Source organism: Alteromonas sp. IB21, from assembly GCF_016405965.1.
Classification (GTDB): domain Bacteria; phylum Pseudomonadota; class Gammaproteobacteria; order Enterobacterales; family Alteromonadaceae; genus Alteromonas.
Genome location: NZ_JAEFCD010000027.1, coordinates 1 through 57,671 on the forward strand (window position 1 = coordinate 1; position 57,671 = coordinate 57,671).

The following is a 57,671-nucleotide window of genomic DNA, read 5'->3' on the forward strand; positions in this document are numbered from 1 at the left end:
CTGTTCTTTGGCAGTGATTCGTTTTATCGCTTCTGAAAGCCCAGAATAACGTTTATCAACCTTCGCAACCATACTACTGAAAGTGTTGTTATCAGCTATGATTAAGCAACCGTCTTTTGAACGGGTTAACCCGGTGTAGACCAAGCCTCGATGAAAAAGGTTAGCGGCTTTTTCGCTATCAGGCTTCGGCAAAATCAGTACTACATGGTTAAATTCAGAGCCCTGGGATTTATGAATAGTCATTGCATATACGGTTTCAAACTGCGGAACTCTTGACAGTGATATGCTGCGAAGCACTTGCTTTTGCTGCCCGTCACTCGCGTCGACGATTTGTTTGTCATCTGTACTTGGAACCTGGCCTTCATTTTTTGTATCTTGGTAAAACCAAGCATAAAGTTTACCCTTGCTATCTGGCCAAATTACGCCAACCTCACCGTTTGAAAGTCGCTGCGGATGATGATTTTTTACTATCATTATCGGCTGGCCCTGATAGAAGTGCCCTTCTCGCCTCTTAATTTTGTGCTTAATGGCATCGAATACAAGACTGTTCAAACCTTCAACACCCATTACACCCTTTCGTACGGGTGTGAGCCATCGGACATAATTCAGGCAACTAAGCGCGTCTTCAGCGCTTTTTGCATCAAATATTGGCGAGAAACTTTCTTTTGCAAGCTTCTGTAAATCTCGAGTATTTACTTGTTGTTCTGGCAATAGGTGAACGCCAGCTTTCAAGCCCAACAGTGCATTTGACGTGATGTTTGTCTTTTCATCGCCACGACCATGTTCACCGATGGCGGCAATTGCTTCATTAGCATCGCCACGCTGAATAGCTGTCGCCACCTTGGCCACCTGCCCCTTGAAGCGCTGCGGTGCCTGAAGTGTCGCCACATAAGTCTTGGCTTCCTCATTTACAGGCAACAAGGGGAGATGTGGGCAAAGCGTTGCAATACTCTGTCGCATTAAAGAAGGCACGCCCCCCATTGAAAGCGCGCCATCACGAGCACTTGCACTACTTGATATAGCATTATCGTCCATGTCAAAACCCACTGTTTCGTCACTAACGAGTTGTTCTAGCACATTGCCAAGCTCCACCGCAGGCAACTGGTCGGCGTCGCCGATAAGATAAAGCCGTGCATGATCTGGCAATGCCCTAACGATGCGAGTCATTAACGCTAAATCGACCATACTTGCTTCGTCTACAATGAGTACGTCAGCAGTCAATTGGTTATACTGGTTGTACTTTGTTGAAACGCCGAATTCGCGAAGCCCTAGCAATCTGTGCAGGGTTACGGCATCGGTAGGCACTTTATCAAGCGCACTATCGTCTACCTTCCCGCGAAGTCCTTCTATACTGCTTATAATAGACTCAGTCATGCGCTGCTGCGCTTTACCGGTAGGGGCTGCCAGTACAATTTTTAAGTTCTCATTACTTGCCTGGAGCGCGAGTAATAAGCGCAACACGGTATAGGTTTTCCCCGTTCCCGGCCCACCGTTTATGACGCAAAAGCGCTGCATCAAACTTTTAGCAACGGCGATTTGCTGCCAGTCCTGATGTTCTATGGTTTGTATAGGGAATATAGCAGGCCAAAGCTGCTTAACTTTTTCGCTAGCGTCTTCAGTTAACGGCTCAAGCGCTGCCCGCTTTACAACGTTTCTCGCTACCTCTTGTTCAAACTCATAGTAGCGGCGGCTGTAAAGTTTGCCATTGTCATAGACGAACAACTGGGCAACCTGCTCGTTTTTAAGCGCACTTTTCACAATTTTAAGTAGAGGCGTTAATTCTGGTAACAGAAAGCCTGCTTTAAGCGCTTTTTCTTCTTCATGCCCGCTTGCATGAATTTCGTCTGATTGAAGTACGTCGCCAGATGGTTGCTCAGCAATATTACTTGCCGCCGAAGGTGCTACTTCTTTAAAAAGCGTAGTTCCCGCAACGTCTTTTAAATAAACACAGCTATGGCCATTTCGCTGCATGTACGATAGGTGTACCAATAAACCTGCCCATATTAAAGCATCGCTTTCAGACAGCGGTTCTACAAAGCCAAACTCTTTTGCGACGAACTTATCGATGGCTTCAATGCCAAATAAGTTATCGAAAAACAACGACACTGAATGTTGATTGTTATTCATTGCTTCTCCTATTCGTCGTCGAAAATAAACTGCTGCTGACCCGAAGGCTTTTGGCTTTCACTTGAAGAATTAGCATTCGTATCTTTTTGAAGTGGATCAGCCGAAACTGTTTCACTTAAAGGTGCCTCGGTTTCATCCCCATTATCTAGCGGGTCTGGAGGGGTGTGCGTAGTGCCTTTACTTGCGAAAATAGCGTCCAGTTGATGAAGCAAACTGGATGGAATATGGGTATAAAACACCCCTTCCCCTTGCTCGTTTTCTGGGTGCATGCCACGTAAATAAAGGTAGTAGACGCCTCCAAAATGAGTATCGGGATCATAATCTGCCAATGTATTGCTCAAATAACGATGCAGTGCCAAGCAATAAATTAAATACTGCAGATCGTAAAGGTGATGCTGATTATTGTGAAACAGCGCTGAAGGCATGTAGCTTTCAAGGGTATCACCCAGCCAGGTTGACTTGTAATCGGCTACAAAAAACTGACCGTCATGTTCAAAAATTAAATCGATAAATCCATGCATCATACCTTTAAGCTTAGCCGTTATGAGCTGGGGAGCCGGTTCAGCCTCACCGCCCAAGGTTTCCGCCACGCTTTGCCGATGGGTATTGAGCACTTCTCGAAGTAATGTCCACTGCGTGTCGTTCATTGGAAAGTAGAACTCTGCCTCGCGCAGAGTTTGTTCTAGCGTCAAATCGCTCAAACTCAATTGCATGTCAGGGTACAAAGGCGTTTGTAAAGCTTCATCAAGCCACTCGTAAAGAAAAGCGGTACGCTTTTCATCTAACCCAAAGCGATTAACTAACTCTTTGCCAGTTTCTTCCCAAACCGGCGCACTGAAATCACTATGCTCTAAAATATCGTGAAGTAAGTTACCTGCACTTGCTCCTTTTTCTAGCGTAAAACGCAGGTCATTTCGAGTTACTGCACTTACTTCAACAAACGGATTGCGGTGTGAACTCACAGTCGCGTTAAGTATTTCACCATCAGCAGATAACGTATCGAGCGCGTACACTTCTTCATCACGGATGGTTTGAAGTACAGGGACACTTGGAAGGTTTTGGCTTGTGCCTTCGGCTATTTCAGTATTTTTCACTGGGCCACTGGTTGTTAAACGGCTCATGGCTGAAAACGAATAAAGCCGCCATTCCTCGCTTGCGGTGCCCGTAAATTGAAGTGCCGAAAGTTGAGGAATCATTTCATTTTGTTCAAAGCCTGAATACACTTCCACAAGCTCATCACCGTCTATATAGCTTGCATGAGATTCGTCCTCTTCGGCGACGCGGCGTAATACACTCGACCAGTCATTACCCAACCCATCTTCCCCACTCACGCCCAAGGCGCGGGCCAGCGCGCTTTTTTCGTTATTAGCCAGTAGAATTACCCCCATATAACAACGGTGTGCCGCTCGCGTCACCGCAACATAGGCAAGGCGCATGTCCTCTGCTTCGCTTTCACTTTGAACCCGAGATATGGCTTGCGCAGTTTGACCTAACTGCATTTGCAAATCTTGCTTGTCTTCATCGTAGTAGGTAAATATTTGAGACGTGGAATTACCATTTTTTGCCGCATCACGATAGCCCGTTGCATAAGGAATGAACACGATGGGGTATTCAAGGCCCTTTGAGCCGTGCTGCGTGATTAAACGAATTAGCTGGCTGTCACTTTCAAGACGTAACGTAAGTTCTTCGTCACTTTCTGGCTTGTTAATTTGTTTATTTAGCCAGTCGAGTAGCTGTTCAGGTCGCTGATGTGTGGTGCTGGCTTTTTCCAGCACTTCGGCAAGATGCTGATAGTTTGTAAGCGCGCGTTCCACGCTATCAGCATGAGGGACGTAGCTGTCTTGCATTAGGTGCAGAAGCACGCTCATACAGCCTTTCTGAAGCCACATGTCGCGCAAAGACAATACCTTGTCCATCGCTTTATCCCACATAGCATCATCTTCGTGGTAAAGCAGTTCAATTAGGGTCTGTGGGCTATAGCCCCAAAGCGGAGATGCTAAGCTAGAGGAAACGTTGCTGGTATCGTTCGCATTCCATATACCGTTAAGAAGCCTGAGAACATCTTTCGCTTCGGCACTAGCAAACAAATTGCTTCGATCGCTTAAATAAACGCAGGCTAACCCTTTTTGCTGTAGAACGTTTTTGATAGCGCCGGCTTCGGTCCTGTCTTTTACTAGAATAGCGATATCTTGCGGCTTTACCGGTTTTGTTTCACCGTTGTCTAATTGAAATTGAGCCTCGTTTAGCAAGCGATAAATCTCTTGCGCAATCCACTGGGCCATTTTACGACGCATGATGTTGGTATTTTCTTTCTCTTCCAAGCACATGCTCACGTAATTCATCGCGCTACGCTGCGCTGCAGGGTCTATCAATGGGGTTTTAGCCGCTGCCGCTTTGGGCGTAAATTCAACGGGGTTATATTTGATGTCGAAGCCAAACACATCTGTGGGTGCATTCGATGCGACGGGTGCACCATAAAATAACCGGTTATAGGCTTTTACCATCCCCTCTACCGAGCGCCAGTTGGTGTTCATTACCCAGCGATAGTCTGCTTGTCTGGCCGCCTTCAAGTAGGTGAAGATATCCCCTCCGCGAAAGCGATATATTGCCTGTTTAGGGTCGCCAATCATTAATAAAGCACTGACTCTTGCCGACGCGCTCCCCTCGTTATCGTTTGAAAGGTCTGTTTCCGTTTGTGAGGTCAAATTGCTCGATGCATTAGGATAAACCGCATCTAAAATGGCGTATTGCTTGGCATCGGTATCTTGGAACTCATCAATAAGCGCCACAGGAAATTTTTTTCGAAGTTCAGGGACAAGTGTATTGTTCGGCTTAACCACCTCATCGGCTAACATGCGAATAAGGTCGTCAAAATCGATAACACCAAGTTGCTTTTTCTGTTTATCAACGCGCCCTTTAATGAACGCAATGGCTTCTATAACCAGCTTAAACACGGGTACTTTAGCCAGTGCATTATCCTTTTCGCCGAATACTTTTTTCAATGCAGCCGCAAACTCTTTAATCGGCGTTAGTATTTCTTTTACCCCTGAAGAATTTTTCGCGTAGCGAGTGCCTTTAACAAATGCTTCTGCTTCAGGCGGGGGTAAGTAATATTGCCCGCTATCTGCGCATGAACGTAACCAGCTCTTTAATGCGGCTAATTCCTGCGGCCTTTCTTTCTTATGAGCAGGTGTTTTAATAAGCTGCTCAACTAACAACCCCTCATTATCTTCTACGCTTTGCGATAGCGTTTTTACGTAGGCTATAGAAGTATGCGGCGATTCATCTAGCTGCCTTTGATAGGCAAGCTCAATATCCTGCTCGCTAAGCATTAATGGGGTCAGAGTACTTTTAATGCTGGCATTAAACTCTAGTAACAGCCTTTCAGGTGTATGCCACCCAGACTCTGCCAACAGCCTAAAATCGTCTTCGTCCTTGCTCACCTTTCGAATGTAATCTTCTGCCGCCTGAAGGTACAAGTCGCCCGTGTCATTACCTAAATTTAACGACATGGCAAAACCACTGTTAAACGCCAATTGGGTAATGACGTGCTGGCAGAAGCCGTGAATAGTGAAAACCGACGCTTCATCAAGTTCTAACTGTGCAGCTTTTAGCAAAGCCAGGCTTTCGTCGGTATTACAGCTAGTAAACAAATGCTGATAAACAGGGTCGCAGTTGCTGTCAATTTGATTGTCATTCTCTTTGGCTTGCTGCCAAATCAGTAACGCCTCTCTTAAGGTTTTGGCAATACGCCCTTTTATTTCTTCGGTGGCAGCTTTGGTGAACGTCATTACCAATATTTCTTTTACCGTCAGCTTTTTTTCTAACAGTAAACGTAAATATAACCGGGTAATGTTAAAGGTTTTACCCGTCCCTGCGCTGGCTTCTATTAGATGACGCCCTTTTAATGGCATTGCTACCACATCAAGCAGTTGCGCGTCATTGTTGGCCTCAAGCTGGGTTTGGGTTGCCATATCGCTTTCAGAGGATGGGGTAATATTGCTCATAACTTCTCCTCTTGAGATGCGTTGTTCACCATGGCGAGTAGTAAAAAGGCACTTAAATGCGGCACATCACTCCAATTGATGCCTTGAGGAAATAGCCAGTTAAGATAAGGGTTATTGCCCATGTCTGCGCTATACTGCCCGCTACTTTGCTGCCAATCGGTTAGCGCCCGTTGTAATTCTACCGTGTCGAAAAGCTCAGCGGCATGACCGACTATCTGTTTAACCTTTTCATCTTTTTCTTCGTTTGGCACATCATCTTTGTCTACGAACGGACATATTTCGTCAATTGTAACTCGAAGCTGACTTAGAAGCGCCTTGTCAGCTTCGCTAAAACTTTCATCATTAAGCACAAGCGTGCGTAGAATTTCGTTAAACAGTAAAGGGTTTACGCTATCTACGATAGGTTTACTCTCAGAATTTCTCTTTCCGGGGATGATGCTGTCAAAAAGGCTTAGATACACGGGCGTTGGTGCAGTATAAATAGCCAAATAAAGCTGCTCGATAAATAATAGCAATTGCGCGGCGGTATCACGTTCAAACGCAGGAAACGTTTGTTTCTTCAGCGTAGTTTCCCCTTTTTCCCACGAGCATGAATAGATTTCTAGTGGATAACCGGTATAGCTAGTTTCTTCATTGCTACAAGAAAAGACCAACTGAGAGATGAAAAAGCCCAGCGCTCTGTGAGTGTCAACCTTTCCCGCACAGAGCTCTACTAATGCATCGCTACCTCTGAATGCCGCAGTGCTGAAGGTGATATATTTCCCTTTAAATTGTGCCTTTTTAGGGTCCGCATCGTGAGGGCCCATGGCTTGACTAAGCGCTAGTGCACCTTCTTTCCACATTTCCACTTCATCCATCGCCACAGGATTATTGGGGATATCTCCTCTAAGGGATGCATACGTGATCACTTGTTCACTGTAAGTAAGTTCATTGGAGTCATGTTCACCAGATGCCACGCGCTCAGGCGATGAAAATATAGCGTCGAGCACCTGATAACGCAGCAATGCATTAGTTTCAAAAGGTTCGCTGTTTTCAAGCAGGGTAAATGATTGCGATAAATTCACGCCAAGCCTTTGTATGGAAAAATGCTCAAGCGGATCTTTAAATGCTCTGGCGATTTGCATATTCGACAAACGTAGCGCTTGTGTTGCAAGTGCATGGGGCGACTGGCTAATATCAGCTGTCGCCGTATCAAGGGAGGTATCAACAACATCAGCGTTTTCATTCGTATCAGCCGCGTTAGCACCTAATTTGTTGTGCTGAAGCGCATCGGCTAGGCGAAGCCACCCCGTTTCATAACTGGGCAACGCCCCAGCAAAAACCGCTTCACTGAAGGGATGTAACGGCGCATGAACCGCGTATTTCTCTAGTGACAATGCATAGTTATTTTCAAGCATATCCATGAACTCGGCCAAAACGAGACTGGGCTGTCGTTCGCTGTTATTCGTTACATCGTTACCTTGATAGCTTAAATACAGGCTTTCCCGGGTTGAGATAATAGCTTCTAGGAATAAGTACCTGTCTTCCAATCGTCTAGAGCGATCGCCAACCCTGCGACCATCACTTGCCATTAAATCGAGCCCTAACGGGCTTGATTTACGAGGAAACTCACTGTCATTCAGGCCTAAAATACACACTTTTTTAAACGGTATGCTTCGCATTGGAAGCATCGAGCATACGGTAACCTGACCGGTCATAAAGTGGTTTCCGGCATCTGGAGATGAAAATCGATTGAGCAAAAGATCTCGAACCTGTCGCAAGGTTAATTCGTGCTCATAGTTAGCTTCTTCACACCGGGCGGCTAGGTCTGCGGCGACTTTGGCGATGAGATCCCAGCTTTGCTGCTGATCTTTTGTAGGCATAAAGCAGGCGTCACGAAGCGCAATCAATGCTTTAGACCACTGTTCTGGCGTTCGGGGTTGGGTTAACTCTTGAGCAAATTTCCCCAGTAACGCCACCACTTCTATGAGCTTACCTAACGTTAACGCGCTTTGCCCTTCCACATCGGGAATGGTAAGTAGTTCACTCACTATCATTTCACTATCTGGCGCAAGCATGCCCATAAGTAAACGGCGAATGCCCCACCACCAGCTATAGGTGTCGTCTAAATTTACGCCTTCTGACACCGCAGTTTTATGAGCGCTATTAAGGCCCCAATGAATGTGTGCCTGCTTCAACCAAACGACCATTTGCTCTATATCATCTTGAGACACGGAAAAGCGCTTTTGAACCGAGTCGAGCTGTAAGTAATCCAAAATATCCGATACACCAAAGCGGCTATCAGGTAACTGTAGCAAGGCCATGAATGCTGCAATAAGGGGCTCTGCATCCATGGGGCTTCTGTCAGCAATAGTACAAGGAAGACGTACCTGCCCAGTACCGCCTAAAGATTTGGTACCCACACGGTGAAATACTGCATCAACAAACGGCGCGTAATTCTCAATCGCCGGGCACATCACCAGGATATCAGAGGGTGTGCGATTTTTGTCTTGAGACAACCAGTGCAGCAAGTGGTCATGTAACACTTGAACTTCGCGCAGTGCAGAATGGGTGCACATTACGGTGACACTGTCGTCTTTATCCTTTAATTGGCGAGTCAGCGGCTTGGGGTGAGCAGCCTGAAGAATATCATTGTGAATATAGTCGAGTAGGCCTCTGGAATGACACTGTCCGCGTTCATCCTCTCCCTCACCTGCACTTTCGAAATCTGGCGAGTCGAATGCACTTATTTCAAACGTATCCAGCTCGGTGAGTAAGTTAAACAGTTCTCGGCCCTGCTTTCCTAAGTTGCCAAGCAGTGGGTTAGATTGGTCTTCTTCCATCCACTTTTTAAGCCCTTCTAAACGAAGCAGCTTGGCTTGCTCACTACTACTTTTTGCTTCACCCCAATAGTTAACACTGGGGTTGAGGTGAAAGATATGTATATCGATGTGCTGGGCAAGGGCATCGAAAAACGCAATGAGTTGGGGCGCCATGGTGTTTATGGCAAAAACAATAACGCGCTTGGGCAAATGAGCAGGTACGTTACCCGCTTCTAGCGCTTCTAGCGTCATTTGATGTAAGCGTGCGGGATGCAAAGGCTGGTCTTTCGCTAAAATTCGCCAAATTTCACTTTGCCACACTTCCATATCGTCGAATACGGCTTGCTCGTTCTTTTCCCATTTAAACAACCAATCTGGGCGGTACAGCAAGTATTGTTCATATACGTCGGCCAGTGCCGTAGCAAGCTGAAGGCGCTGAAGCCCCTGCTCCTGCTCACTACCTGCACTCTGCCAGTATTTGTTAACCTGCTCGAATGCATCGCTATTCATTAGAGAGCTGTCTTGAAGAACATTATCTATACGCCACGTGAGTACTTCGCGGCGATAAGGCGATTGCTTGGGTACCCTATCAGAGCCCAGCACAGTGCGTGCTGTATTCCACATAAAACGCACGGGCAGTGGGTAGTCGATGTTCATGGCTACGCCGTGTTCGTTAGCCATCTGCATGCTTACCCAATGTTGCATACCTGGGCTTTCAACCAGGATTGTTTCTGGGGTAAATACGCCCAAAGGCTGTTGACGTAAAAGCGTAGTAAGAAGAAAACTTAAGTGTTCTAATTTGTTTGAGGGATATAGCGCAAGCAATCGAAAAATCCTTTGTAGAACGTACTTTTAGATATCGTGTAAATACCGTGCACACATCGTCGTCGATATAATTTAGTGTATCGTATTAAACAAAGTAGTTAAGTTATTTCTCTAAAAATGAGATAAGCAAATACCTTGCGCGGATAAAAATTGCGGGGGATCGCTATAGAATCGCCATGCTAGTGCTGTTCAATAAAGCTATGCGAGTGCTGTTCAATAACGCTATGCGAGTAATCATGGCCTTCGAATGAGGTATTGAACTTGGTAAAGCAGACAAGAGAAAAAGCGTGGGTGCAGTGTTTTTCGAGCAAAAAAAAACCCACACAGACCTCAGGACACGAAAAATCTGTATGGGTAAGGTTTACGGTCTACTCAGTAACAACGTGAATAAGCGTTGCCTGGCACTCATTCACGTTAGCGCTACTGCGCAGCACTGTTAACGCTTTAGATTTTGCATGTTGAATGCCAACTTTTAATTCATTAAATATCAGTTACTTAGCAAGTAAAAGCACGCTTCATTATCCGTTCGTGGTTTTAGCATGGTGCAAGTGCACCACAAGCAAGCACGTTGTAGTGCAACAATTACGAGAAAATGTACTCGCTCACAGTGATAATTAGCAGTTTCTCCACAAGCTCCGTTCAAGTACAATTTGCCCTTTATAATACGCAACAAAATTTCACGCTCAGGAGCAATAATGTTAACCGCGCAACAACTCGCCACCATGCTTTCTCTTCAAGATAAAATGAACGCTAAAGTAAACCCAAACTGGCTAAACGCAGGTTATGGCTACCTTCGTGCGGCAATGGTCGAGTCGGTAGAGGCTATTGAACATCACGGCTGGAAGTGGTGGAAGGCGCAGCATAAAGATTTGCCCCAGCTTCAAATGGAGTTGGTTGATATCTGGCATTTTGCATTAAGCGCCTGCATTATCGAATACAAAGGCAACATTGAAGAATCTGCGAAAAGTATTGCTTCTGAACTGGCAAGTGGCAACACCTTAGTTGCCTTTGACGGTAAAGACTACGAGGCGTCGAATCAGTCGCTCCTTGATAATTTAGAGTTGATGACTGGCCTATGTGCCGCAAAACGCTTTAGCGTTCCCCTATTTATGTTTATTGTGAGTCAATGCGAGATGTCGGCCGACGAGTTGTATCGTCAGTATGTTGGTAAAAATGTGCTTAACTTCTTCCGCCAAGATAATGGTTACAAAGAAGGTACTTACGTAAAAGTGTGGGAAGACCGCGAAGATAACGAGCACTTGGTAGAAGTAATGGATGTACTTGACTTAACTAAGCCAGAGTTCAGCGACTTAGTGTATGAAGGTTTACGCGCTCGCTATCCTTCTAAAGCCTAGCTGCATTTGGTTCAACACGATAAATCGACGTTGATATAGCGAACAAAGAGTCGCAGTTTTAACGCGCGTAGCATTGAGTTAGGTGATCTAGAAAAAAAGCTCTGTCGTTGACAGAGCTTTCCGATATTTATTTTAAAACAAATCGGCTATGAGGATGGTTTACGCGTCAACCCAAACCAGTTTATCGCTGTAGCTACCTTGAATAATGCCTTCGAAACGCTCTTCTAACACATGACGCTTTACTTTTAGCGTTGGCGTTAGCAGGTCGTTTTCAATACTCCATTCATTTTTCATCACCACCACACGATCCATAACCTGATGACTCTCTAGCTTGGCGTTGATGGCGTCGAAGGTTTTCTTGAGGCTTGCTTCAATACCCGATTTATCTTTTTTCTGGGCCTCTTCGCTTAACACCAATAAAGCAACAGGCTGAGGTAAGTTTGTCCCTGTTACGCACACCTGTTCTACCATGGGATTTTCCATAAACTTAGCCTCAATAGGCGCAGGCGTAACATACTTACCCTTAGCCGTTTTGAAAATATCTTTCAGACGGCCCGTAATCTTAACGTAGCCGTCGGCATCAATAACGCCCTTGTCACCTGTGCGTAAATAACCATCTTCAGTAAAGACTTCGGCAGTTTTGTCAGGCTCAAGGTAATATTCCAACATATTGCATGGCGACTTAACCTGAATTTCGCCTTCTTCAGAAGTACGTATATCTACACCGTCATACGGCTTACCGATACAACCTATTTTATCGTGGCGGAATGGAACGCTGCCTGTACCATAAGCGCTGTTCTCGGTCATGCCCCACCCTTCAGAGATATAGATACCTATTTTGGCAAACCACTCTATCACTGCTGGTGCAAGTGGCGCCGACCCGCTAGCCCATAAACGGGCGTTGTTTATACCTAAGCCGTTACGGATTTTCTTAGCCACAATCTTATTTAAAATTGGAATCTTGAGTAGCGTATCAAGCTTCTTCTGCGGCATTTTAGCCAACACGCCCATTTGAAATTTCGTCCATAGGCGAGGAACAGAGATGAACAAGGTTGGCTGACAGTGGCCTACGTCACGCTGGAAAGTTGCCAAATCTTCCACAAAGTGGATTTTCCCACCGCTGTAGTAGCTAGAGAGTTCTACGAGCACTCGTTCAGTAATGTGTGCAAGCGGTAGATAGCTCATGGTACGATCATCTTGATTAATACCCAGCTGATCTAGCGAGCGACGGGCTGCCCAACACGCAGTTTTGTAGCTGTGGACGACTCCTTTTGGCTGACCTGTGCTGCCCGACGTGTAGATAATCGTCATGATGTCGTCCATATCTTGAACCGGCGAATCATCAATAGGCGCGATATCCATAAATTCATCCCACTGCTGTTTAGTAGCGATATTGGGATATGGGAAAGCAACGGTTAAGTACTTGGCGGGAATAGAAGCGACCTGTTCAGCAGTATTGTCTAGTTTACCAACGAATAAGAGTTGAACGTCTGCGTGCTCTAACACGTATTGAACGGTATCAGGCCCAGCTGTCGAGAATATCGGAACAGAGATGTGACCGGCCATCATTATGCCAAGATCAGCGACGAACCACTCGGCGCAATTCTTAGAAAAAATACCAATACGGCTGCCTGCGGGATAATTCATTTCACGAAGACGTGCTGCCACTTTTCGAGCCTGTTCAGCAACTTGCTTCCAAGTGAAATCGTGATATTCACCCTTTATTGGTTGAGTAAGAAATACGTCGTCCCCTCGGCTTTTTTCCCAGTGGTACAACATACTCAATGGCGATGTAATTACTTCCGTAGTGTTTGCAGTCATGTCTAGCGGCATAAGTCACTCATATGTTGTTATAATGTAGATCATTTTTACAATGATTTCACAGACTTCTAATAAGCCTGATTTTTAATTGAAAAACAAGCTTTTTAAACAAGCGTTTACATTATTTGCGATGAATAACAATACTTTGAGCGCTGAATTTAGTTTCCTTATAGTTAAGGCTTTTTAATTTTTATGGGTAAACCAGTCAATAAACGAGAAATTTTTCAATTACCATGACTTGAATAACAGCGGAACTATCTCCTCAGCCGTACATGGTTTCGCGTAAAAATAGCCTTGATGGAAAAAGCACGACTTAAGTTTCAATTCGTCTACCTGTGCTTTTGTTTCAACACCTTCGGCTATGCACGTCATCTTCAAATTACTGGCAAGTGTGATGGTGGTAGTCACCAATGCTTCGTTAGCGTTGCCAGGCGTCATTTCATTAACAAAGCTCTTGTCAATTTTTAGTACCGACAAAGGGTAGCGTTTTAAGTAACTAAGAGATGAATATCCAGTCCCAAAGTCATCTAGCGCTAATACAAAACCTTCGTTGACAAAACGCTGAATTTGCCTCAGCGCATTGTCGCTATCGTCCATCAATACGCCTTCTGTGATTTCAAAACGAAACGCTTCTTTTGGTAAACCAAACTCATTAAGCAGATTCAAAACGCCTGTCACATCGAACTCGGTTTTGAAATGCAAAGCCGACAGGTTAATTGAGACATATCCTTTAAAACCTTGTTTATACCATGCCGACAAGTCTTCAGCGGCTCTTCGCATCGCTCGCCGTGTGACTTCTATAATATATTTAAGTTCTTCTAGCACTGGAATGAATTGGTCTGGGTACAGAGGCTCATCGTCAAGCCTTCCCCGCAGCAATAGTTCTACGCCAGCAGTCGTGTTATTTCTGGCGTCAATGATGGGCTGATAGTGATTGAAGAAGCCGTCTTCTGAGAACGCGCGTTTTACCTTGTTTTCTAGCTGAAGCCGCATTTTTGCACGTTCATTCATATCGCTAGTGAAGTACGTAAATCCGCTAAGTGCATCTTTTTTAGCTGTATACATCGCAACATCCGCTTGCTTTATAAGCTCAGCAGGCTCAGAGGCATCCTCTGGATAAAACGCCACACCAATGCTGCAAGACACGCGGAGTACTTCTTCTGCTAATGAAATTGGTGTTTCGACTGACTCGATAATTTGCGCAACGAATGGGCTTAAATCGTCGTGGTTATTCACTTCTTCAATTACGATGACAAATTCATCACCACCTAGTCGTGCAACGGTACCTGACTCGGCCACAAGGTTTCTCATCCTATTTGCAACAATTCGTAATAGCTTGTCGCCATAATCGTGACCTAATGAATCGTTAATTCCCTTAAATCGATCTAAGTCTACAAACATCACAGCAACACGGTGAGCATTGTGACGCGCCAGCCCAATGGCGTGCTCTAACCTATCTAAGAGGAGTGGCCGGTTTACCAAGCCTGTCAGGCTATCATAGGTCGCAATTTTTAAGAGTTTGCGCTCCGCATTTTTTTGCTCTGTGATGTCCGATATAACAATAAGATAGTGATCGGCATCATTGGTTTCACCACTCACCGCGGTAATATCGATAAGAACATCGTAACGTTTGCCGTCGGCGCCATCGATCGTGGCTTCATCTTTCCAAAAATCACCGCCCTGCATTTCTGGCAGTTTTCCAGAAAGGTACCTGTTCAAATTGGGATAGCGCAAGTAAAGTCTCGCTAGCTGCTTGGGTAAGGGTTCCTTACTGTTAAATCCAAACACCTGCTCAAACGCCGGGTTCGCTGCAACAAGGCGCTTATCTTTATCAAAGATTAAAACCCAATCACGGGTTTGCCTAAATGCGTCACTGAATAATGTCACTTGTTGCTGGGCTTTTTGCAATCGAACTAACTGACGCTGACGCGAAAACAAATAAGCGATAAATAGACCAACAATAACTGAAGCGTATATCGTGTAAGCAAGCGGTGAGCGAAGTGGCGCGTAGGGCATAGAAAGGGTAACTTCGGCAGGTGTGACGTTGAAGTCAAAGCTTCCTGGTGTAGGTACAACAGAAAACACATAGTCGCCAGGCTTTATATTAGTGATAGTAACTTTTGCGTCTTCTGTAACCCCTTCTGTTACGGTTTGGTCTCCGTTACGCAATTTATAGTAATACTTCACCTTTCCGACACCAGACATGGTAAGCGCGGAAAAGTGGATCGTTAACCCATAGTCTTCATAGCCTAGGTTAAAATGATGTCCGTTTAAGTTCGTTAGTGGTTGAGGGAGTAGTCTGTTATCAACTGATACTTCCGTAATTGCGGTTTGTCTACTGAGCAAACTTCTTTTAGTTTCTAAATTTTCTAACTGTGACGGTGAAAATACGACTGCGCCGCTCGTTGAGCCGTAGACGAGCCGACCATCATTTAATTTAAGAGACGCCCCTTGATTGAATTCAGACACGCTCAATTCACGTCCGTAAATGAAATTCTTTATTTGACTCGTCGAAGGGTCATACCTATGCAAGCCTTTGTGAGAACTAAACCATATTTTCCCAGACTCATCTTTCTGAAGCCCATAAACAATATTGGAAAGTAAGATATTGCTGTCATTTAGATTGTAAAGCGGCTCAAAGGTGTCCGCATCTATCCCAATGAGGCCTACGCCGCTATAAGCAAGCCATAACACCCCCATATCATCAATCACCCAGGATCCAATTGAGCGGTCTCTGGCGCGCTGAAGCTCTGAGAACCGGTAAACAAGTTCATGACTAGAGGTTTTAGGGTCGATTAGCCAAAGGCCGCCCTCTGTCGCAAGAAATAGCCTGTTGTCATGATAGGGAGACTCACCTAGAAAACCGAATGAAAAGTTAATATCAAATACGCGGGGGTCGAGTTGTAAAGAGGAAATACGCTTTCGCTCAATGTCGTACTTTACAAAATCGGCGCTGCCAATAAAGTATAAATGACCATCGCTTGCTAGCGTTGCGCCTGGCGCATAGGCATCGAAAATAGAGGATTCTCCACCACTAACGATTTCCGGTCGCTGCGACTCGCCCGTTGCGGGGTCAAAGAGGCGAATGCCATCGTAGGTTTCAATTAAAAGCCTTCCGTCTGACAGTGGAATTATGCGATCGATAGCGCCCTCGCCCACAGACGCGAGCTCAGATTCTGAAAAAAGGTATTTGTTGAATTTTTTAGACGTTAAATCATAACGATTGAGCCCGTTTTCTGTCCCGAGCCAGAGTTCGTTAGGCTTTGTCTCTGCAAGGGCCCATATCACATGACTCGTAAGAACATCACCACTTCCCGTTCGCGTATTTTGTATCGAAAAAATATCCGCACTCTTGGTGCCAAAATAAAGCGCTCCAGCGTAAACTGAGCTAAGCCAGAGGTTTCCAGACTCGTCATCCGCGATGGCTGAAATCTTTTTATTTGATATTTCGGTAGACCCATTATGGGGCTCTAAAATATGTTCATACTGCCATCCGCTAGCGGTTTTACTTAACTCATAGAGCCCTCTATTGGTGCCCATCCAAAATTCGTCATCCTTGTGCTGCACCATGGTCCACACATTTCTATCGGATACAACTTGAGTAAACGCATCGTCTCTCTTGCCTTGTAACTGCGCTAAGAAACCTGCTTTCTCTGCAACAAAAACGCCCTGCACGGTGGTAATCCAGACTCTTTCTTGGTTATCTAACATCAAAAATTTAGCGTTAGCATTGTCAAGATTTCTCGGCGTGTCTCCCAAATAGTTGAGTTCGTTCAGTGATTGAGATGGGTTGTTAACATCCTTAGTGTAAACACCAGATGTCGTGGCAATGAGAAGTGTATCGTCTATGGTAATCGCAGCGCGAATACTTTGATTATTATCTAAAAACGGGTCGGGAAGCCGCGCTATTGTCTCAAGCGTCTTAGTCTGGGTATTGAATCTTTGCACTTCTTCCGCAAGCGCAATTATAAGTTGACTCTGGCTTTGCCAGTGAAAGGTTTCTGCGTGCTGAATAAAACCTTTTAGGTTGCGATAATCAGTAGGAACAATCTGCTCAATATTTTGCGTAGCCAAATCTAAGTAGAAAACGCCTCTACCATAAACGCTAAACCAGAGCGATTCTTTTCCTTGTAAAGCGAGCTTATAAATTGAGGCGTCCACCATGGAGTTGTTAGGGCCCTCTACTCGTTTTGCCCGCACGCCATCCCAGCGAACTAGGCCGCCTTCGGTGGCTATCCAAACAAACCCGTCCTCGTTGATGACGATGTCGTTTACAATGTCCTGAGGTAAACCGTTTTTTGTCGAAAGCGATTGAAAAACCGGGTTGGATAGTCGAGGTGACGCCACCGCTTGCCATCCCACAATAAAAAGAAACAGATAAATGAAACTTCGCATCGAATAAGAGTCGTTCGGTAAGATTTATTATTATTAACGCCAGTGTAACAGAATGTTTCGAGCATGGGCAGCGTCTGTTTACAGGTTTTTAAATCAACGCCATTAAGATATCACTTTGATTAGAAAGAACATTTATTTTCAAACTTAAATGAAAGGTTTTACCGCCACCTGCGATTAAGCACAATGTAAAAAACATAGAGCGATTAATCTTGCTGTACGGGAATACGACCTACTGGAACCACTTGACGCCTAATACTGGGCTGAGGTGCTAGTCTATATAAATCACCATTTTGGCCCACATAATGTTTTGAAACACCGCTGTTTTTCGCAATGTTGGCGTGAGCCGCAAGATGAAGATGTTCGCCATGAACGGGAATGGAAATTTTAGGTTTTACCCAGCGATACATAAGCTTGAGTTCTTCTTCACATGGGTGACCACTTGCATGAATAGGTAGGGGACTGTCTTCGCTATGGACGACAGTCACTCCTTTGGCTAGCAGTAATGTACTTAGCCGCTCAACGCTTTTCTCATTGCCAGGGATCACTATGGAAGAAAACAGCACCGTATCTCCCTTCTCGAGTTGAAGATGAGGATGATTATCTTTAGCTAACCTAGCAAGCGCTGTGTTCTTTTCGCCTTGGCTACCTGTAGCCACAGCAAGCACTTCATGAGGTGGTAAATAGCCTAGATGTTGTGCATCTGCAATTGGCAAATCATCAGGCCAGATTCCCTGTTGCTTCGCGATGCCGTACATGTTCAATAGAGAGCGTCCATAAAGCCCCATGTAGCGTTGCGTTTTTTTAGCTACTCTCGCTAATGAAATAAGCCGCGCGATATTGCTGCCGAAGCACCCAACAATCACTCTGCCTTTAAGAGGTGAAATCGTACTAAGTAATCCGTCATAACAATTTCGCTCGGAAATCGAAAAGCCGGGTTTGGGCGCGTTAGTAGAGTCGCCAACCAAAGCAAGGATATCTTCATTCCCTAACTGCTTGTAGAGGTTCACATCAAACGGTAAACCGGTTATTGGGTTGGCATCAATTTTCCAATCAGCTGTATGTAAAACCGTACCTACTGGCGTGGAAATTTTCAAAGCAAAAGGCTCAGGAAGTGAATGCGTAATGGCGAGCCAATTTACCGTAAATGGCCCAATTTGACGGATATCTCCCGCGTCAACCTCGATAATTGGAATCCGATTCGCCAATTTACTTCTAGCGAGCTTTCGTCTGAGTACTTCAGCTGTAAAAGAGGTGGTATAAATTGGCGTTTGAAATCTTTCCCATAGATAAGGGATTGCACCTATATGATCCTCATGCGCATGGGTAATGACAATACCTGCTAATGAATCCTTCCGACTTGCAATAAAAGTCGGATCGGGTGCAACAACCCTGTGAGTAGTGCCCTCTGTAATATTTTCCCCATTATTACCTTTGCGTTTGTAACTAGGGATTAACGGTTCGTCAAAGGAAACACCGCAATCTACCATTAGCCACTGCCCATTGTGGCCATAGAGATTGAGATTCATGCCAATCTCTCCGGTCCCTCCTAAGGGAACAAACCACAAATCGGCAGCTGTAGGTTGCAACAAGTTAAGACTACCTTTAATTAGAATTTAATGACCTAGCGCGGGGGATAACAAATACCAATGGTAAGGTTACTCGTGAAGTTCTGCGTTGAGTTGGTCAATGACTTCAGCCCACGCTGCATCTTCAATAATCGCGTCTTTCAGAAACGCAGATTGACTTTCGTTCCAATAAGGTGCTTCGTGAAGATGCTGACGCTTATTAAGTCCTCGGTGCGTTTCAAAAAATTCAGCGATTTCTTCATCTGAACTTCCCAAACCAAGTTGGCTAAACAGGCTATTCATTGTGGGTTGCTGAGTAAACATAATAACTCCTAGTATTTCTATAAGTTGTTTACCTACACATTCGCCCTTGAGATCACAGCTTACAAATACTCTGCAAAATCCTCAGGCGTGATGACCTCTCCTTCCTCTGCAGGAACAGGACACACGATGACCACAAGCTCGTCTTGGGTCATACCGGGTACCCACTTAGTTAAGAATTCTTGCGTGGTTAATTCCATCGCCTCACAGTGAGCCCAGTCCTCGGTCGCCCATAACAGCGCAAGCTCGGATTCAGGCCAAATTGGTACGCCATCTTCTTCATCCGTGGTCAGCATAACGCATCCATGCTCATCTTTAAGAATGAATAATCGTTGTTCGGCTTTTATAATCGCTAAGCTTGCGTCTAGACGCTGAGCAGCACTTTTTTCTAATAGCGGGTGTAGATTTGACATAATATTCTCGTTTATTTTGGGGCTATTGCACTATTTTATGAATGCAACATCATAGTCTCAGCAACGGTTAATACGCGGCCGATACGCTGTCTATTATTTCTGCTAGACCTACTCTTCTTACTTGTTTCATGCTGTGGACGTATACTTTCAGCGATACGTTTTCCAGTACTTCGATTTTCGTCAGCTTTACATTTTCAGGTAACTGGGTTCCAACATTCGTGGGTAATACAGCAACACCACCTTCGCTTTGAAGATTGTTTAGCGCTAAGTTCAAGGAGTTTGTTCTTAATTTAGCATCTCGTAATTGTGGGTAAGCCGTAAGTAGCCAGTCTCTTGCTTTGGCTCCCCAATCAATGGCAACAAAATCGGCCGCGTCTATCGTTTCCGCACCGTCTCCCACTCTATATAGAGCAAGTTCATGCTCGAGCAATACGGTGCTATTCACTTCTTCTGACTTTAACGGTTCGGTAGAAAACGACATATCGGTAACTCGCTCGTGCATTTGACGGGACAAGGTATCCAGGGTAAGCACCTCTGCCTTAACCGACCAATCTGGAAATGCGTTATGCAAATGACTTAACATTTGTGGCAACAATAGCTCACTAGCTAATTGCGTGGCGCCACATACAACGTATTCAGACGACTGAATTTGTAGTTCCTGCTTAGCCTCGTTTAACGTCGCGCACAGTTGTTTGGCATAAGGCAGAAGCTTCTCTCCAGACTGAGTAAGCTGAATGCTGTTTCTTTGCCTAATGAACAGCGTAGTGTGGAAATATTCTTCAAGGAGCTTTATACGTGCACTGACAGCAGATTGGGTGAGGTAAAGATTTTCTGCAGCTTTACCAAAGTGACGTGTTTTGGCCACCTCTATAAAGGTGGTAAGAAAGCGTATATCCATGCTTGTTGTACAACCGAATCAAAGTATGTCTAAGTTGACATAGATGATACGGCAAGTAAACACAAAAGCACAGAAGCGCACCGTTAGAAACGGTACGCTTAATCAAATTTTCACCAACGCGTAGAATTAATATTCTTCTTGGTGCAGACGACGCTGTTTATCACGACGTTGTAGGTCACGCTTTTGTTTCACTTTCACGCTGCTTTGACGCTTGGCGTTAGTTTTCTTTGCGTAAGAACCTTCGTCTTCTACCGAGTCCCATTCTTCACGCTGGTAACGATAGTCTTTGCTCATTGCTTTCTCTAAGTTGTTAACACACCTTAATTATTAACGTAAGCGTAAAAATGAAAAACGAAAATTTATCATCGTAGCGATAAGAAATTTTGATGATAAAACAGGGGAGTTTCTGAAAATATAATGTAGCGCAAGCCTCTGGATAGAGCGGTAGTCTCCGCATACCTAACAAGAAAAATATGAACGGCATTTATCATATTTTTCAATAATATATATCCAATGCGTAATATCGTAATAATGAACAGACGTTAATATTTTACTAAATTCATGTGAAATTTTTTTTGAGTTTTCATTCCGTTAAAAATTTTTTGTTGATAAGAAAAAAAACTTTTGTTTTATCTTACTTTTTAATTGTCATAAAAGAGCGCTGAACAGACTATTACGTTGGGTACATTATGAAAAGTTTAGCTATTAGACCATCAGCAAAACCTTACATTGACCGTTTGAAGTTTCCCTATGGATTTCGTAAGTCCGGTGATTTCAGCATTTCGGAAGCAGATCTTCTCACCACATACGGTAAAACCCTACTGGGACTTGAAAGTGGCGAACTTAAGCCAGAAAGTGACGATGAAGCGCATTTTGTTGATTTTATCGGTGGAAAGGTTGAAGCGAGCAACAATGTAGAGAAGGCGTGGGCAAAGTACGTCAAACTCGCCAGAGGCAAAAAACACTTTTATACATTGCACAGTAGCGCAAGTAACCAGTCGGATTATGACGATGACTATTCAGACGACGAATTCGACGTTGCGTAAATATTTCGACCTTGCCTCAATTTAACGATGAATACCAAAGCTCGCCATGGCGAGCTTTTTTGTTTGGCCTTGAAATGATCTCAATCAAGTTATGGAAAGAACAAAATTGAGAAACGTTAAGGATTGTCTACACTTAGACTATAGAGGAGCAAAATGCCCTAATTTGGTTGCATTGCTCTTACAAACCAGCCCAAGCAAAGGAGGCGCAACGATGGTTATTAGCTCGAAACAGCTTACTCACTTTTCTATTCATGCACTTGATGACAAAGTGGGCGGCATTCGCGACATCCTTTTTGATGACGAAACCTTCACCGTTCGCTATCTCGTTGCGGACACTAACACGTGGTTACCTCTAAGCCGAAAAGTAGTGATATCCCCTATTTCGGTAAAACAACTAGCCTGTGAAGATGAGACAGTTCATATCAACATGACTGTCGATACACTCAAGAATAGCCCTTCCATAGATGAGCACAAACCTGTTTCCCGGGAGTATGAAGAGAACCTTTTTAAGTATTTTGGCTACGGTTATTACTGGATAGGCCCAGGAGCTTGGGGCGAATTCGCCCATCCAGACGAATTGGTTGAACTGCAGCAGGCTGAGGAGTCCGATACCGTTCATCCTCAAAAAACGTCGAATCACTTACGCGCGGTGGGAGAAGTTGGCGGCTATGAAGTCGCTACAACATCTGACAATGTAGGTCATATCAGCAATTTTATTATTGATACGCGTAGTTGGAAAATTGTGATGCTGGTTGTTGATACGAACAACTGGCTGCCGGGTGGGAAGCATTTAGCGTTATTGCCTAGCGACATCAAAAACATCGATTGGGCAGCTCATCACGTTAGCGTGAGTCTCAGTCAAGACGAGCTAATGAATCGACCCGAAGTAGATGATGATAAAATCTCTGAAGAAGGCTACATATCAACACTATGCAACAGTCTTAATGGCGATACTTAAGGAAAGCCAAATGCCTTCCTCTTACAATGTCCGTTTTTAAACGGACATTGTTTTTACCGGTTTGCTGACAATGTCTTAACTCACTAGCAAAAAAACTCGTACATCAACGCGATCAAACGCTTAACCCGTTCATCTGCTAAACGATAAAAAATAGTTTGCCCATCTCTACGTGTGGCCACCATTTTTGACTCTCGCAGTAAAGCAAGATGTTGTGATATGACAGGCTGAGATACATCGACAACGTCTAGAAGCTCAGTGACCGACTTTTCTTCTTCCAACAAAGAGCAAAGCACCATAAGACGCGTTTTGTTCGCAAATTGTTTTAGAAAGATTTCGGCTTCTGCAGCATGTTCCATTATTTCATTTGAACTTATTACCATATCCTCGGACATAAGCACTCCCTTTTTAATAAAATACCCGCGTTAATTTACCCCTTTATTATACTAAAGTATAAGACAAATTGCTGATTAGCTATTTTATGCGATGAGTTTCAGTCAATACGCTTATTCTGCTATCCTAAAATACGAATATTAACGTTAACCTATAAAACTTGCGTTGTTCACCAGCCTATCTTTAAGGAAGCCAAATGCTCATTGACATTAAGACTCGCTTAGAAAATATCGACGTTAACGTTAGAACCGTTACGGCAGAACAGGCTTTTAATGAGTTAGAAAACAATGGGGGCACATTAATTGATGTTAGGGAAACCGCGGAGGTAAAAGATCAACCCGTTCGTTCTGCGTTACACATTCCCCGCGGCGTTCTCGAAATGAAGGCCATTGAGCAATTTAAAGATGCATCCACGCCCCTTTATATACACTGTGCCTCAGGCGTTCGCGCAAAGCTTGCAGCAGAACAACTAACTAAAATGGGTTACGAAAATATATCTGTCGTAACGTGTCCAGTGCCCACAATCAATCAAGCTAGTGATAAATGACTCGTTAATCCCTTATGTGATATAACAGCCCGAAATAGAGTAAAAGGCCTATACATGCTGAAATCCACATTAGAGCAGTGGCGAATGTTCAAAGCCGTTGTCGACGCAGGCGGTTTTAATCAGGCTGCCGTAGAAGTGCATAAAAGTCAGTCAAGTGTTCATCATGCTGTACAGAAATTAGAGAGCGCTATTGGGGTTAGGCTATTTGAAAATATTGGACGAAAAGTACAGCTCTCTCCACAAGGCGAGTTAATGTATCGTCGCGCTACTTTTTTACTGGATGAAGCACACAAGCTGGAGGCGGTAGCAAGCAGTCTTCAGGCTGGAACAGAAACCACATTACGCATCGCTGTGGATATTATATTTCCATCCGCACTGCTATATAACGTTCTTGGAAAAGTGTCCAACGAATATCCCTTGCTGCGTATAGAATTAGAGGAAACCGTACTAAGCGGCGCGAATTCCCTATTAAGCAGTGGGAGAGTAGATCTTGGCATATCGCCGTTCGTTCTTCCAAATGGTTTTAGTGAAGACCTTTGCGAGATTGAGTTTGTAGCCGTGGCTCACGCCCGCCATCCTTTACATCAGTTGGGAAGAACACTGACATTAGAGGATTTAAAAGCTCACCGCCAGATCGTGGTTCGGGATTCTTCTACAGAACGTAAAGCTGACGTTGGCTGGTTAGGAGCAGAGCAGCGATGGACTGTCAGTCACATAAGGACATCAGTAGATATCATTGCGCAGGGTCTAGGGTTTGCTTGGCTGCCTATTGCTATTATCAAAGACAAGCTCGAGGATGGTACATTAGTCCCCCTCCCGCTGGACAACAATGCTGCATTAAGAAAAGCTCTGCTTTACTTGTCTTTTGAAGATGGTGACACACTCGGCCCTGCGGCTCGCGCGTTCATAGGGGAATTGAGATATCAAACGATGAACCTACCGACCTCAGATCTGATTTTGGATAGTTGTGAAAATTAGACGTCTAGACTAACTCATTACAGCGCTAAGTTGTTCGAAACCCAATACAAAACCAAGCAGTGAAATAGACACGCTAATTAAAGCCACTGCCCCATCGTCCGTTCATGCCTATTACCATAATCAAAACGGCAAACGCGGGAATTAAGCCCATGAACGGGATCAGTTCCAATGGCATCATCACGGCACCGCACACCATGCAATTTAGCGCGATTAATGAGCGAAAAAGCGTCTGACGCACAAAGAAGCAGCGAGGAACTAAGAACCTGTCAATACGAACCGCGTAAGGTTTGACCTTGTCGACTATCTACCTAAGCTGATCAGCGTCGCATTTCAAGTCCATGACTTTAACTGGAAGCCATTGATGACGTTGACCGAGTAAAATTTGCAAAGAAATAAGTAAAATTGTCACACCTGCCACGGATGGCCCCCCTAGAACTGCACCTATAGATGTGCAGGCGATAAAAGAAGGCAAGGCAAGCATTGGACCAAAGCCTCACTTTTCTAAAACACGCCAAAAATGAGCGAGGTGAAAGACACTTTGTTGAGCGCTTGACTGCATTCTTCCAAGCAGCTCATATAACGTCATTGATCTTTCAGCTGTTTTTCCTAATATTTTCAAATCCTTTGATTCCACTTTACCTGTGAACTGGTATGCTATCTGACGAATTCCTCGCTGAAAATCTAATATAAAGCGCATTTTTGAGACAAAGCACTCCATATTGCGAACAATGATTAGGTATATGCTGTGCGAAAAATGTGCCATTGGATGCCTTACATCACTATTGCGCGCATAGGAATGTTTTTTGCAAATTTACTTTTTATGAAACGTTTTGCTTACAACAAAAATTAAAAATAAAGGAATCGCGTCAAACGCTACTATTCGACAAACGCTATTGAGTTTGAACGGGTCGTTACGTCTGCCTAGCCAACATTCCTTGTTGTACAGAATTGACACATGCGGTGGTCGAGCTTTCGATAGCAGAATTCGAAACGCTACGATGACTGAACAACGAAAACCATAATATTGATTAAATTCCAAGTTTTACGAATTAGGAATAGAAAGAGAGGGACATCCACGTGCTAACTGTACTTTTAGTTGATGACGACGCTGAATTCACAGAAGTTGCCTGTACCATTATTGAATTTTTGGGGCATGAAGTACTTACTGCCGGAACATTAGAAGAAGCGCGAGATTGGTTGAAGAAAGAAACTTTTGATCACGTTTTACTAGATTTTATGCTGCCTGATGGCAGTGGTGCCCATCTATTTAATGAACTTGACGCACTTCCTAAGCGTCCACGGGTTACATTGATCACCGGTCACCCTTCTGTAAAAAGCGTTATAAAGGGCCTGTGTGGTCCAACCGTTGATTACCTCGTAAAACCCATTCAACGGGAAGAAATTGAAGCGGTTTTAAGCCAGAAAAAGAAAAATAAAGAGCCCGAAGAAGCAAAGATAGAAAAACACTTTGACTTGCTTATCGGCGAGTCTCCGGTGATGAAGGACCTATACAAACTTATTGCACGCGTCAGTAAAACAAGTGCAAATGTTATGTTGCTTGGTGAAAGTGGCGTGGGTAAAGAAGTGGTCGCTGCAGCAATCCATCGCGCCTCAGAAAGCGAAGGCCCCTATATCGCTACAAACTGCGGCGCCTTTTCTAAAGAATTAATTGGAAGCGAATTGTTTGGTCATGAAAAAGGCGCATTCACTGGCGCTGTAGGTAGGAAAGAAGGTGTATTCGAACAGGCCGAGGGCGGCACACTTTTCTTAGACGAAATCACAGAAATGCCAATTGATATGCAGCCTAACTTACTTCGCGTGTTGGAAAACAAGGTAGTACTTCGCGTTGGCGGAACCAAATCGATTCCTGTTAATTGTCGTGTTGTTTCGGCTACAAACCGCACTATGGAAGAAATTGCACAGAGTAAGGTACTTCGAGAGGATATTTATTTTAGGCTGGCCGTCTTTCCTATCACTATTCCGCCCCTGCGAGAACGCAAACAGGATATACCGCTACTTGCAAAAACCTTCATCGCTGAATTTAACAAAGATAATGGATCAATTTATCAATGGGAAGATAGCCAATTGGAAACATTACAGGCCTACGACTGGCCGGGTAACGTTCGTGAATTAAGACATTTTGTGCACCGTGCTGCCATCATGAGCGACCCAGAAAAAAGTGAAATTGAGCTTCCTAAAACCATTGAATCACCTTTTGCGCAAAAGCAAAGTACGACCCCTGCGCTCCAAGCAGGTAGAACCATAGAAGACGTTGAGAAAGAACTCATTTACGCCACATTGGAAAAAGTGAACGGCAATAAAACTACCGCCGCTGAAATGCTGGGGATTAGTACTAAAACGCTTTATAACCGTCTTCATGCCTATGGTGACCTGAGTAAAGACGAATAAATGAGGTATTCGGTATGACTAGCGAAGAATTTTCGAAGCTCAGTGTTTTCGTACACGATGCACGCAAGCCGCTTAACAGGATTTCAATGCAAGCTGAACTTGTAAAAATGGCTTTAAATGGAGACGTCGCACCTGAAAAGGCGATCGCGGCGTTAGACAAGATAATTAGCAGTGCGAAAGACTGCAGTCACACCCTTACTGAAATGACCTCAGAATTGGGTGGCAACATTGCGGATTAGTTAAATGATTTCTAAAGTGCTGTCTTCTGTTTACAGTTGGATCATTATCGTTGTTTTTGTCATCGCTGTGATAACAGCTAATTCATTTTATGTGGTAAGTACGCTAAACGACCTTTCAGCTCTTGAAGCAAGACTCTTCAACACCAACCGCGTTATCAATGCGGTAAACAGGCTGCACATTGCCGTGCTCAGAATTGAGTCTGGTCAACGAGGTTTCATGCTCACTGAAGATGATAAGTACCTTGCCGACTACACAGAGACATTGGGGGTTATTAGTGAGGTCATGGATGAGGTAGAGGTAAGTTCATTTTCATCCGACATCCAAGAGCAAACCAATAGAATGGAGCAGCTGCTTGAATTAACAAAAACCAAGGTCAACGAGGTTATTGAAGTTGTTGAACTTATAAAAGCAGGAAGAGAACAAGAAGCAATTGAGCTCGTAAATAGTGATAAAGGAATTATGCTATATAAGCGCTTTGAAACGCTCTTTAGTGAAATCGATAGTTCAGAAAGGAACATGCAGGGCAAGCACTTGGCCAACTTGATGAGCCTGAGACGCGACTCAGTGAATACATTAATCATTTCATCTGTCACTACCCTGCTTCTCATTATCGCCGTATTTCTACTGCTGAAAATCAACTCGCGGGAACATGAAAAATACCAAGCTGGTCTTGAGTCTGTGAATGAAGAGTTAGAATCGAAGATTGCCGATCGAACCCAAGAATTAAGTGTTTATTCCGAGGAACTTGCAAGAAGTAACAGAGAATTGGAAGACTTTGCTTTTGTCGCTTCCCATGATTTACAAGAACCTCTGAGAAAAATCCGTGCGTTCGGAAACAGGTTAGAGTCGGGCTACAACGATGTCATAGACGAACGAGGTAAAGATTACCTTGCACGCATGCTCAATGCAGCAGAGCGAATGTCAATGTTAATATCAGATCTTCTGGCGTTTTCGCGCGTATCAACCCGTGGCAAAGAGTTTGATGAAGTTGATCTCGGACGTGCTATCAATAGCGTTGTTGGCGATTTAGAAATAGCCATTGACGAAAAATCAGCAAAAATAAATGTGAGTGATATGCCGATCATTCGAGGCGACAAGTCGCAACTTGAACAGCTATTTTTAAACCTTATTTCGAATGCTTTGAAATTTCAAACTAAAGGCGTTACGCCTATTGTTTCAATAAATGCAACCGTCGCGCTACCAGAGGATGTAAAAGATATCCTTATTGCCGAAGAGCACGAATGGATAAAAATCACGGTATCCGATAACGGTATTGGATTTGAGCAATCGTTCGCCGAAAAAATATTCGCACCTTTCCAACGCTTACACGGTAGAAGTGAGTATAAAGGAACCGGGATAGGTCTAGCTGTTTGCCGCCGTATTGTTGAACGCCACAACGGTCAGATTAGCGCAACGAGCAAGCTTGGCGAAGGTGCAACATTCTCGATAATACTGCCGAAAGACAGTGACCCTTTTGGTACTAACAACAATAACGGAGAGACGACCAATGACGCGTAAACAGTCCCAACCTATTAATATACTTATGGCCGACGACGACGAAGACGATCGTTTGCTTACGGTTGATGCACTTAAAGAAAGTCGAGTTTTAAATAATCTATTCTGCGTTGAAGACGGTGTTGAACTCTTAGAATTTTTGCGTCATGAGGGAAAATACTCAGACCCTGCTTCTGCGCCCCGCCCTAGTCTTATTTTGTTAGATTTAAATATGCCTAGAAAAGACGGTAGAGAAGCACTTCAAGAACTCAAAAACGATCCAAAGCTGAGAAGTATTCCTGTTGTTATTTTAACAACGTCTAAGGAAGAAGAAGATATGCTTCGAGGGTACGATTTGGGGTGTGCATCTTACATAACCAAGCCGGTTAATTTTGAGGGTTTGGTTGAATTAATGCGCGCGCTCGGACGCTATTGGATAGAATTCGTTGAGTTGCCACACGAGTAGTCGGGGAACTAGATGACAGAGGTAATTAAAATTCTATTAGTCGAGGATGATGAAGACGATTACTTCTTAACCTCTGATTATCTACAACAATGTGAGTCACCTTCGTTTGAATTAACGTGGGTGACCAACAGCTTGGATGCAATAGAAGCACTTAAATCAGATAGTTTTGACCTATGCTTACTCGACTATCTATTGGGTGCAGAGAACGCTATCGACGTTTTAGGCGTCTTAAAATCAAATCAATTTAGCCTGCCAGTAGTTATTTTGACGGGCCAATCTGATGCAACGGTAGATGAAATGGTCATGCGTGCTGGCGCCGCGGACTATTTACAAAAATCTGAAATTGAGTCTCCACGATTCATGCGCACCATTCGCTATGCGATGGTACGCCGTGACATAGAAAACGAGCGGCTTGAGCGTAATAAAGTTGAGCAAAAAAACAAAGCGAAAGACAAATTTCTTGCGCATTTAGGGCATGAATTACGTACCCCACTGACCTCTATTCTTGGATACACAGAACTTCTTATTGATGATGCCCGTAACAGTCCTTTCCAACAAGAACTGTCAATTATTCATTCAAATGGTAAGCATTTGTTGAGTTTACTTAATGACCTTCTTGATATGTCACGTATCATGGCAGAGAAACTCGAACTGAATATTCAAGACGTTAACTTATCGGCGTTTCTAACCGATATCCATTCACTCATGCGGTTGAATGCAAAAGATAAAGGCTTAAGCCTTAACGTTGTGTCCACTACAAAAATCCCTGAATTCATTAAGACAGACCCTACTCGTCTACGCCAAGTGCTGCTTAATCTTATATCAAACGCGGTAAAATTTACCGACAAAGGTAGCATTACCCTAACGATTTCACTTGAAGAGCCTTCGCCAGCGTCTACACGCGAGCCGCTTTTACGGTTCTCTGTTGATGACACTGGGATTGGTATGCCACCAGATAAGCTCAAAAACATTTTTCAGCCTTTTGAACAAATTGAAGATGTTATGCGAGCTAACCACGGCGGCGCAGGCTTAGGGCTGGCAATATGCAAAGAATTAGTCACTAAGCTGGGTGGTAATATCTCGGTTTCATCTCGCCTCGGTCAAGGGAGTACCTTTACTTTCGATATCGGTCCTGGCGACATTTCGTCACAACTGCGAGTTGAACTTCAGCTTGGACAAATACAACCTGTTGAATCAAGCAGTCTTAATCTCTGTGTCACTGGAAGAGTATTGATTGTCGACGATTTAAGAGAAATACGCAGGCTTACCGGCCATTTGGTGAGTCAGTCACAGGCAGATATTAGCTATGCTGAAAATGGCGTAAAAGCGCTAGAGGCGGTTTTGGAAGCAGATGAGCACAACCAACCTTTTGACCTGGTGCTAATGGATATCCACATGCCTGTTATGAATGGTATTGAGGCACTCCATGCAATACGTCGCCATGGTAAAAAGATCCCTGTTATTGCAGTAACAGCCGCGAGTCGGAAGGGACTGAGAGAATCTTTAATTCGAGAAGGTTTTAATGATGTTATTGGAAAGCCTATCGACCGGTTTGCACTTGCTAACTTACTCTCACAATATTTGCCACCGGGCAATCATGTTACGTTTACAAACGTAGAAGCTCAGGTTGCTGACATGCCGCTCGACAAGCCATTTGCACCGGAAAAACATGAACCGTATGCGGCAAAAAATAAACAAGAACACAATGAAAAATCGCCTAGCCCCATAACAACAACCAATAATGAAAAAGCTGATGAAAAGGTAGTAAAAAATAAGCGAATCCTTGTGGTTGAAGATGATGAAGATGCGGCAGAACTGCTACAGCTGTTTCTTTCGCACTTGGGTCACACAGTCACAACAGAGTACAGTGGTGCAGATGCGCTGAAAACCGCGCAAGAGCAGCGCTTTGACCACATACTTATGGATTTAACATTGCCCGATTACAACGGGTATGACCTTGCAACAGAGCTTAAGAAAAAACTTCCTGACGCATCGCTGACGATAGTAAGCGGACATGAAGCTGACACTGAAAGCATGGAATCGATTGGTATAGATAGCGCGCTTCTTAAACCCGTGTCTAAAGATGATTTAGAGTCCATCTTAGGCTGAATAAATTAACCAAATTTAAACACTGCGAAAATATTACAAGGGTTTGTAACCTTACTGAGTGAGACTTGCAAACCTTTTTCTCTCTGCCTCCTCTTAAAATCAACATTATCTTTTACTTTCAATATTTTATAGTATTGGTATAGGCGTTGCACCCATTATACTGAACCCAAGATATTAAGGAGAGTATTATGGCTACACAAGCATCAGCAAAATCGCAAACGGTAAAACCTACCACAGCAAACGGCGTGACTGAGCCAAGCCACCCAGTGACGGACCAACTGAAGGATTCTCTTCATGCATCGGTAGATAAATTAGCAGACAGTGCAGGTATTGCAGAAGAGAACATTCGCAAAACAGCGTCATCGTCTGCAGAGAGTATGTCTGAAAGAAAACGTTTAGCAGAACAAAAATGGCAAGCGTCGAAGGTGCGTAATTATGCGATAGAAAACCCACTTGCGACTGCGGGTATCGCGTTCGCTGCTGGTATGTTAGTGACTTCACTGCTACGCAAGAAGTAATTTAATGGAAGCCCCTGATTTTCACAAAGCACAATTCGCTCTGTGCAAAGAAAATCCGTTTCGCCTGACGCCCCCTGGGGCTCAGGCGAGCGCTCACAACTATCATCCGAAAACCGATGAAACAGAAGGTAAAACTGCCACTGAACAGCAATACCCTGACCCAGCTTTTTCAGACATAATTTCAGCGTTTAAAGAAGCATTTTCTCAGCGAAAAGCACAAGGTTTTGCGTTCCTAGAATTAACCAATAGCGAACTCATGCTGATTAAGAAAAGCTTTTTCGTTACGGTTTTTGCCTGTCTGGCGGCATTTGCGGTAGGCACAGTGTGCTGGTTGATTTTAAACATCGCCATTGGCGCTTTCTTGCACAACATTGGCCTGCATTATGTTGTTGTTCCTCTCGTGCTTCTCGTGCTTAACAGTGTTGCCGCCTTCGGTTTATTTAAACTTGCTCAGAATGCATTTAACTACTTAAGCTTTAAACGGCTTATTCAAACGTGGCATAAGGTTATTGGGTAGCTTAATGGCGCCTACATGGTTTGTTAATACGTCAGGTAATATCCATGAATATTTTTCTTAAAGCAAACATACAAGATATTGCTCAAAAAGAGCATGCTTACTTTTCTCAAAAACATCACGCAGACGTTGCACTTACTCAAGCAAAAAGGCAATGTAAGTTATTGATGGGCAAACCCGAGGTCCTTTTGGGTATTTCAGCTGTTGGCGCCTATAAGGGCGCAGTAGATGCCAAGCCTAAGGCTAAGCGCAATCAAGCTATGATGGCGTTGGGCCGAACGGCGTTGATGTCATTATTCCAATGATCACAATACCTAAGGAGTATGTGAGATGGGCAGTACAATTATAAAGAAAAAATTAAAGACTACATTGGCCTTAATTGGGGCTACTTTTGCTTTGGCATTAACAGGTTGTTCATCTTCTCCCATTGCAGCACCTACTCCCTATAAATCGGCAAGTTCGAAAGCCGCATATGGTTATTCCAGCGAAAAGCTTTCTGATAACGAGATTAAAGTCCTCTTTAAAGCAACGGATAAAACCCCAGCAGATCTCGTTCAGCAATATGCGCTATACCGCGCCGCCGAAATTGCAAAATCCCAGGGGTTCTCTCACCTCGCTATTGTAAAAACCAGTGTCGATAAAAAGCCTGTAATGGCAAGAGAGATAATGGCGAATAACGAACAACCCGTAGCTTTTCAGACCGATAAACAGTGTACGATGTCGGGCTGTGACGAAGTAGCGCAGCCAATGGCGGTACCCTCCACTAACGATGTTGTTAAAACGCAAATAAACGATATCTACTTCACTATAGATGTGAAGATATCTAACGATTTGAACGCTTTGGGTAAAAACGCTTTCACCGTCGAAGAGGTGTTGTCGGAACCTTTGGCGTCTAAAAAGCAGAATTAGACCAGATACGATATCTGTGCCTTGGCATTGTGACGGCGACACTGTGTTTTTCCCGTCTCTCTGCCAAGTTTATAAAATATTATTCCTATTTACTCTATTTCGCGCCGCGCCGTCTACTTCTCTCCCGCTTTTTTTTGTCTCACTACTACTAAGCTCGATTCCTCTAACGAGTAAAGAACAGCGCGTGCCTAGAAAGTACTGATTCAAAGTCACCTTATTTCTAATATTTTTATATTTTTCATTGTTTTAATGCGTAGTTAATCTTCTATTAATGCTGTGCGAAAGTCTTCGTCATCTAAAATATCTATCCTTAGTCTCATGAACTGCAAAGCAGATTTATACGCCTCTATCACATTAATGATACAGGTACAGCAAAACTTTATTTTGCATATGACTAAGGAGTCAGCGATGAAAAACCTAAACACAGTAATTACAAAGACAGCGGTTGCAGCGGCTACAGTGTTGTTCGTTTCAGGGTGTAGTGCTGTCGCTAAACCACAGTTAGACCAAGCCGCTTCTACTACACCGGTATTAAAAGCAAACGCATTAGATAACGCGCTGCTTTACTCTGATAGGTGCATCACGGAAAGAGAGGTGGTGTCAGCGCAAAGGAAATGGGGCGACGGTATAGTCAGAATTGGCGCTGTATTTAGTAATGATGGCGATTATTCTGCCGAGGCTGCCGATTTTATACAGGCGATGTACGGCTACGATTTAAGTAGTGTGTTGTTCAAACCAACCCTGGCTGCTAATGACCAATTCCGCTCAAGCTTTGATGCAGCGCTTTCTTACTTCGTTGGCGGCAATGATGCCTATGAAGAAGATAAAGGCTTCGCGATTAAACCTTATACGAACGTTAAATTCGATAACGTTGGTATTATAAATAACAGCTGTCGTATGGCAGTGGCGATGGGTAACTACTTTTTTACCGACATACAGGGCGGAGAAACGAAAGTCGAGTACACGTTTGCCTATGTAAAAGACAGTGACGGTGATCTTCGAATTGTGGCCCATCAATCATCCTTACCCTACAACCCCAATGGCAATTAAATAAGCTTTGCCCCTGAGTATTTACATACTGTGGGGGTCCCTTCCCTTTCTTTAGGCAAAGCGGTTTTGACCAAAACCGCTTAGTTACTCTGCCGACATGCCTTAGTATTGGGTCTTACAGGCATGTAAAATATGCATTTCGTTGTGTAATCGTGACCTTGAATAAGCGTTTGTTGCTGACTATAAAAAGTCGAAAAACCTACATTTTCATTAAATATCATTAACTTAAAAACCCGGCACGAAGCTAGCATTAGTTATTGTGTAAGTAACGGAAGCAAAACGAGGACTTAGTTATGTTAGGTTGGGCAATTACATTTTTTATTATCGCCATTATCGCAGCAGTTTTTGGTTTTGGAGGCATCGCAGGTGCAGCAACGGGGATAGCACAGTTTCTATTTTTCGTGTTTATCGCATTGCTAGTAATCTCACTAATCGCTAACGCGCTACGTGGCAAAGCACCAAGAGCCTAGAAGTAACAAGCATTTTAATAGGAAAAAGGAGTAAGGATATGTTTTCATTTAAAAATCTTTCTAAAGTATTAGTAGCATCAGCATTTGCACTATCACTAGCCGCGTGTGGCGATGGTGAAGCAGAAGACGCGGGTGAAGAGCTTGACGAGATGGTTACCGATGCTGGTAACGCCGTTGAAGACGCTTGCGAAGATGTGAAAGAAGGCGTAGAAGCCGAAGATAAAGATTGCTAATAGCATCTTCAAAAAAAGGGTCAGACATTGTCTGACCCTTTTTCGTTTGCTTTGAAAGCAAGCTAGGAAACTTCTTCGCCACCTAAGTCTCTGGCTAGGTCGTCAAGCGTCGATAGCGTCGAGTCAAACTCACCAAGTATATAACGATACTTAACACTAACGTGATGGTCAGACTTTCCGAATTTAACCTTCAATCCATCTGCATCAAGGTGCTTCACGGTGTTCAAAAACCGATATGCAGACATTTCTGTTTCAAATTCGAATTCAACAGCATTTTCCATTTAAGCCACCACCTCAGGGTGCGCGTCAACAACAGCAATAACACGTTGCGTTAAAGGATTGTCTTTAACCTCTAACACATCATATGACAGCCAATCAGCTAAAATTTCAGATGCCGTGGCAGCCTCTCCTTGCTCTAGTTTTGCAGTCATCATCTGTAACTGAACGCTTGATCTTATTGATGTATCAGCATCTGGACTTGGCATATTAGATGCCACTTCCAAGGCAACTGTTAACCACCGTCTATCGTGCTGCAAGCGAATATGGCCGTCAGACTGACTGAGAAATGCAGACCAGCGCTTACCTAACCGTTCAATTAGCATTTCCTTGTCTTCAGTTCCCTCTCCTACGCTGATCTCAAGCAGTGAAATAAGTGCTTGTGCTCTGTCTCGTTGAGCTTGACTCTGTGCACGTTCTGCCTGCGCTTCGCGCTTGCTTTCAAGCATATCTAATTTTCGCTCAACTTTGCTACGCTGTGGCTTGGGCAGTTCTGTAAGCTGTTCTCGAACGCAGCCCATTGACTCGTTGAAAGAAGCGTCGTCGCTGTTTATATCAATATTTTCGATATTAGAAAGTAGTGAATCTACCTTCTCGTTTGCAACATTATTCTGCAATTTTCTTTCCGCTTTCAAGCGTTCGAAAACTACATCATTTGCCGCTTTAAATTCCGACCAAAGTTTACTCTCTTCCCGCTTGCCCGCATGACCAACTTGCTTCCATCGGTTTTGTAGACTCTGAGCTTCGTCTGCTGCAACAGTTACATAGTCGTGATTTGCGAGTTGCTGAGCTTGCGATACTAAATCTCGCTTCTGAGCTTGGTTATCATTCTGCCAAGCTTGAATCTTAGTTTGGATGGGAGCAGAAACCGCTTTCCACTCGCGCTTTAGCTGCTCGTAAGTATCTCGTTCAACCTGGCCAGCAGCGTGCCATTGCTTTGCTGCTCTGTCGAAAATTTTAACTAACTCCGCTTCCGATAAGCTTGGATCTATCGATTTTACAGAAGCTATGATAGCTACGCGTTTTTCTAGAGCTTGTTGCCGCTGCTCATCAAGTTTTGCATAGTGCTCACGACAAGGCTCGAAGGCTTTTTCTAGCGCATCGTCAAACTGCTTCTGCAAATCGTCGTCGCTACCCTCCGTTGTGCTGCTATTCGTCGTTGTTGTTAATGACAACCACTGCTTGCGAAGGTATTTGATCGCTTCGCTTCGCGCTTTTATATCGTCTGCATCTGTTGACGCTAACGTTAGAGCTTCCTCTACAAGCGCAGGCTTGCGAGGTGCAGCGAGATAACTCTGCCACCCCTCAAGACGAGATACCTCTTCAGCAGTTTTGTCGAAGCGCTTTTCGACTTGCTCTTTCGCAGAATCAGGCATCTCATTGTAGTTATTTTCGAGCTTTTGAAATTTCGATATCGCGACGCGAAACTTTCCTTGACCAATAAGGTTATCGATAACGCTTATTTGTCTTCTAACATTTTTGATTTGCTCATTTTGTTTTGTTTTTTGCGCCCTCTCCTTAGCACTGACACTATTAATCAATGCCTTGTAACGCCCTGACAGCGCTTTAGGAATAGCGTCAATCTCACTACTTAGCTTTTTATAATCTTCGCGCGCTTCAGTAAATGCGGCCTGAAGAGTATCAAGGGTGACTTCTTCATGCGACTTTTCATCATCTTGTGCGCTTGGCTCCACTGGGTTAGCGCCTGTTTGAGCGCTCTGCCCCTTCACAGCGCTAAGTGTTGCTATTTTGGTAGCAATATCTTCAAGCATTTGCAGTTTAATCAGGAGCTTTTGCCCATAGTGTTGCTGCATTGAGAAACGATCAAGCTTATCGTTTAACTCGTTTACTGCTTTTGTTATTTCTTTTAGGCGCTTCTCGCTTGATTTTTCATTTCCCAAACGAGCTAACTGCTCAAGCGTAGCTTCTACGCCGCGCACACTCTCGTTTACTGTTGCTACATCGGCAAGTGTCGCCTCACAAAGACGATTATCGTAAAGCCACGAAACTTGCTCGATAGCGTGGGTCAATTGTTGTTCACACAATGCTTGAGTATTGGCAAGCTGAGTAGCTAACTGCTTTTCTTCCCACCTTGGGCGAATACGCGATAAGTAGCGGTCTACTTGCTCTGAAATCCTTTCTCGCTTTTCTTTATACTCAGTGTGTTCTTCCTGCGTGAGAAGGTCAATTTGGCCAAATAACCCAGAAAGCTCACTGTCGAATTCTCGCCGTTTTTGCTCGACAATCTCTACGTCCGGCTTATCAAGTAGCGCTTGGTATTTTGATAAGATTAAGGTTAGCTGCTTTTTAAGCTCCACTGGGCGCTGCTGCGCTTCTTTTATTGCGTCTATACGGGCGTTGATTTTGGACAACAAATCATCATCCGACACTTTTTTTGCCAGTTTTTGCAAATCGGATATCGTTGAGTAAGCGCTAATGAGCTGTGATTGTAAACTGGCACTAGCCCCTTCTAAAAAGACGTAGTGTGTAAATGAAGGTTTATTGACCTTGTCTATTAATGCCTTGGCTAGGGTATCGTCACGTAAAAGCGCAGCGTCTTTCTCGAGCATTTTGGGTAGAAGTTGTATGACGAACTCAGGACTCGCCGTTTCTTTTAAAAACGACAACTTTTCTTCACAAGAAAGGGAAAGGTCCCCCTCATTTAAAAGCGCTGAATTAACTTTCTGCTCTGCGACCTTTTTTACTCGAGACAGCTTCGCAATTTGCGACATTTTAAGCCATAACACGAAACTATTAAGCTTCTCCAGAGCTAATAAACTTACATTAGGATCCTCGTCATTGAAGGCGAGTTCGTGAAGAATTGTTTTTTCTTGTGCCTTATCTGGAGAGAGATTTTCAATTGCCTGCATTCTTTTTTCAGGCTTCGGGCTTTGGTGCGAAGGCGTAAATATACGACTAAATATCATCCTGTTTGAACCGCGCTATTGTATTTTTATCATCCTGCTCACTACGTAATGAGCGTTTAAAATCGGCTTTGCTTTTGTGAACAATTTCGCCGTTCTCGCCTACAGTCATATGTTCTGAGGACTTTTCAATTTTGGCTTGGTAAAGCATAACGGCCTGCATCGAGCTTTCTTTTTGCTCATTATTCAAAGGTGTGCCGTCAGGCCATTTACCGGTTTCAACTGCTTGGCGAAGACGCTCATAAATCTCTGGCGTCATACTGGCTAATAATGCTTCAATATTCATTTAGGAAAAACGCTTGATGTAAACAATTCGCGCACGATTGACTAAGTACCAGACAAAGCCAACTACTGCGCCCAAAATAGCTAAATTATGTTGCAAATCACCCGGGCGGGTGCCGCCCCAATACATGAACCCAAAGCTTGCAACAAATATCAGCATAGCAAGGAGAGACTGGTTCTGGATACTCGCCAACTTCTTAAATCTTTGTAAGCTTTGTTTGCGCTCTATATCTTCTGAGGTCGCGTCACCGATTTTAAAATCGCAATGAGGACACGTCTGCGCCTTGTCGGACGTTTTCTTATTGCATGAAGGACAGTCAACTAATGCCATATGTTGCTCCTATGATTGAGTGCGAAATGAGAATACCCATGCTATTTGCACAAGTATTTTTACGCGGACGGGTATCATACTTAAGTTAAGCACAACAATGAAGTCGATTGTGAGGATAAAACCTGACATCTCGAAACAAAAAATGCGCGGGGTGTATACTTTTAAAAAAAGTACACCGGCGCGCAATTTTACTCACTTGTTTTCTGTATAAACGTTAGACAACAGCGTCTTTTAAGACGCCTTATAAATCCGTGGTTTCTACTTTTTGTGGCGAGACCAATAGTCGTTTACGGTCTCCTTCATCTCTTTACAAAGCAGCATGATCCCAAACAGGTTAGGCAAGGTCATAACCACAATAGCCACGGCAGACAGTGCCCAAACTAATGTGGTGTCGGAGAACGCAGCCCAAACAAAACCGGCAACGTAAATTACTCGATACGGCATAACAGAACGCGGCCCCAAAAGGTAAGTCATGGCGCGGTCACCGTAGTAAGACCAGGCAATAGCAGTTGAGAACGCAAACAGCATAAGGCCAATTGACACGATATATTGACCGAAGTCGCCAAAAAAGCCTCGTGTAAATGCAATCGTCGTTAGCGCTGCAGAGTGAACCAGTGACTTTCCTCTGATTTCTAAATTCTCTTTAACTGGCTTACCGTCCACAATTTTGAGGGTACCGGTAAACAAGTCTTCACTACCGACAGAATACTTCACGTCTTCCGCAATTGAACGAGCGTTAAGAAGCGTAAAGCCATCGCTTACCGCAGTGCCGTTAACAACCGTAATCGACCCTGTATAAGGTTCAACAACGTTACCTTCAATCTCGTTTAGGTAGCCATATAATTTATCGACATCAGCTTGGTTGGTATCGTCGTATTTTCCTGCCACAAAATACATATCGGAACGGTCGAACACGTTTTCGTGCTTTTCTTTCCACACACCTGAAGAGAGGATTACCAAACCCGTCACGGTACAGATTAAAATGGTATCGATGAAAGGTTCCAGCAAAGACACCATACCCTCTGAAGCGGGCTCTTTCGTTTTTGCCGCAGCGTGGGCGATAGGTGCAGAGCCCTGACCTGCCTCGTTTGAAAACAGACCACGGTTAACACCACGGTTAAACGCGTAGGCTAATGACGCGCCCAAGAAACCACCTGCGGCGGCTGAACCGGTAAAGGCATCGCCAATGACAGCGGCGAACGAGGGGCCAATGTTTTCGAGATTCGCGAAAATAACCGCAAGTGCACCAATGAGGTAAATAACCGCCATTACAGGAACAACGCGCGCGGTGAAAGCCGCAATCCGCTGGATACCACCAAGAATAACCAAGGCAAGAAGAATTCCTAGTACACTTCCTACTACCCATGGCTCGAAACCGAAGGTGGCTTCAATACTTTGCGCAATACCGTTACTTTGAGGAAGGTTACCTGTACCGAACGAGCTAACAACCGTTGCAATTGCAAAGGCTACGGCTAGCCATTTCATGTTTAGGCGACGGTCCATATAATACATTGGGCCACCAGCCATAGTCCCATCTTCGGTTTTAACACGGTATTTATGCGAAAGGGTAACTTCAACGAATTTAGTTGTCATACCTAAAAAGGCTGTGACCCACATCCAAAATAGCGCTGCCGGACCACCGAGAAAGATTGCAAATGCAACACCTGAGATGTTACCTGTACCTACCGTGCCAGACAGTGCGGTGGTGAGTGCACGAAAATGGGTGGTATCGCCTGGGTCGCTTTCTTTATCAAACTTGCCGGTTACAACCTGCCAAGCGTGCTTAAAAAAACGAATCTGTGGAAACTTAAGATAAATCGTAAAGAAAAGACCTACGCCTAATAATACATAAGGAAACCAAAACGCGCCCCCTAAGAATCCATCGAGCATAGTTAGAAAACCATATAACCCTTCCAACGTTATTCCCCTTTTTTATTATGTTTAATTGTTGTTTTATTTTAATAATTAAAAGGCCTCTTTTTGTCGAGGCCTTTTTTGCGGAAGCTTTTGCTTCCTATTTGTATTTTATTGGTCTGATGCTTTTAGTTTTTTAACAACCGCATTTACGCCAATAAGCAAATCTTCACCTAGTTGACGGCTGCGCTGTACCGACCATCCATAAATATCATCTGGCACATTAGCGTTATCTTTGAATGGCATTTCAACCGTGTACGCCATACATTTAAACTTCTCGCCGACAGCATTAGAGGCAACTGTTAAGTTCGCCTTGCCCGGCTCGTCTTTGTCGTAACCAAATTCATCCTGAAACTCAGGCGTTGCATTTAATAGCGCATCTTTAAACGTGTTTTCAAGCATTTTAATAGTATCATTGTAGCTTGGGTTGCCTTCACTTCCTGCCACAAAGTTGTACGGCAATGCCTCATCACCGTGCAAATCAAGATACATGTCTACACCAATTTCGCTCATTGCGTTAAGTACGTAAAGTACTTCTGGGCTTTTTTCTTTCGATGGTGTCGCCCACTCGCGATTAAGATTGGTGCCTACAGCGTTGGTACGAAGGTGGCCTCGAGCACTGCCGTCCGGATTCATGTTTGGTACAATGTAAAACACAGCGTTATCAAGCAACTGTCGCGCCAAACCATCTTGCTCGTCAAGTAAACGATATATAATGCCTTCTGCGCACCACTCGGCCATCGTTTCGCCAGGGTGTTGGCGGGCTGTTATCCATACCTTTTTCTTCTCTGGCGTTTCTTCACCGATTACCAGCAACGACATATCACGGCCATCTAGGGTAAGGCCTAAGAATTTGTGCTCACACAACAATGACATTTGCGCATCGTGCACAAGATCGAGATGGCGTTCATAGCTGTACGGAATGAAATACGCAAAATAAACGCTAGGCTGTTCTAACGTTAGTGAAAACGTAAGGTTGTCGCCGTCAAATTCGCTAGGAATGCGAAACCAAGTTTGACGGTCGTAAGACGCCAAAACGTTATATTCCCTCCAACCTTCTGGATACGCTGACTTTGCCAAGTTACCAATGGTCATGGTGTGCGTTACAAAGGTTTCGCCCACTAAACGAAAATGGAACCACTGAGCAAATTCAGATTGGTTATCGTTGGGAATGGTTAGACGAATATCGTCAGGTGATTGTGCGCTAACTACTTCAATGTTACCGCTGTCGAATTGACTGGAAATATGCATAGACTGTCGTTTTCCTCGTTATTTGAGCGCTAATTTAGCATAGACGTAAACACAAATTCCACGCACTCAGCGGGTTTTGTACGGTGGAAAGTATACTAAATGTTTACACCATCAAAAAACCGACCACTTAGGTCGGTTTTTTAATCAGATAAAAGCGAACTTTTTAAACGTTAGCTTATAACACTATCGATTATAACGGTAACGTTGGGAAGCTTAGCCCTGCCATATCGCGAACCACGCGCAACACCTGACAGCTATAACCAAACTCGTTGTCATACCAAACGTACAGCGTTAATCGATTGTCAGCAGCGATGGTTGCCTGAGAATCCACCACCGACGCAGCGCGAGAGCCAACAAGGTCTGTAGATACAATCTCTTTACTCGCGGTATAGTCAATTTGATGCTGGAGCTTTGAGAACAATGCGGTATCGCGCAAGAACTCATTAACTGCAATACGATCTACCGACGTTTTAAGGTTCAAGTTCAAAATCGCTAACGATACGTTTGGCGTAGGTACGCGGATAGCATTACCGGTAAGTTTACCCGCCAATTTTGGATACGCCTTGGCTACTGCTTTTGCCGCACCTGTTTCGGTAATTACCATATTAAGCGGTGCACTTCGTCCACGGCGGTCGCCTTTGTGGTAATTATCGATGAGGTTTTGGTCGTTGGTATATGAGTGAACCGTTTCAACGTGACCATTTTCGATACCGTATTCTTCATCTAGCGCTTTAAGCACGGGTGTAATGGCATTGGTCGTACAGCTAGCAGCAGAAACAATAGTATCTTCCGGTGTTACTTCTTCGTCGTTCACACCGTGTACGATGTTTTTAATGTCGCCTTTGCCCGGCGCAGTAAGAATGGCTTTAGCTGCGCCTTTCGCTTTCAAGTGAAGACCAAGACCATCGCGATCACGCCAGATTCCTGTGTTGTCAACAATGATGGCGTTATCTATACCATATTGGGTGTAATCCACTTCATCTGGGCTGTTGGCGTATATCACTTGGATGTACGAGCCGTTCGCTTTAAGCGCATTGCGTTCATGGTCAACCGTAATGCTGCCGTTGAAAGGGCCATGTACTGAATCGCGGCGTAGCAGACTTGCACGCTTTTCTAAGTCGCCATCTCGTCCGCCTCGCACCACAATCGCTCGTAGACGCAATTTGTTATTTTTCCCCTGACGCTCTATGAGCAAGCGCGCAAGTAAGCGACCAATACGACCAAAACCATAAAGTACAACGTCTTGAGGTTTCTGGTCGTCCTCTTTGTTGGCAACGTCGTTTAGTTTTTCGTTGAGGTAGGCCGTAAGGTCACTGTTGTCAACCGCAGAACCGAAATGAAAATCGAAGGCTAATTTTCCGATGTCGATTTGAGCCGGCGCCAGCTTCATATTGCTTAGCGCTTCTAAAATGGGGAAACTCTCCCGTAGGCGTAACTTAATACCTTCGTGCAGTCGCACTTTGCGATGCGCTTTGATAACGTCTATCGCACTGGCGTTTAATAATGAACGTCCGTAAACTGAAATTTCAACTGCCTTATTGCGGTAAAGCTTACCAATAAGGGGCAACATCATTTCTGCGTATTCCTGACGCTCTTGCCAGCTGCTTTGTAATTCCTGCTCAAACTGTTGATTCATGCTTCTGCCTTCATCGAAATTAAATTAACGGTGTTGTCGTTGATGTCTAGTTGGTTGCCATAATATTTAGCGTTTAGACATTCGACAATTCTTAATTACGCGTCAGCTTTTTATTATTTTTAGGGTACACTAGGTGAGTTTTCGTCTGACGGTGACGAGCAGTATCTTAAATAAACAAGCAAGGAAGGCCAAATTGTTGATAAGTTTCAAAACCACCATGAAAACTCGTACAACGAAGAATTTGTTTAGTAAGTTTCCAACAAAAATGCGACTTTCAGCCATGGGGCTAGTTTCACTGTTCGCTCTAAGTGGCTGTGGCGATCTCTTCGAACCCACCATCAGTGAAATATGCGAATCGCACAGCGAAATTTGTTTAGACTTAAGTTTAGACGCACGTTGTCGCGCCGAGCGTGCAGAAATTATTCGGCTGCGTTACTACAACCAAGATTCAAAAGATGACGCTTATAAATACCCTCTTCTTTTAAATTTTGAAGAATACTTAACGTGTGTCGAGGAAGTTCAACACATCGAGCACATAAAGCGCAAAGGAAAAGAAGCCACCCGGCTTAAGGGTGTGATCACCGCTCAACGTGAAATTCAACGACTTAGCAGAGAAACTAAAAACTCTTTAGACCCTTACCTTTCTTACTATCATTGGACTCGCTTCAACGATAAAGACGCTTTTCACCGCTTTGAGCGCTACGCGGCGAGTAATCGAGTTACCGATCCTGCTTTGTTGGTATCGCTTGCCTCAGTTCAGATAAAAACCGATTTGAAGCGCACCACAGAAACCCTACATCGCGCGTTAAGCTTATATACCGACAGTGATGATATCGATGTAAGTGTTTTTTATTCACTCGCCTCTGTAGGCATGGATTTAGAGAATTATCGCCGTGCGTATGTTTGGTACGGCGTCGCTGAAGCCTTCGATGAAAGACTCGATGAAACCCAGCGCATTCAGTTAGGACAACAATACGCGCTTCCCACGCAAATCCTGGATGCTATCATTGATGAAGTAGTCAGCAACCTTAAAAGCGCAACGTTCGATGCGGACGCGCTTAAGCTAGATAAGCTCTGATTTTTGAAACTTAGTTACACAATTTTATCGGGAAATAATTAAAAAAACCGCTATTTATAGGCGGTTTTTTTTGAATTTACAATTGAAGGCAGGGCGCAAGGTTAATTTTTAATCAGATGTTTACCTTAACCATCTCTCACTTCATTGTGAGACCGTAATATCAGCCTCTTACTTTGACGTTGTCTTCGCCTTTAAATGTCATAGAAATAGAGTTTACACAATAGCGCTGGCCCGTTGGTGCAGGACCATCAGGAAACACGTGCCCTAAGTGGGAGCCACACTGCTTACAGAAAATCTCAACCCTTCGCATACCGTGAGTTAAATCTTCTCTGTAATCCACATTGCCATCATCGAGCTGTTTATAAAAAGATGGCCAACCACAACCGGCATCGAATTTTGTATCTGAGGGAAATAAGGGCGCTTCACAGCATTTACATAAATACAAACCGTCTCGCTGTTCATCTAGCAAGACCCCCGTGAACGGCCGCTCGGTGCCTGCTTCACGGCACACATAGTATTCCTGTTCACTTAAATCTGCTTTCCAATCTTTTTCTGTTTTGGATACACCTTCATTGTTATCTGTCGACATAACTTACCTCTTAAAACAAAAAAGGCGTATCTGATAACAAATACACCTTTTTCCTATAAACGTTCGCTCACTGAATAGTATAGACTCAAGGAGCGATAACGATGAATGTTAGCAACTATCTTTTGATAGCAGTTTGCGGCCTTGCAGGATCACTCCACTCAATGTGGTACTTCTTACCTGCTGGTTTATCAACACGCTGATAAGTGTGCGCGCCGAAATAATCACGCTGGCCTTGCAACAGGTTAGCAGGTAATACCGCTGTGCGATAAGAGTCGTAATAACTTAATGCTGACATCATTGCCGGACAAGGAACCCCTGCAAGGGTTGCCTGGGCGATAGATTCTCGCCAATCTGCTTGGAATTGGGTGATTTGCTCAGAAAAGAAAGGGTCCATCAGCAAATTAGCAAGGTCTTCGTTATTTTCGTAAGCTTTTGAAATCGACTGCAAGAATACGGCGCGAATAATACAACCTGCACGCCAAATTTTAGCAATTTCGCCAAACTCTAGTGTCCAACCGTGTTCTTTACCCGCCATTGCCATCAGCTGAAAACCTTGGGCGTACGCACAAATTTTCGAGCAGTAAAGCGCTTGCTCTAACTTATTGACGATAGACATCTTTTCATCGTCGCTGAACGTTTTCGCATCTGGGCCAGTGAGCACTTTACTTGCTGCCACACGCTCGTCTTTCAAGCTGGAGATACTACGCGCGAATACCGCTGATGTAATGGTCTGAGCTGGGCTACCTACCTGCAATGCACTTACGGCAGTCCACAGGCCCGTTCCTTTCTGGCCTGCTCTATCTAAAATGACATCAACAAGTGGTTGATTGGTCTCTGGGTCCATTTGCTCTAGTACTTCGGCACTGATTTCCATCAGATAGCTATTAAGCTTGCCCTGGTTCCACTTGCGAAAAACTTCTGCAATTTCAGTAGGCGCCATGTGAAGCGCCTCGCGCATAACATGGTAGGTTTCGCAAATAAGTTGCATGTCGGCGTATTCTATACCGTTGTGCACCATTTTCACGTAGTGACCAGCCCCAACGGGACCTATGTAAGTCGCGCACGGTTCGCCTTCAAGCACAGGCTTACCTGGCGTGTGACTTTCTAACGGTTTACCGGTTTCTGGATCAACCTTTGCCGCAATAGCTTTAAGCACGGGCTCGATACGAGTCCATGCGTAAGGGTTACCTGACGGCATTAATGACGGCCCAAAACGCGCACCGACTTCCCCACCAGACACGGCGGTAGAGAAGAAAATAAACTTCCCTTTATACTGCTCTTCACGGGCTACAGAGTCAGTCCACAAGCTGTTACCCGTATCGACAACGATATCGTCAGCATGAATACCCGCATCAATCAGATGGTTACATACATGGTCAACGGGGTCGCCGGCTGGCACAGAGATGATAATTAGATGAGGGGCTTTCAATTTGCTCAAAAGCTCGGTATACGAACTGCAGCCTTCTACACGAGGCTCAGTATTTTCGGCTCGCTCGCTTTCGTCTTTCGCTAATATAGACTCAACTTTGTTTTGGTCTAAATCGAAACACGCGACGCGATAGCCATGGTCTGCCAGGTTCATGGTCAGGTTACTACCCATCACCCCTAAACCGATAAAACCAATATCACACGACTTGTCTTCGTGCGAATTACCACCTTTCTTTTGCATAGGAACACCCTCACATTTCAGATGGCTGCGCATGATACCACCTGAAAGAATAATGAACAGTCAAACATCGTTTTTTCGTTAGCACTGGTGTAAATATCACCAGCAGTAAACATAAGCAGGTATTTAAGGCTAATCGGTCGGAATTTTTAACCCTGAGTTTCAGCTCGTCATCCTATGCTGTATGAAATACAAACAAAGGTAAAGTCTTAGTCGCTTCTCACGTTTTAACGCATAGGGAAAAAGTTGGTCTTACCTGTACATCAACGGAGCATAACATGGGCGTTACCCGGTAAACTGGGCAAAACTAAACAGCGTGAGTGATTTACTGGCTTGTAAAAACACTTTTTGAATGCATATTGACGGCTGTTCTTCCAAAGAGCTGTATCTGGTATCCAGATGCATAGTCCATCCGCCTTTAGGAAGCACAGACGGTAAATGGAAGCGCACGTCATTTTCACTGGCATTAACGCATAAAAACCAATGTTCTGGTTTTTGTTGACCTACTGCACACCCCTTTATTTCAACGCCAAAGGCCTTGTTGTGATGCGCGTTCCAGTCTTCTGACGCTTTGTCTGAACCATCGGGTTTGTACCAATTTATTTCTTTTACATTGCGCGACAAGGTAAAAGCATCATCATGAAGCTTTAACTCACTTAGCAAGGAAGACGATTGACGCAGGCGAATAACGTATTGACAAAAACTCAGGAAGTCCTGCTTGCGTTTATTCATTTCCCAATTTAGCCAGCTTATCGAATTATCTTGGCAGTAAGCATTGTTGTTTCCGTTTTGGGTACGACTTAGCTCATCACCACCAAGAATATGAGGCGTACCTTGTGAAAAAATCAAGGTCGCGAAGAGATTTCGCTTCTGGCGCTCTCGCATGGTGATAATGGATTCGTCGTTGGTTTCACCTTCTACACCATAGTTAGCGGAAAGGTTATGACCATGACCATCTCTGTTATCTTCCAAGTTATCTAGATTGTGACGCTCGGCGTAAGTCACCATATCGTGTAGGGTAAACCCATCGTGGTAGGTTACGTTATTCACCGATGTACTGATATGTCGATGGCCTTTGTGAAATATATCCCGTGAGCCCATTAAGCGGGTAGCAAAGTCCGCGGTAACGCCATCGTCTCCACGCCAGAAGGCGCGCACCGTATCGCGGTATTTATCATTCACCTCCAACCACGGAGACGGGAAGTTACCCACTTGGTAGCCTCCAGGCCCAATATCCCAGGGTTCGGCAAGCAATACTTTCTCTTTTAAGACAGTATCGCTATTAATGGCTCTCAATAGCCCAGATTTTTTACTATATTCTTGTGGCTCTCTTCCCAAGCATACTGCTAAATCGAAACGAAAGCCGTCAACGCCAATTACGGATACCCAGTGGCGCATGGCATCTAAAATAAGTCCCATCATAAATGGCTGCGCGGTATTTACCGTGTTACCGCAGCCTGAGTGGTTGGAATAAACCAATTCTCCGTTTTTCGTTTGCTCTAATAAGTACGCTTGGTAAGGGCAAAACCCCTTATAAGAAAGAATAGGACCGCCATTGCCTGCCTCTGCTGTATGGTTAAATACCACATCAACAATGACCTCAAGTCCGGCTGTATGATAAGCATCAACCATAGACTTCAGTTCAGCAAGCGCGTCTGACACACCGTAGCGTGGTTCAGGCGCAAAGAAGTTAACCGGGTTGTATCCCCAATAATTAGTTAAGCCTTTCTCTGTTATAAATGGTTCAGGCATGAATGAGCACAACGGCATAAATTGCACCGTGGTTATGCCTAATGCTTTGAGATGCTTGATGACACTCGGATGGGCAGCACCGATGAATTTGCCACGATGTTCTTTAGGTACATCGGGGTGGAGTTTTGTGAGCCCTTTAATATGTGCTTCGTAAACTACTCGCTTGTGTTTCGGGATAACAGGCGCGCTAACATGACTGGGCGCATAGTCATTTTGATCAATTACTATGCACTTGGGGATCATAAACTGAGAGTCATGTTTGTATTGCCTAGCGTCCCATTTTATTGCGCGACTAATTTTCTTGGCATAAGGGTCGATCAGCAGTTTGTCGGTGGGTACTGCATGCAACCCTCCCTCACCGCGTTCTACGCGATAACCATAGTATTGTCCTGCGCTAACGCCGCTAAAGTAGCCATGCCAGACATCACCGGTTTTCTCAGGCAAAGGATGCTCACTCACCGCCTCTTCTGTGTCACTATTGAAAAAACACAGCACGACCGCCTTCGCATCGGGCGCGTATACGGCAAAATTACACCCATCTTGTGTAACTGTTGCGCCAAGTGGATATGCCTTCCCCATTCCACTTTCTACAATTAGTGCGGTGTCTCGAATTTCGTTCACTTCGTTCTCAATTTATCTCTTCACTAGGGCGTGTCGCCCTAGTCGGATTAATCCACATTGGCAACATAAAATACTGTGGCTAGCGGCGGTAACGTGATTTCTGCAGAGTGTGTACGCTCATTCCAAGGTATGGTTTGCGTATTTACAGTAGAAGCAACGTCGTAGTCACTACCCCAATATGCACCATCATCTGTATTTAATGCTAGCGTCAGCGTGCACGCATCATCTACGCCTATTCTGAAGTTCTGACGAGGCACAGGCGTAAAATTAGATACCACATATACTTTTTGCCTCGCATCTTTTGACATACGAACAAATGAAACTACGCTTTGGTCTGCATTATTGTGGTCCAACCAAGCAAAGCCCCCTGGTTCGTGGTCTTGCTCGTAAAGCGCTGGCGTAGACGTATAGAGGTGGTTGAGCGCCTTATAAAGCGCTTGAATGCCTTTGTGCTTTTCGTAATCGAGCAAGTGCCAGTCTAAACTACTGTCATGGTTCCATTCTCGTGCCTGCGCAAGCTCGTTCCCCATAAAGTTAAGCTTCTTGCCGGGGTGGCCGTACATAAAGCCCGCGTAACAACGCAGGTTAGCGGCTTGCTGCCATTCATCGCCAGGCATTTTATGCAGCATGCTGCCTTTGCCGTGTACCACTTCATCGTGCGAAATCGGCAGCACAAAGTTTTCGTCAAACGCGTAAACCATGCTAAAGGTAATATCGCCATGGTGATAGTTGCGATAGGCGGGGTCTTTAGCGATGTAGTGCAATGAGTCGTGCATCCACCCCATGTTCCACTTAAAGCCAAAGCCCAAACCACCATCAAATACTGGACGAGAAACCTTGGGAAACGACGTTGATTCTTCGGCAATAGTCATGGCGTCAGGGAAGTGCTTGTACACTTCTTCATTCATCCATTTCAGTAAGCTGATGGCTTCGTAATTTTCGTTGCCACCATCCACATTCGGGATCCACTCTCCGTCATTGCGTGAATAGTCGAGATAAAGCATGGATGCCACTGCATCAACCCTGAGTCCGTCAACGTGAAATTTGTCTAGCCAAAACAATGCGTTTGCAACTAAAAATTGACGAACTGTGTCTTTGCCGAAATCGTAAATACAAGAATTCCAATCCGGATGCCAACCTTTTCTCGGATCTTCATATTCATAAACACAAGAACCATCAAATCGCGCCAAGCCATGGCCGTCTTCTGGGAAATGCGCAGGTACCCAGTCGATAATTACGCCTATACCTGCTTGGTGGGCCTTATCAACAAAGTATTTAAATTCATCTGGGTTTCCAAATCTACTCGTTGGTGCGAACATTCCCACGGGCTGATAGCCCCACGAACCGTCGAAAGGAAACTCGGAAATAGGCAGCAGTTCAACGTGAGTGTAACCCATATCGCTGACGTAGCTTATTAAGTCATCGGCAAGCGCTTTGTAAGTAAGGTAGCGCGCATCAGTATCAATACCCGGGCGCTTCCAAGAGCCAAGGTGCACTTCATAAATGCTCATTGGGCTGTTGTACTTGTTCCCCTTTCGCTTTTCCATCCATGCACTATCATTCCACTCATAGTTATTGTGGTTGTAAATTTTCGAAGCATGAGAAGGATACTGCTCTGCACTGAAGCCAAGTGGATCAGCCTTGTGCGGTAGATCGTGGCCGTGTGCATCTTTAATGTGATACTTGTAGCGCTCTCCCTCTGCGAGTTCTGGCACAAACAGTACCCAGTATCCCATAGAGGTCTTTTCCATAGGATGCGTGCGCCCATCCCACTGATTGAAATCGCCAATGAGCGACACCGTACTCGCATTGGGCGCGAAAACGCAGAACCTGACACCTTTTACCGAATCGCCTTGTGATGAAGTGAGTGTTAAAAGTTGCGCGCCCGCTTGCTCGTACAAATTTGAAGGCTTGCTATCGATGTAGTGTACCGCATGGTACGCCTGCTCGGAGAATTGATAAGGGTCGATATAGCCCTTATCGTCATTTAAGCCTTCGGCGATAACACGATAAATTTCACCCTGATATTCTTTAGGTAATGGTGTTTCAAAAAGACCATTGTTGGAGGTCGCGGTTACATTTGCTAGCGCTGTATTCTCCCATTTAATCGTTATTTGACTGGCATTGGGGTGCCAAACGCGAAGTATCGATTCTTGTTTATTGGTAATTACACCTAAATGGGAAAACGGCTGTGAACATAATACCTGTTCAAACTGCTGCGCTAATTGCATTCGCTACTCCTAGTAAAAACCCGCATGGCAGCGGGTTGAATTGTGAGCTTAAATGCGTTGACCACATTTAAGCTCTGTCTAGTACCGTACTGATACTCTATCTTACTCGTTTAAGTTACCCAAGCAACATACTATTACCCTTTATTCGATAATAGTAATTAACCTTGACTTGCTTGCTTTCTGGCGAGAGTAAGTTTAGACGCTAACTCATTTATATCATGTCTATCGAACATCGACTCGATATTCTCGGTTAGCTTTCTTCGCCAGTTCGGATACTCGTCAAATGTGCCCGGAATATTTACCGGCTTATCCATTTCTAACCAGTCTTCTAACTGAAGGCTTAACAGAGCACTTGAACCACCAGCCATGTGTACCTGCATACCGTTATTCAATTCACGATTCATCCCTGTATAGTTAACATCGTGACCCACGTTGTCGCCAATTGAGCCGTGGCCGTGCAAAGTATCTAAAATCGCCTGTTTGTTTTCGTGACGATCCGCATAAAGCGTTTGTAGAATTTCTTCTGTTGGATATAGCCCTATCTCTTTGCCTAACTCTAAATCTAGACAGTGCCAGTAACCAATCAGCGTCGGCATATCGTGAGTAGTCAATGTTGACATAGACTGAACAGGATAATGGCTAGGTGAGAAGAAACCACCGTCTTCGGCTTGTTCGAAGAAAAATACGCGGTATGAGTACACGCCATTATCGGCAAGCTTACTGCGAATTTCTTCTGGTACAGTACCCAAGTCTTCACCAATAACCAGGCTTTGATTACGGTGACTTTCTAGCGCTAAAATACCAAGCAAATCATCTACAGGGTAATAAACGTAACCACCATCTTTTGCATTATCACCTTTCACTACCCACCATAAACGCAGCAACGCCATAACGTGATCGATGCGCAGTGAACCCGACGACGCCATGTTAGACGCAAACAAGTCAATAATAGGTTGATAACCCTGTTCATACAACTTACGAGGGTCCATAGGCGGCAACCCCCAGTTCTGGCCTAGTGGGCCTAAGATATCCGGTGGAGCACCTACGCTTGCGCCCGTGCAGTATAGGTCTTTGTTACCCCAAATTTCTGCACTGCCTTCGCTCACCCCTACCGCTAGGTCGCGATAAAGACCAATAGTCATACCCGCATCTGTAGCTTTACTACTTGCAAGTTCAAGCTGCTGCGCCGCAATCCACTGCAAGAACAAGTAGAATTTAACGTCTTGTTCGTTAGCGCGCTTAAACTTGGCAACGGCTGGGTTGTGATAGTCTTTATATTCTTGTGGAAATACCGGCCACCCCCAGCTGTCTTTACCTTCAGCTTTTAGGTGCGATTGCAAGGCATCGTACACTGCCAACATATCTAAGCTTTCACCGCCCGCTTCCACAAACGCTTTAAACGCTTTATTTTGTTTGGTGTTTTTACGAAGGTATTTGGCATCATAGGCATCAAATACCGCTTTAAGGGCGGCCAATTTCACATGAGCTACCGCTTCATAGTCTACATGTTCTACATTACGTGCATGTTCCAAGGTAGCTTTAAACTCATCACTGCTTACTACCGCTTGTACTGATGCATCCTCGAAGCCATCAATGGCTGTCACATCGATATACAAATAATTAAGCCAGCGACGTGAGCTTGGTCCATAAGGCGAGCACGCATTAGGGTTTGCAGGGTAAAGCGCGTGAATAGGATTAAGCCCGATAAAGTCTGCGCCCACACCAGCGGCTTTTTCAATAAGCAGAGCTAAATCAGAAAAGTCACCAATTCCCCAGTTCTTTTCACTGCGAACGCAGTAAAGCTGAACGCTTAAGCCCCATATTTTTTTACCTTCTCTGATCTCTTTCGGTGTATAGCACGCTTCTGGTGCCACAATTAAGCGAGAACGCGCAAACTCATCGTCGTCAGCGCTTAAGGCTACATCGTGGTACCCAAGAGGTAAATCCAAAGGTAGGGTTAACACGTATTCATGAAACTCGACATCGTCGATATGCGCCATTGTCGTCATTTCTTGGTCGACTGGAGTAAATTGGTGAGTGAGCACGTCACCATTTTCACAGGTAACCGTTAGCGTGTGGTCATCGTTTACTAACTCGATAGGCAAACGAACTGCTAGGTTGATTTCTTGGGTATTGCGAACTACTTGAACAGGATTTAACGGCGACAACCATACCGACTTTATATCTTGTGTAATTTGCGACTGAATTTTTTCGTCACTGCTGGTGTCATAGCCAAGTGTGTTGAGCAGTTTTGCTTTACTTGATTCTGCGATGGTTGCTGGTTTTCCCCATGCGTCGACGTATTGGGTTTCTATTCCCCGCATTTCAACCAGTTGTTGCAGAAGTTGTTGTGTCATGGTGTGTCATTCCTGTTATTCGGTGAAAAACGCACTCGCCAGAGGTTTAAAGGTGCGTCTGCAAACAAATTTTTAACATTATTCTAGAAACAAAGGCTTCGCGATATGTGAATACGATTGCAATAGCGCTAATTCGTAATTTTGCAACACTTTTGCTTTTTATTTTGCTAATTATGGCATTTTGATCCATACTTTACGTAATTTATTTTCATTTTATTTAAATAATCGGGGTACGTTATGACAATTCGCATCGGTATCAATGGTTTTGGCCGTATTGGACGCCTAGTAATGCGCGCAGCAGCCGAGCGCAACGACATCGAAGTTGTTGCAATAAACGACTTACTAGACACGGACTACATTGCTTATCTTTTGAAATACGACTCTACACACGGTCTATTCGACGGTGAAGTTACAGTAGATAACAATAGTCTAGTTGTAAATGGCAAAACTATCCGCATTACTTCTGAAAGGGATCCAGCAGCGCTTAAATGGGACGAAGTAGACGTTGACGTAGTTGTTGAGTCGACAGGTTTATTCCTGACTAAAGAAACTGCCGCGAAGCATATTGAAGCTGGTGCGAAGAAAGTTGTAATGTCTGCACCGTCTAAAGACGACACGCCAATGTTTGTAATGGGTGTTAACCAGGACAGCTACGCTGGCGAAACTATCGTTTCTAATGCGTCGTGCACCACTAACTGCCTTGCACCGCTAGCGAAAGTACTAAACGACAAGTTTGGTATTGTTGATGGTCTTATGACAACGGTTCACGCGACTACAGCAACGCAGAAAACGGTAGATGGCCCTTCTATGAAAGACTGGCGCGGTGGCCGCGGTGCGGGTCAAAACATCATTCCGTCATCAACGGGTGCAGCAAAAGCAGTAGGTAAAGTAATTCCTGAGCTTAATGGCAAACTAACAGGCATGGCTTTCCGCGTACCTACGCCAAACGTTTCAGTGGTTGACCTTACTGTTAACCTAGCAAAAGCGGCGAGCTACGATGAAATCTGCGCGGCGATGAAAGACGCATCAGAAGGCGAGCTTAAAGGTATCATGGGCTACACCGAAGACGCTGTTGTATCGAATGACTTTGTAGGCGATGCACGTACGTCAGTATTCGATGCTACAGCCGGTATCGCGCTAACAGACACTTTCGTTAAGTTAGTGTCTTGGTACGACAACGAATGGGGCTACTCAAACAAGGTTCTAGACCTTGTAGCGCACATTTCCAAATAATTAATAAAATTTAGATCAAATAGTTAAACTATTTGCTTTAAAGTTGAGTTAATCTAAAGGTGTAAACACTGCGTTTGCACCTTTTTTGTTTTAAGTGGTCTTAGTCATTACTAAAACTTAACAAAAGCGATACTTGGGTTATTTGCTATTTAGTTTTAATTCGCCCAAGAGCTTTCCTGTCGCTTTTTCTTTACCTGTTTCTTTATTCGTCCAAGGAGGGCTTATGCCACCCGTTAGTTCAGTCACTGTTAGCGAGTCTAATGGCCTCACCTTTTTAGATGTGGATAACGCTTTCGCCACAGCGCGTATAAGTTTATTTGGTGGCCATATTTTGTCTTTTGTTCCTAAAAGCGATAACAAAGAGCGGCTATGGGTAAGCCCACACGCTTATCTAAATGGAGAGCGTCCAATTCGCGGTGGAATACCTGTTTGTTGGCCATGGTTTAGCGACGACCACGGGAGGGAAAAAGGTTCCCTGCCCTCTCACGGCTTTTTAAGAACCCAAGTGTGGAAACTAATTCATTCAGAAGATACAGAAAGCGGAACAACGATTACGCTTTCGCCAAGCTTTACCCGAGCTGAAGGGTTTGAAAACGATTGTAACGTGACCATGGTAATTACAGTTGGTGAGACGATGGACGTCGCGCTAACTACAGAAAATACGGGGGTTGTACCATTCGAATTTAACTGTGCGCTACATACATATTTCCACGTTGATCACATTCAACATACCAAAATAACTGGAATTGAAGGTCAATATAAAGACAAACTTGACGACTGGGGACTTAAGACGACACCGAGTCCTTACACTATCACAGGCGAAACGGATCGCATTCATGTTGCGCCGATTAAAACAGCAGAAATTGAAGTCGAAGGCAACACGTTTACGGAAGTGGTATCCGACGGCAATGACTCTTTGGTAGTGTGGAACCCGTGGTTAGGCGCCGCGTCTATTTCAGACATGGACCCATTTGGCTATAAGCATATGTTGTGCGTAGAAACATCGCTAACTCAGGGAAAGACACTGTCCCCCGGTGCTAGCCACACACTGAAACAATCTATTGTTCCGAAGTAAATTATTTGAAGTGCAAGCGCAATTTCGCTGACACTTCGGAAGGTAGACAGTCGCAGTTCACGATCAAGAGATATAAAAAAACCTGCCAATGAGCAGGTTTTTTCATTTAAAGGTTCAGCAAATTACTGTTTAGCACCCGCAACAGCTTCTTTTGCTAGCTGCGTAATACGCGCCCAGTCACCTGATTCAATTGCGTCGTCAGGGGCAAGCCACGAACCACCTACACATTTAACGTTGTTAAGCGCTAAATAGTCATTGTAGTTGTTTGGACCAATGCCACCCGTTGGGCAAAACGTCACATCAGGGAAAGGACCACTGATTGACTTAATGGCTTTAACGCCACCTGAAGCCTCTGCTGGGAAGAATTTCATGTGGGTATAACCCGCATCTTTACCCTTCATCAAATCAGAAGTTGAAGAGATACCAGGGATAAGTGGAATTTCTGAATCCATACCCGCTTTTAGCAAATCAGCCGTCATACCTGGGCTAATTGCGAACTTAGCGCCCGCTTCAACTACCGCTTTAAGCTGTTGGGCGTTAGTCACGGTTCCAGCACCAATTAGCGAGTCAGGCACTTCTTGTGCAATTCGCTTAATCACGTCAATAGCAGCAGGGGTACGTAGCGTTACTTCTAGTACTTTAATACCACCTTCCATCAGCGCTTTTGCCAGAGGAACCGCTTTTTCTACGTCATTGATTACCAAAACAGGTACAACTGGACCGGCCGCAAAAATTTCCTCTGGAGAGTATTTCCATTTCGTTGTCATAATTTAGCTCGCTGTATTTTGATTCAGATATGCAGCCGCACCCAATAAACCATGATCAGGTTCTGCAATTAAATAGGTGGGAATGTCTTTCACGTAGTGCTTCATTTGCCCTTTCGCTTCAAAACGCGCTCTAAAATCGCTATTTTGAATAAATTCAGGGAAACGGTTAGCAATGCCACCACCAATGAAGATGCCGCCCGTGGTTGCCATGTTAAGTGCTAAATTACCCGCAAAGCTTCCCATAATTCGGCAGAATTGGGTAAGCGTCGCTTCAGCAATTTTACAGGTACCGTTCAGCGCAGCGTCAGTGATTTGAGCCGGCTCGGTAAATACAACTGGTGCTGATGCGTGGTTTGCTAGCGCGGTGTAAATATTATGCAGGCCGCGTCCAGACATTACTTCTTCAGCAGAAGCACGTCCTAAGGTAGATTGAAGGTGACGCCATACGACAACATCGGTTTCATCTACCGGTGCAAAGTCTACGTGACCACCTTCTCCGTCTAGCGTCTGCCAACCGGTTGAGGTCATCGTGATATGTTCAACACCTAATCCCGTACCTGGCCCAAAAACAGCGATGTTGCCATTTTCTTTCGCTGTGCCTTCACCAATTTGCACCACTTGCTCTTCGCCTAATACAGGCAATGAGTGCGCTACGGCAGTGAAGTCGTTAATAACGAACAACGCATCTAGTTTAAGCTGCGAGCGAAGCGCATTTTGCGAAAATGCCCAGCTGTGATTCGTCATCTCGACTTGATCGCCCAATACTGGACATGCAATAGCAATACAGCCCTGCGAAAAGCTGTATTCCGGCATGTCGCTAAAGTATTGT

The 57,671-nt window shown here is 44.4% G+C and carries 45 protein-coding genes and 1 pseudogene (1 of these 46 running past the window's edge); 20 read left to right on the plus strand and 26 right to left on the minus strand.

Going from position 1 to position 57,671, the window contains the following annotated elements:
* From recD to recC, 3 genes are all read right to left on the minus strand, one after another.
* A partial coding sequence (gene recD / locus JC525_RS16105; protein WP_198816746.1) for an exodeoxyribonuclease V subunit alpha occupies nt 1–2,127 on the minus strand: 2,127 nt, incomplete at its 3' end.
* An 8-nt stretch (nt 2,128–2,135) separates the two neighbouring features.
* Nucleotides 2,136–6,134, minus strand: a complete 3,999-nt coding sequence (gene recB / locus JC525_RS16110) for an exodeoxyribonuclease V subunit beta (protein WP_198816747.1) — start codon at nt 6,132–6,134, stop codon at nt 2,136–2,138.
* Nucleotides 6,131–9,760 carry an exodeoxyribonuclease V subunit gamma gene (recC, locus tag JC525_RS16115; protein ID WP_198816748.1) on the minus strand — a complete coding sequence of 1,210 codons (3,630 nt, stop codon included), beginning with the start codon at nt 9,758–9,760 and terminating at the stop codon, nt 6,131–6,133. The genes recB and recC overlap by 4 nt, the downstream gene beginning before the upstream one ends.
* A gap of 695 nt (nt 9,761–10,455) precedes the next feature.
* Here recC and JC525_RS16120 point away from each other — a divergent pair.
* Nucleotides 10,456–11,115 (plus strand): dUTP diphosphatase, encoded by a 660-nt coding sequence (locus JC525_RS16120; RefSeq protein WP_198816749.1) that lies wholly within the window; start codon nt 10,456–10,458, stop codon nt 11,113–11,115.
* 159 nt (nt 11,116–11,274) lie between these two features.
* On the opposite strand, the gene JC525_RS16125 is transcribed toward JC525_RS16120, so the two are convergent.
* From JC525_RS16125 to JC525_RS16155, 7 genes are all read right to left on the minus strand, one after another.
* Nucleotides 11,275–12,948 carry an AMP-binding protein gene (locus JC525_RS16125; RefSeq protein ID WP_198816750.1) on the minus strand — a complete coding sequence of 558 codons (1,674 nt, stop codon included), beginning with the start codon at nt 12,946–12,948 and terminating at the stop codon, nt 11,275–11,277.
* Between the two features lie 216 nt (nt 12,949–13,164).
* Complete coding sequence (locus JC525_RS16130) at nt 13,165–17,331, minus strand: EAL domain-containing protein (protein ID WP_198816751.1); 4,167 nt, start codon at nt 17,329–17,331, stop codon at nt 13,165–13,167.
* 203 nt (nt 17,332–17,534) lie between these two features.
* The gene (locus JC525_RS16135; RefSeq protein WP_198816752.1) at nt 17,535–18,920 is read right to left on the minus strand and encodes a ribonuclease J; all 1,386 of its coding nucleotides are present in this window, start codon (nt 18,918–18,920) and stop codon (nt 17,535–17,537) included.
* A gap of 66 nt (nt 18,921–18,986) precedes the next feature.
* Complete coding sequence (locus JC525_RS16140) at nt 18,987–19,220, minus strand: DUF2789 domain-containing protein (protein ID WP_198816753.1); 234 nt, start codon at nt 19,218–19,220, stop codon at nt 18,987–18,989.
* Between the two features lie 59 nt (nt 19,221–19,279).
* Nucleotides 19,280–19,630, minus strand: coding sequence for a DUF2750 domain-containing protein (locus tag JC525_RS16145; protein WP_198816754.1), 351 nt, complete (start codon nt 19,628–19,630; stop codon nt 19,280–19,282).
* Between the two features lie 67 nt (nt 19,631–19,697).
* On the minus strand, nt 19,698–20,528 hold the full coding sequence (locus tag JC525_RS16150; protein WP_198816755.1) for a LysR family transcriptional regulator: 831 nt from the start codon (nt 20,526–20,528) through the stop codon (nt 19,698–19,700).
* Nucleotides 20,529–20,654: 126 nt separating this feature from the next.
* Complete coding sequence (locus tag JC525_RS16155; protein WP_167390606.1) at nt 20,655–20,822, minus strand: hypothetical protein; 168 nt, start codon at nt 20,820–20,822, stop codon at nt 20,655–20,657.
* A gap of 395 nt (nt 20,823–21,217) precedes the next feature.
* Here JC525_RS16155 and maoP point away from each other — a divergent pair, with 395 nt between their 5' ends.
* Nucleotides 21,218–21,574, plus strand: coding sequence for a DUF413 domain-containing protein (maoP, locus tag JC525_RS16160; protein ID WP_198816756.1), 357 nt, complete (start codon nt 21,218–21,220; stop codon nt 21,572–21,574).
* A gap of 211 nt (nt 21,575–21,785) precedes the next feature.
* Nucleotides 21,786–22,532 (plus strand): PRC-barrel domain-containing protein, encoded by a 747-nt coding sequence (locus JC525_RS16165; protein ID WP_198816757.1) that lies wholly within the window; start codon nt 21,786–21,788, stop codon nt 22,530–22,532.
* Nucleotides 22,533–22,615: 83 nt separating this feature from the next.
* Here JC525_RS16165 and JC525_RS16170 read toward each other — a convergent pair whose 3' ends face one another.
* Complete coding sequence (locus tag JC525_RS16170) at nt 22,616–22,924, minus strand: ArsR/SmtB family transcription factor (protein WP_198816758.1); 309 nt, start codon at nt 22,922–22,924, stop codon at nt 22,616–22,618.
* A 194-nt stretch (nt 22,925–23,118) separates the two neighbouring features.
* On the opposite strand from JC525_RS16170, the gene JC525_RS16175 reads away from it, so the two are divergent.
* Nucleotides 23,119–23,469, plus strand: a complete 351-nt coding sequence (locus tag JC525_RS16175) for a rhodanese-like domain-containing protein (RefSeq protein WP_198816759.1) — start codon at nt 23,119–23,121, stop codon at nt 23,467–23,469.
* Between the two features lie 54 nt (nt 23,470–23,523).
* Nucleotides 23,524–24,447, plus strand: a complete 924-nt coding sequence (locus JC525_RS16180; protein WP_198816760.1) for a LysR family transcriptional regulator — start codon at nt 23,524–23,526, stop codon at nt 24,445–24,447.
* Nucleotides 24,448–24,520: 73 nt separating this feature from the next.
* Here JC525_RS16180 and JC525_RS16185 read toward each other — a convergent pair.
* Nucleotides 24,521–24,928: pseudogene (locus JC525_RS16185) on the minus strand (exopolysaccharide biosynthesis protein).
* 596 nt (nt 24,929–25,524) lie between these two features.
* Between JC525_RS16185 and JC525_RS16190 the strand changes: the two are divergent.
* From JC525_RS16190 to JC525_RS16245, 12 genes are all read left to right on the plus strand, one after another.
* The gene (locus tag JC525_RS16190) at nt 25,525–26,856 is read left to right on the plus strand and encodes a sigma-54-dependent transcriptional regulator (protein WP_198816761.1); all 1,332 of its coding nucleotides are present in this window, start codon (nt 25,525–25,527) and stop codon (nt 26,854–26,856) included.
* A gap of 14 nt (nt 26,857–26,870) precedes the next feature.
* The gene (locus JC525_RS16195; RefSeq protein ID WP_198816762.1) at nt 26,871–27,095 is read left to right on the plus strand and encodes a hypothetical protein; all 225 of its coding nucleotides are present in this window, start codon (nt 26,871–26,873) and stop codon (nt 27,093–27,095) included.
* 4 nt (nt 27,096–27,099) lie between these two features.
* Nucleotides 27,100–28,614, plus strand: coding sequence for a sensor histidine kinase (locus JC525_RS16200; RefSeq protein WP_198816763.1), 1,515 nt, complete (start codon nt 27,100–27,102; stop codon nt 28,612–28,614).
* Nucleotides 28,604–29,056, plus strand: a complete 453-nt coding sequence (locus tag JC525_RS16205) for a response regulator (RefSeq protein WP_105929714.1) — start codon at nt 28,604–28,606, stop codon at nt 29,054–29,056. The genes JC525_RS16200 and JC525_RS16205 overlap by 11 nt, the downstream gene beginning before the upstream one ends.
* A 12-nt stretch (nt 29,057–29,068) precedes the next feature.
* Nucleotides 29,069–31,165 (plus strand): response regulator, encoded by a 2,097-nt coding sequence (locus JC525_RS16210; RefSeq protein ID WP_198816764.1) that lies wholly within the window; start codon nt 29,069–29,071, stop codon nt 31,163–31,165.
* 188 nt (nt 31,166–31,353) lie between these two features.
* The gene (locus tag JC525_RS16215; protein ID WP_198816765.1) at nt 31,354–31,683 is read left to right on the plus strand and encodes a DUF883 domain-containing protein; all 330 of its coding nucleotides are present in this window, start codon (nt 31,354–31,356) and stop codon (nt 31,681–31,683) included.
* Nucleotides 31,684–31,687: 4 nt separating this feature from the next.
* Complete coding sequence (locus JC525_RS16220; protein ID WP_198816766.1) at nt 31,688–32,200, plus strand: hypothetical protein; 513 nt, start codon at nt 31,688–31,690, stop codon at nt 32,198–32,200.
* A gap of 44 nt (nt 32,201–32,244) precedes the next feature.
* Nucleotides 32,245–32,502, plus strand: coding sequence for a hypothetical protein (locus JC525_RS16225; protein ID WP_198816767.1), 258 nt, complete (start codon nt 32,245–32,247; stop codon nt 32,500–32,502).
* A 25-nt stretch (nt 32,503–32,527) separates the two neighbouring features.
* Nucleotides 32,528–33,106: a CC0125/CC1285 family lipoprotein gene (locus tag JC525_RS16230; protein ID WP_198816768.1), complete on the plus strand. Its 579-nt coding sequence runs from the start codon at nt 32,528–32,530 to the stop codon at nt 33,104–33,106.
* Nucleotides 33,107–33,514: 408 nt separating this feature from the next.
* Entirely contained in the window at nt 33,515–34,156 is a 642-nt protein-coding gene (locus JC525_RS16235) for a phosphoribosyl-AMP cyclohydrolase (protein ID WP_198816769.1), read from the plus strand.
* A 293-nt stretch (nt 34,157–34,449) separates the two neighbouring features.
* Entirely contained in the window at nt 34,450–34,626 is a 177-nt protein-coding gene (locus tag JC525_RS16240; protein ID WP_025255564.1) for a DUF1328 domain-containing protein, read from the plus strand.
* A gap of 38 nt (nt 34,627–34,664) precedes the next feature.
* Nucleotides 34,665–34,859 (plus strand): hypothetical protein, encoded by a 195-nt coding sequence (locus JC525_RS16245; protein WP_012518775.1) that lies wholly within the window; start codon nt 34,665–34,667, stop codon nt 34,857–34,859.
* A 62-nt stretch (nt 34,860–34,921) separates the two neighbouring features.
* Here the strand turns inward: JC525_RS16245 and JC525_RS16250 are convergent, their stop codons facing one another.
* The 7 genes from JC525_RS16250 to JC525_RS16280 form a co-directional block, all read right to left on the minus strand.
* Nucleotides 34,922–35,140: a hypothetical protein gene (locus JC525_RS16250; protein ID WP_198816770.1), complete on the minus strand. Its 219-nt coding sequence runs from the start codon at nt 35,138–35,140 to the stop codon at nt 34,922–34,924.
* Complete coding sequence (locus JC525_RS16255) at nt 35,141–38,062, minus strand: DUF349 domain-containing protein (RefSeq protein ID WP_198816771.1); 2,922 nt, start codon at nt 38,060–38,062, stop codon at nt 35,141–35,143. It lies immediately after the preceding gene.
* Complete coding sequence (locus JC525_RS16260; RefSeq protein WP_198816772.1) at nt 38,052–38,345, minus strand: YeaC family protein; 294 nt, start codon at nt 38,343–38,345, stop codon at nt 38,052–38,054. The genes JC525_RS16255 and JC525_RS16260 overlap by 11 nt, the downstream gene beginning before the upstream one ends.
* On the minus strand, nt 38,346–38,672 hold the full coding sequence (locus tag JC525_RS16265; protein WP_198816773.1) for a hypothetical protein: 327 nt from the start codon (nt 38,670–38,672) through the stop codon (nt 38,346–38,348). It lies immediately after the preceding gene.
* Between the two features lie 258 nt (nt 38,673–38,930).
* A complete protein-coding gene (locus JC525_RS16270; RefSeq protein ID WP_198816774.1) occupies nt 38,931–40,589 on the minus strand; it encodes an alanine/glycine:cation symporter family protein in 1,659 nt (552 codons plus the stop codon).
* A gap of 108 nt (nt 40,590–40,697) precedes the next feature.
* Nucleotides 40,698–41,837 (minus strand): M14 family metallopeptidase, encoded by a 1,140-nt coding sequence (locus JC525_RS16275; RefSeq protein ID WP_198816775.1) that lies wholly within the window; start codon nt 41,835–41,837, stop codon nt 40,698–40,700.
* 190 nt (nt 41,838–42,027) lie between these two features.
* Nucleotides 42,028–43,473, minus strand: a complete 1,446-nt coding sequence (locus JC525_RS16280; RefSeq protein WP_105929726.1) for a glyceraldehyde-3-phosphate dehydrogenase — start codon at nt 43,471–43,473, stop codon at nt 42,028–42,030.
* A 193-nt stretch (nt 43,474–43,666) separates the two neighbouring features.
* Here JC525_RS16280 and JC525_RS16285 point away from each other — a divergent pair, with 193 nt between their 5' ends.
* Nucleotides 43,667–44,551 carry a DUF2989 domain-containing protein gene (locus tag JC525_RS16285; RefSeq protein ID WP_198816776.1) on the plus strand — a complete coding sequence of 295 codons (885 nt, stop codon included), beginning with the start codon at nt 43,667–43,669 and terminating at the stop codon, nt 44,549–44,551.
* Between the two features lie 160 nt (nt 44,552–44,711).
* On the opposite strand, the gene msrB is transcribed toward JC525_RS16285, so the two are convergent.
* From msrB to malQ, 5 genes are all read right to left on the minus strand, one after another.
* Entirely contained in the window at nt 44,712–45,140 is a 429-nt protein-coding gene (gene msrB / locus JC525_RS16290; RefSeq protein WP_198816777.1) for a peptide-methionine (R)-S-oxide reductase MsrB, read from the minus strand.
* A gap of 115 nt (nt 45,141–45,255) precedes the next feature.
* Nucleotides 45,256–46,809 (minus strand): NADP-dependent phosphogluconate dehydrogenase, encoded by a 1,554-nt coding sequence (gene gndA, locus JC525_RS16295; protein ID WP_198816778.1) that lies wholly within the window; start codon nt 46,807–46,809, stop codon nt 45,256–45,258.
* A gap of 282 nt (nt 46,810–47,091) precedes the next feature.
* Nucleotides 47,092–49,179 carry a glycogen debranching protein GlgX gene (gene glgX, locus JC525_RS16300; protein WP_198816779.1) on the minus strand — a complete coding sequence of 696 codons (2,088 nt, stop codon included), beginning with the start codon at nt 49,177–49,179 and terminating at the stop codon, nt 47,092–47,094.
* Between the two features lie 47 nt (nt 49,180–49,226).
* The gene (gene glgB, locus JC525_RS16305; RefSeq protein WP_171338492.1) at nt 49,227–51,410 is read right to left on the minus strand and encodes a 1,4-alpha-glucan branching protein GlgB; all 2,184 of its coding nucleotides are present in this window, start codon (nt 51,408–51,410) and stop codon (nt 49,227–49,229) included.
* Nucleotides 51,411–51,568: 158 nt separating this feature from the next.
* A complete protein-coding gene (gene malQ / locus JC525_RS16310) occupies nt 51,569–53,767 on the minus strand; it encodes a 4-alpha-glucanotransferase (RefSeq protein WP_198816780.1) in 2,199 nt (732 codons plus the stop codon).
* Nucleotides 53,768–54,004: 237 nt separating this feature from the next.
* On the opposite strand from malQ, the gene gap reads away from it, so the two are divergent.
* The gene (gene gap, locus JC525_RS16315) at nt 54,005–55,000 is read left to right on the plus strand and encodes a type I glyceraldehyde-3-phosphate dehydrogenase (RefSeq protein WP_198816781.1); all 996 of its coding nucleotides are present in this window, start codon (nt 54,005–54,007) and stop codon (nt 54,998–55,000) included.
* Nucleotides 55,001–55,223: 223 nt separating this feature from the next.
* Nucleotides 55,224–56,075: a D-hexose-6-phosphate mutarotase gene (locus JC525_RS16320; protein WP_198816782.1), complete on the plus strand. Its 852-nt coding sequence runs from the start codon at nt 55,224–55,226 to the stop codon at nt 56,073–56,075.
* Nucleotides 56,076–56,197: 122 nt separating this feature from the next.
* On the opposite strand, the gene JC525_RS16325 is transcribed toward JC525_RS16320, so the two are convergent.
* Both JC525_RS16325 and JC525_RS16330 read right to left on the minus strand, forming a co-directional pair.
* The gene (locus JC525_RS16325; RefSeq protein ID WP_014949849.1) at nt 56,198–56,842 is read right to left on the minus strand and encodes a bifunctional 4-hydroxy-2-oxoglutarate aldolase/2-dehydro-3-deoxy-phosphogluconate aldolase; all 645 of its coding nucleotides are present in this window, start codon (nt 56,840–56,842) and stop codon (nt 56,198–56,200) included.
* A gap of 3 nt (nt 56,843–56,845) precedes the next feature.
* On the minus strand, nt 56,846–57,671 hold the 3' portion of the coding sequence (locus tag JC525_RS16330; protein WP_014949850.1) for a glucokinase. It continues 128 nt past the right edge of the window; 826 of the gene's 954 nt are visible here — the last part of the coding sequence; its start codon lies off the right edge, out of view; the stop codon is at nt 56,846–56,848.

What these genes read in the sequence shown, in the direction of transcription:
- recB (WP_198816747.1), bottom strand. Translation starts at nt 6,134, where the DNA reads ATGAGCAATATTACCCCATCCTCTGAAAGCGATATGGCAACCCAAACC.
- JC525_RS16120 (WP_198816749.1), top strand. Translation starts at nt 10,456, where the DNA reads ATGTTAACCGCGCAACAACTCGCCACCATGCTTTCTCTTCAAGATAAA.
- JC525_RS16125 (WP_198816750.1), bottom strand. Translation starts at nt 12,948, where the DNA reads ATGCCGCTAGACATGACTGCAAACACTACGGAAGTAATTACATCGCCA.
- JC525_RS16130 (WP_198816751.1), bottom strand. Translation starts at nt 17,331, where the DNA reads ATGCGAAGTTTCATTTATCTGTTTCTTTTTATTGTGGGATGGCAAGCG.
- JC525_RS16140 (WP_198816753.1), bottom strand. Translation starts at nt 19,220, where the DNA reads ATGTTTACTCAGCAACCCACAATGAATAGCCTGTTTAGCCAACTTGGT.
- JC525_RS16145 (WP_198816754.1), bottom strand. Translation starts at nt 19,630, where the DNA reads ATGTCAAATCTACACCCGCTATTAGAAAAAAGTGCTGCTCAGCGTCTA.
- JC525_RS16150 (WP_198816755.1), bottom strand. Translation starts at nt 20,528, where the DNA reads ATGGATATACGCTTTCTTACCACCTTTATAGAGGTGGCCAAAACACGT.
- JC525_RS16155 (WP_167390606.1), bottom strand. Translation starts at nt 20,822, where the DNA reads ATGAGCAAAGACTATCGTTACCAGCGTGAAGAATGGGACTCGGTAGAA.
- maoP (WP_198816756.1), top strand. Translation starts at nt 21,218, where the DNA reads ATGAAAAGTTTAGCTATTAGACCATCAGCAAAACCTTACATTGACCGT.
- JC525_RS16165 (WP_198816757.1), top strand. Translation starts at nt 21,786, where the DNA reads ATGGTTATTAGCTCGAAACAGCTTACTCACTTTTCTATTCATGCACTT.
- JC525_RS16170 (WP_198816758.1), bottom strand. Translation starts at nt 22,924, where the DNA reads ATGTCCGAGGATATGGTAATAAGTTCAAATGAAATAATGGAACATGCT.
- JC525_RS16175 (WP_198816759.1), top strand. Translation starts at nt 23,119, where the DNA reads ATGCTCATTGACATTAAGACTCGCTTAGAAAATATCGACGTTAACGTT.
- JC525_RS16180 (WP_198816760.1), top strand. Translation starts at nt 23,524, where the DNA reads ATGCTGAAATCCACATTAGAGCAGTGGCGAATGTTCAAAGCCGTTGTC.
- JC525_RS16195 (WP_198816762.1), top strand. Translation starts at nt 26,871, where the DNA reads ATGACTAGCGAAGAATTTTCGAAGCTCAGTGTTTTCGTACACGATGCA.
- JC525_RS16200 (WP_198816763.1), top strand. Translation starts at nt 27,100, where the DNA reads ATGATTTCTAAAGTGCTGTCTTCTGTTTACAGTTGGATCATTATCGTT.
- JC525_RS16205 (WP_105929714.1), top strand. Translation starts at nt 28,604, where the DNA reads ATGACGCGTAAACAGTCCCAACCTATTAATATACTTATGGCCGACGAC.
- JC525_RS16210 (WP_198816764.1), top strand. Translation starts at nt 29,069, where the DNA reads ATGACAGAGGTAATTAAAATTCTATTAGTCGAGGATGATGAAGACGAT.
- JC525_RS16215 (WP_198816765.1), top strand. Translation starts at nt 31,354, where the DNA reads ATGGCTACACAAGCATCAGCAAAATCGCAAACGGTAAAACCTACCACA.
- JC525_RS16220 (WP_198816766.1), top strand. Translation starts at nt 31,688, where the DNA reads ATGGAAGCCCCTGATTTTCACAAAGCACAATTCGCTCTGTGCAAAGAA.
- JC525_RS16225 (WP_198816767.1), top strand. Translation starts at nt 32,245, where the DNA reads ATGAATATTTTTCTTAAAGCAAACATACAAGATATTGCTCAAAAAGAG.
- JC525_RS16230 (WP_198816768.1), top strand. Translation starts at nt 32,528, where the DNA reads ATGGGCAGTACAATTATAAAGAAAAAATTAAAGACTACATTGGCCTTA.
- JC525_RS16235 (WP_198816769.1), top strand. Translation starts at nt 33,515, where the DNA reads ATGAAAAACCTAAACACAGTAATTACAAAGACAGCGGTTGCAGCGGCT.
- JC525_RS16240 (WP_025255564.1), top strand. Translation starts at nt 34,450, where the DNA reads ATGTTAGGTTGGGCAATTACATTTTTTATTATCGCCATTATCGCAGCA.
- JC525_RS16245 (WP_012518775.1), top strand. Translation starts at nt 34,665, where the DNA reads ATGTTTTCATTTAAAAATCTTTCTAAAGTATTAGTAGCATCAGCATTT.
- JC525_RS16250 (WP_198816770.1), bottom strand. Translation starts at nt 35,140, where the DNA reads ATGGAAAATGCTGTTGAATTCGAATTTGAAACAGAAATGTCTGCATAT.
- JC525_RS16255 (WP_198816771.1), bottom strand. Translation starts at nt 38,062, where the DNA reads ATGATATTTAGTCGTATATTTACGCCTTCGCACCAAAGCCCGAAGCCT.
- JC525_RS16260 (WP_198816772.1), bottom strand. Translation starts at nt 38,345, where the DNA reads ATGAATATTGAAGCATTATTAGCCAGTATGACGCCAGAGATTTATGAG.
- JC525_RS16265 (WP_198816773.1), bottom strand. Translation starts at nt 38,672, where the DNA reads ATGGCATTAGTTGACTGTCCTTCATGCAATAAGAAAACGTCCGACAAG.
- JC525_RS16275 (WP_198816775.1), bottom strand. Translation starts at nt 41,837, where the DNA reads ATGCATATTTCCAGTCAATTCGACAGCGGTAACATTGAAGTAGTTAGC.
- JC525_RS16280 (WP_105929726.1), bottom strand. Translation starts at nt 43,473, where the DNA reads ATGAATCAACAGTTTGAGCAGGAATTACAAAGCAGCTGGCAAGAGCGT.
- msrB (WP_198816777.1), bottom strand. Translation starts at nt 45,140, where the DNA reads ATGTCGACAGATAACAATGAAGGTGTATCCAAAACAGAAAAAGATTGG.
- gndA (WP_198816778.1), bottom strand. Translation starts at nt 46,809, where the DNA reads ATGCAAAAGAAAGGTGGTAATTCGCACGAAGACAAGTCGTGTGATATT.
- glgB (WP_171338492.1), bottom strand. Translation starts at nt 51,410, where the DNA reads ATGCAATTAGCGCAGCAGTTTGAACAGGTATTATGTTCACAGCCGTTT.
- malQ (WP_198816780.1), bottom strand. Translation starts at nt 53,767, where the DNA reads ATGACACAACAACTTCTGCAACAACTGGTTGAAATGCGGGGAATAGAA.
- gap (WP_198816781.1), top strand. Translation starts at nt 54,005, where the DNA reads ATGACAATTCGCATCGGTATCAATGGTTTTGGCCGTATTGGACGCCTA.
- JC525_RS16320 (WP_198816782.1), top strand. Translation starts at nt 55,224, where the DNA reads ATGCCACCCGTTAGTTCAGTCACTGTTAGCGAGTCTAATGGCCTCACC.
- JC525_RS16325 (WP_014949849.1), bottom strand. Translation starts at nt 56,842, where the DNA reads ATGACAACGAAATGGAAATACTCTCCAGAGGAAATTTTTGCGGCCGGT.